The sequence below is a fragment of the Variovorax sp. P1_H2 genome (assembly GCF_056405295.1).
This window is the reverse complement of record NZ_JBFUCJ010000023.1, coordinates 1-55255: the sequence shown is the minus strand read 5'-3', so window position 1 is coordinate 55255 and position 55255 is coordinate 1. Positions and strand designations below refer to the sequence as shown.

Genomic DNA, 55255 nt, shown 5'->3' with positions numbered 1-55255 from the left:
CTGTCCGGCGATTCGCGGCCCGGTGTTCGACTCCTCGCGGCTGATGGTCGAGGCGGCGGTGCAGGGCGCCGGCGTGGCGCTGGCGCCGCCCTCGATGTTCGAGCGCGAACTGCAGGAGGGCCGGCTCGTGCGGCCGCTGCCCATCGAGGTGATGACGGGCCGCTACTGGCTCACGCGCTTGCGGTCGCGGCCGGTCAGTCCGGCGATGGCGCTGTTCCGCAACTGGCTGCTGGCTGAAGCCGGCGCCGTGGCGCCGACCTCCGGCTGAGGGCCTACATCGACGCTTCGAGCATCTGCCGATAGTCGTCGCGGGTCGCGAGCCGCGGGTTGGTCTTGTGGCAGTGGTCGGCCATCGCGCCGTCGATCACGGCCTCGAAGACGGCCGGCGTGACCCCGACCTCGGCCAGGCCCTTGGGCAGGCCCAGGCGCGCGCTCATGTCGCGGATCGCGTCGCCGAGATCGCCGGCCGAATCGAGGTGCATGGCCTGCGCCATGCGCTGCAGGCGCTGCTCCTTCTGCACTGATTCGGCGCCGGCGTTGAAGTGGATCACGGCCGGCAGGAAGAGGGCGTTGAGGGTGCCGTGGTGCAGCCGCGGATCGATGCCGCCCAGGCTGTGGCTCAGCGAATGCACGCAGCCCAGTCCTTTCTGGAAGGCCATCGCACCCTGCATCGAGGCGCTCATGAGGTTGAGCCGGGCCTCGCGGTCGCTGCCGTCGCGGGTGGCGCGCTCGATGTGGGCCCAGGCGCGCTCCAGGCCGTCGAGGCCGATGCCGTCGGCCGGCGGGTTGAAGGCCGCCGACATGAAGGTCTCCATGCAGTGCGCGATGGCGTCCATGCCGGTGGCGGCGGTCAGCCGGGGCGGCAGGCCGAGCGTCAGCTCGGGGTCGCAGATGGCCGCCTTCGGCATCAGGAACCAGCTGTGGAAGCCGAGCTTGCGGTGGTCGTCGACGATCACGATGGCGCCGCGCGCCACCTCGCTGCCGGTGCCGCTGGTGGTCGGCACCGCGATCAGCGGCGCCACGCGCTCGGTGATCTTCGGCGAGCCGCCCTCGATGGTGGCGTARGTCKTGAGCGGGCCCTCGTGCGTGGCGGCGATCGCGACCCCCTTGGCGCAGTCGATGGCGGAGCCGCCGCCGACCGCGATCAGGCCGTCGCAGCGTGCCTCGCGGTACTGGGCCGCAGCCAGCCGCACCGCGGCCTCGGTCGGATTCGAGGGGGTCTGGTCGAACACCGCGGCCGGCAGGTCGCCGAGCGCGTCGAGCGCCTTCTGCAGGATGCCGGCGGCGCGAACGCCGGCGTCGGTCACGACCAGCGGCCGCGCGATGCCGATGCGCTGGCACTCGCTGCGCAGCAGCTGGATGGCGCCGAAGTCGAACTGGATCTGGGTCAGGTACTGGATGAGGGCCATGGGAGGGACGCCGGTGTGTCGGACGGTACGATGCGATCCTTCGAATCTAACAAGCACCGACGCCCTTGGACACGAAAGAAACCCTTGCGCTTGTCACCCGCAGTACAGACCGGCCATGGCAGCGCTGACCCCCAAGATGGCCGGCGTCATCGATCGCATGGCCCGCGCCCGACGGCCTGCGCTGCATGCGTTGACGCCGGACGAGGCCAAGGCCGCCTACGAAAAGGGGGCCGGCGTGCTCGAAGTCCCGAAGCCGCAGCTGGCGCGCGTCGAGGATCTCAGCGTACCGGCGCGCGACGGCCATGCGCTGCCGGTGCGCCTGTATGCGCCTTCGCGCGACCTGCTGCCCTTGCTGGTGTTCTTCCACGGCGGCGGCTTCACGGTCGGCAGCATCGCGACCCACGACACGCTGTGCCGCGTGCTGAGCGAGCGCAGCGGCTGCGCCGTGGTCTCGGTCGATTACCGGCTGGCGCCGGCGCACAAGTTCCCGACCGCCGCCAACGACGCCTGGGATGCGCTCGCCCAGATCGCGCGGAACGCCGCGCATTGGGGCCTCGACGGCAGCCGGATCGCGGTCGGCGGCGACAGCGCCGGCGGCACGCTGGCCGCGGTCTGCGCCATCCTGGCGCGCGACGCCGGGCTGCCGCTCGCGCTGCAGCTGCTGATCTATCCCGGCACCGCGGCCCACCAGGACACGGCCTCGCACCGCCGCTATGCCGAGGGCCCGCTGCTCGGCGAGGCGCTGATCAGCTGGTTCTTCAGCCTCTACGTGAACGCGAGCGCCGAGCGCGACGACTGGCGCTTCGCACCCCTGCACGCGGACGACGTCGAAGGCGTCGCCCCGGCCTGGATCGGCCTCGCGGAGATCGACCCCGTGGTCGACGAGGGCATCGCCTACGCCGACAAGCTGCGCGCCGCGGGCGTCGCGGTCGACCTTGAAATCTACCGCGGCGTGATCCATGAATTCGTCAAGATGGGCCGCGCCATTCCCGAGGCGCTGCAGGCCCATGCCGATGCCGCGCTGGCCCTCCGACAAGCCCTGCAACCCTGATCGCCATGACCGAACTCCACCGCAAATCCGACTTCCGCTTCTTCCACCGCCTGCGCGTGCGCTGGGCCGAGGTGGACATGCAGAAGATCGTCTTCAATGCCCACTACCTGATGTACTTCGACACCGCGATCGCCGACTACTGGCGTGCGATGGCGCTGCCCTACGAGGAGGCGATGCAGGCGCTCGAAGGCGATCTGTACGTGCGCAAGGCGACGATCGAGTTCAACGCCTCGGCGCGGGTCGACGACGTGATCGACGTCGGCATGAAGAGCGTGCGCGTGGGCAACTCCTCGATCGTGTTCCATGGCGGACTGTTCCGCGGCGAGGAGCTGCTGGTGAGCTGTGAACTGGTCTATGTGTTCGCCGACCCGGCGACGCAGACCTCGAAGCCGGTGCCGCCGCTGCTGCGCGAGATCCTCGCCGGCTACGAGGCCGGCGAGCCGATGCGCGAGGTCGCTACCGGCGACTGGGCGCAGTGGGGCGACGGCGCCGGCAAGCTGCGGCGCGAGGTCTTCATCGAGGAGCAGCGCATTCCCAAGGAACTGGAGTGGGACGCGCACGACGCGAACGCGCTGCACGCCGTGGCGCGCAACCGGCTGGGCCAGGTGATCGCGACCGGGCGCCTGGTGGCCGAGGCGCCGGGGCTGGCGCGCATCGGGCGCATGGCGGTGCATCGCGCGATGCGCGGTGGCGGCCATGGCGAAGCGGTGCTGCGCGCACTCGAGGCGGCGGCCGCGGCGCGTGGCGACAGCGAGGTGATGCTGCATGCACAGCGCAGCGCCGAGGCCTTCTACCGGCGGCTGGGCTACGCGCCGCACGGCGAGCCTTTCGACGAGGCCGGCATCACCCACATCGAGATGCGCAGAAAAATCTGACTCGCCCCCAGGTTGCCCGCACTTCGTGTCGGGCGCCCACCCCCTGCCGGGGGCAACACCAGCGGCCTGGCAAAGCCAGATCCGCGGTGTTTCCCGACCTGCAGCAGCCCCGGCAGCGCGGGCGAGTTCGCGCCGGGAATACCCGGTGGCACGCGGCATGGACGCCGCTCAAGATGGCCGCTCCCATTTTTCGGAGACACATCGATGGCCAACTTCGTTCTGGTTCATGGCGCCTGGCATGGCGGCTGGTGCTACAGGGAAACCGCGGCGGCGCTGCGGGCGGCAGGGCACACGGTGCTTACGCCGACCCACACGGGCGTCGGCGAGCGCTTTCACCAATCGGCCGAGAACATCACGCTCGAGACCCACATCCGCGATGTCTGCGGCTGCATCGAATGGGAAGAACTGAGCGACGTGATCCTGGTCGGCCATTCCTACGGCGGCATGGTGATCACCGGCGTCGCCGACCGCATGAGCGACAGGATCCGCTCGCTGGTGTACCTCGACGCCTTCCTGCCCGGGCATGGCGACTCGCTGATCGGACTGCTCTCGAAGGCGCTGGCGCCGGAGGTGGCCGCGCAGTTCATCGGCGCCTTCCGCGGCACCGCGCTGCAGGACCACAGCGGGCTGATGCAGCCCATTCCGGCCGAAATGTTCAACATCGCGCAAGCCAACCGCGAGCGGGTCGACCGCCTGTGCCGGCCGCAGGCGCTGGCGACTTTCGAGATGCCGCTGCTGCTGACCGGCGCAGGGGACAAGATCGCCAACCGGCTCTACATCCTGGCCGACGGCTGGGACCCGAGCCCGTTTCGCCACTTCGCGGCCAAGGCCGAGGGCACGGCCGGCTGGCGCGTCGTGAAGCTGCCGTCCAGCCACGATGTGATGGTCGACATGCCGAAGGAACTGGCTGCGGAGCTGCTCAAGCTGGTTGCCTGAGTCTTGGGGCGAGTGGAAGGGCCAGGGGGCGGCGACGGGCGGTATGCCCCGGGCCGACCGACGTCACCGGCCGCTTCGCGGCTTCCCTGCGCTGCTCGCGGTACGCGGGGTCTCGCTCAAACTCGCTCCGCTCAAACAGTCGCGAGCCCTGATCCGCGCACCGCTGCGCTGCTCGGCGGTGCCTCAACGGCCAGCCCAGGGCATACCACCCACCACCGCTGACACGTTGGGGGTGAACTGTTCGCCTCCAACGCATCGCCTGCGCGCAGGCTCTCGACGTCGGAGGCGCACGCACTCTTCGCACACCCCGGAGCCCGGCATGCGGTGCGGGACGGGCGATCCCCTCTGCGCCGCTGAGGAGCGCAGCTTCAGGCGGAAAGAGGGYCGCGCGTGTTTGAGCGAAGCGAGTTTCGCGCGGACCCCGCCTGGAGCGAGCACCGCAAGGGAGCCCGAAGGGCCGGCGCAGTGGGGTCGTTCGGCCCGTACCGCGTGCCGGGCGGCCTCAACGAAGGAAACACCTCAACGAAGGAAGCGGCGCCCCACGAAGACAGCGACCAAGCGCCACCAGCACCGCCAAATGTTAGTCTTGCCGCCCCATGAACCTGAGGACCAAGATCGTCGCGCTCGCCGTAGCGCCGCTGCTGGTGGCGCTGATGCTGGTGGCCTTCGCGGTGCGCCACCAGGAGCGCGACCTGGCGCAGCGCGAGCGCGCGCTGATCGAGAAGACTTACATGGCGCAGCGGCGCAGCGAACTGCGCAGTTACGTCGACCTGGCGGTCAGCACCGTGCGGCCGCTGTACGACGCCGGGCTCGACGACGAGGCCACGCGCGCCGAAGCCCTGCGCCGCCTGGCCGCGCTCGACTACGGCGACGACGGCTATTTCTTCGTCTACGACCTGCAGGGCCGCTCGCTGATGCATTCGCGCCAGCCCGAACTGGTCGGCCAGTCGCTCTGGGAGCTGCGCGATTCCCAGGGGCGCCTCACCATCCAGGACCTGATCGCCCGGGCCCGCGAGGGCGGCGGCTATGTCGAGTACCAGTGGCGCAAGCCCTCGAGTGCGCAACTCGCTCCCAAGCTCGGCTACGTCACGGCGCTGCCGCGCTGGAACTGGATGGTCGGCACCGGTCTCTACCTCGACGACATCGAGGCCGCGATGCAGGCGCTCGACCGGCAGATGAACACCAACGTCACGACCACGATGCTGTGGATCGCCGGCATCGCCGCGCTGTGCCTGGCCGTGGTCAGCGCCACCGGCCTGCTGCTGAACCTCAGCGAGCACCGCATCGCCGAGGCCCGGCTGCGGCTGCTGGCGCGCCAGGTCGTGCAATCGCAAGAGGACGAGCGCGCCCACCTGGCGCGCGAACTGCACGACGGCACCAGCCAGACGCTGGTGTCGGCCAAGCTGCTGATCGAATCCGCGGTCGATGCGCTGGAGCGCGCCCGCGAGCAGGTGCCGCCGGCGCTCGGCAAGGCGCTGCAGCGGCTCAATGAATCGCTGGTCGAAGTGCGGCGCATCTCGCACCGGTTGCGGCCGGCGCTGCTCGATACGCTGGGCCTGCCGGCGGCCCTCGAACGGCTGGGCGCGGAGTTCGGCGAGGAGGGCGGCGTCGCCGCCTCGGTCACGCTCCAGGGTCGGCCGCGCGAACTGCCGCAAGAGGCGAAGACAGCGCTGTTCCGCGTCGCGCAAGAGGCGCTGACCAACGTGCGCAAGCACGCGCGGGCGCGGCAGGTGCGCATCGTGCTGGCCTTCGAGGAGCGGGCGGTGCAACTCGAGATCGGCGATGACGGCACCGGCTTCGACCCCGCCGCGCTCGAGCTCGACCCGAGGCGGGGCATCGGCCTGCGCAACATGCGTGAACGGGTGGAGGCCATCGGCGGCTCGCTCGGCGTGCGCTCCGACGGCGACGGCACCTCGATCCTGGCCGAGGTGCCGGTGGCGAAAGAGACCCGCGCATGACAGCGCCCGGGGTGATCCGCCTGTTCCTGGTCGACGACCATCCGCTGGTGCGCGACGGCCTGAGGGCCCGGTTGGGTCCGCTGCCGGGACTTGAGATCGTCGGCGAGGCCGGAAGCGCCGCCGAAGCGCTGGAAGGGATCGCCGAGGTCCGGCCGGACCTGGTGCTGGCCGACGTCGGCATGAAGGGCATGAGCGGCATCGAGCTGGCATCGCACTTGCATGCGAGCCAGCCGGACGTGCGGGTGCTGATGCTCAGCATGTACGACAACCCGGAGTACGTGCAGCAGGCGCTCCAGGCGGGCGCCCGCGGCTACGTGCTGAAGGACGCGCCGGCGGCCGAGATCGTCGCCGCGATCGAGGCGGTGGCGGCGGGCGGCACCTTCCTGAGTTCGGCGGTGTCGCATCGCTTGTTCGCCAACCAGCAGCCGCGGCCGCTGCTGACGCCGCGCGAGAGCGAAATCCTGTCGGCGCTGGGCCGCGGCGACTCGAGCAAGCAGATCGCGCGCGACCTCGGCCTCAGCGTGCGCACGGTCGAGGCGCATCGGCAGAGCATCAAGCGGCGCCTTGGGCTCGAGGGGCAGTCGGCGCTGATCAAGTACGCGGTCGAGCACGCCCGCGAATTCAAGAACAGTTGAGATCAACATTAAGGGTTATCCCTTAAGTGATGCCGCGCATGCCATTCGCGCGGTGCAACCGATGCAGCCGCGCCGCCGGCTCGCCAAACTCCCGGGGGTTCACTTCCCGGAGACATTCCCAATGCACAGCATCCGTCGCCACCTGGTGTGGCTCGTCGTGGCCGTGGTCGGCGCCTTCGCGCTGGGCACCGTGGCCCTGTCGCGCGGCGAAGCCATCAACGCGCTCTGGATCGTGGTCGCCGCGATCTGCACCTACCTGATCGCGTACCGCTACTACAGCCTGTTCATCGCCACCCGCGTGCTCGGCCTCGACGGCACTCGCAAGACGCCGGCGCACCGCCACAACGACGGCCTGGACTACGTGCCGACCGACAAGAACGTGCTGTTCGGCCACCACTTCGCGGCCATCGCCGGCGCCGGCCCGCTGGTCGGACCGGTGCTCGCGGCGCAGATGGGCTACCTGCCGGGGCTCTTGTGGATCCTGGCCGGCGTGGTGTTCGCAGGCGCGGTGCAGGACTTCATCGTGCTGTTCATCTCGACCCGCCGCGACGGCCGCTCGCTGGGCGACCTGATCAAGCAGGAAATGGGCACGGTGCCCGGCATGATCGCGCTGTTCGGCACCTTCATGATCATGATCATCATCCTCGCGGTGCTGGCGCTGATCGTGGTGAAGGCGCTGGCCGAATCGCCGTGGGGCACTTTCACGGTGGCGGCGACGATTCCGGTTGCGGTCTTCATGGGCCTCTACCTGCGCTATATCCGTCCGGGCCGCATCGGCGAGGTGTCGGTGATCGGCTTCGTGCTGCTGATGGCGGCGATCTTCGGCGGCCAGGCCGTCAGCATGAGCCCGACCTGGGGCCCGATGTTCACCTTCGACGGCAAGGCCCTGACCTGGATGCTGATCGGCTACGGCTTCATCGCCGCCAGCCTGCCGGTGTGGCTGCTGCTCGCGCCGCGCGACTATCTGTCGACCTTCCTCAAGATCGGCACCATCATCGCGCTGGCGATCGGCATCGTCTTCGTCGCGCCGACCTTGCAGATGCCGGCCGTGACCCAGTTCGCGCAAGGCAACGGCCCGGTGTGGTCGGGCAACCTGTTCCCCTTCCTGTTCATCACCATCGCCTGCGGCGCGGTGTCGGGCTTCCACGCGCTGATCTCCTCCGGCACGACGCCGAAGATGCTCGACAACGAGCTCAACGCGCGCTTCATCGGCTACGGCGGCATGCTGGCCGAGTCCTTCGTCGCCGTGATGGCGCTGGTGGCCGCGGCCTGCATCGACCCGGGCGTCTACTTCGCGATGAACAGCCCGGCCGCGCTGGTCGGAAGCACCCCCGAAGCGGTGGCGCAGACCATCTCGGGCTGGGGCTTCGCCGTCACGCCCGACATGCTGTTGCAGACCGCCAGGGACGTCGGCGAAAGCACCATCCTCGGCCGTGCCGGCGGCGCGCCGACCCTGGCGGTCGGCATGGCGCACATCCTGCACCAGGTGATCGGCGGCCAGGCCATGATGGCCTTCTGGTACCACTTCGCGATCTTGTTCGAGGCGCTCTTCATCCTGACCGCGGTGGACGCGGGCACCCGCGCCGGGCGCTTCATGCTGCAGGACCTGATGGGCAGCTTCGTGCCGGCCCTCAAGCGCACCGACTCGCTGCCGGCCAACCTGATCGCGACCTTCCTGTGCGTCGCGGCCTGGGGCTACTTCCTTTACCAGGGCGTGGTCGATCCGCTGGGCGGCATCAACACGCTGTGGCCGCTGTTCGGCATCTCGAACCAGATGCTGGCCGCCGTGGCACTGATGCTCGGCACCGTCGTGCTGTTCCGCATGAAGCGCGAGCGCTACGCCTGGGTGGCGGCGGCGCCGGCGACCTGGCTGCTGATCTGCACGCTGACGGCCGGCTGGCAGAAGATCTTCTCGGCCGATCCGAAGGTGGGCTTCCTGGCGCATGCCTCGAAGTACGCCGACGGACTGGCCCAAGGCGTGCTGATCGCGCCGGCGAAGACGCCCGAGGCCATGGCACGGATCGTCTTCAACGACCGGCTGGACGCCGGGCTGTGCGCGCTGTTCATCTTCGTGGTGCTGAGCGTGCTGGTCTACAGCGTGCGCGCCGCACTGGCTGCGCGTCGCGCCAACCATCCGACCGCTCGCGAGACTCCCTTCGAGCCGATGGCCGTCGCATGAGAAGCAGCGGCGCCAGCCTGGTCGAAACCGGGCGCTACCTGACCCGCTCGCTGGCGCAGTCGCTGCGCCTGATGGTGGGCCTGCCGGACTACGACGCCTACCTGAGCCACATGGCGCGCACCCATCCGGGGCAGGAAGCGATGAGCTACGAGGCGTTCTTCAGGGAGCGGCTGGAGGCGCGCTATGGGGGCGGAAAGGGGCGCTGCTGCTGAGCGGTACGCGCCCATCTTCGCGCTGATGCCGAAGAAGCTCGATCATGGGTCGAAGTCGCTTGAAAGCTACGATCTTCTCGGTCGCCCGGAGCGCCCTCACGCCACCGCGCACTTCCTCACCGTCTCCCAGGTCCTCGTCGTCAGTCCGGACCCGAAGTTCTTCTCGATCAGCGTCATGAAGACCGGGCCGCGCGGACTCGGAACGTAGGCGGTGAAGACCTCCATGCCGTCGATGGCGAGGATGCGCGCGCCGTCGACCTCGATCGGAAGCGAGAGCTTCGCGTCGGGCGGCGTGCGCAGGAAGGTCACGACGCGCTTGGCACCGGCGGGCAGTTCGTGCGCCGCGTACGGATCCGCCGCGAGCAGTTCACGCAAGGCATCGGCGGAGCGCACGAGCGTCGAGAAACTGCGCCCGAGTTCCTTCGTCATCGCCGCCTCGGCCCGTCGCTCGAGCGTCGCGCGCGCCGCGGCGCGCGCGTTGAACACCACGTTGCCGCTCGACAGCACCGTCTTGACTTCCGTGAAGCCCGCGCTTTCGAAGCAGCGCTTGAGCTCGGGCATCCTGGCGTTCATCGGACTGACGCCGCGGAGAAAAGCCACGTAGCGGGGCACGTCGTCAGATGTCCTCGAGCAGCGGGTACGGCAGCGGCTCCACCGTCAGCGCCGGCCCGTCGGCTGCGCGCGCATGCAGCCCGCCGGCGTCGATGGCCGCGATCTGGATCGAGATCAGCGCCGCCCACCCGCCTCCGGGCGCCGGCGCAGCCTGGGCCACGGTGCCGACCGGCTGCTCGGGATCGTTGGCGGCGAAGACATCTTCGCCGGCCGCAATTTCGTCGCCGGCCTGTACGAGATAGGTTCGGCGCTTCAGGGTGCCCCGGAACTGGCTGCGGGCGACGATCTCCTGGCCCGGATAGCAGCCCTTCTTGAAGTTCACGCCACCCACCGATTCGTAGTTGATCATCTGCGGCACGAAAGCCTCGACCACCGGCGCGCTGAGGGTCACGATGCCGCTTCGCACCTCGCTCCATTGCCAGGTCGCAAGGTCGATCTCGGTGCCCTGAGGCGCGGGGCTGCCGGCGGGAGCGATCCATAGCGCACGCGGCACGCCGTCGGACGGGTAGAGCGTGACCGCGTGCGCCTCGCCGATCGTGCTGGCACGGCCCGGCAACGCGCCGGCGTCGAGCCCGTTGGCTGCCAGTGCGGTGCCGGTCAACCCGTAGAGCGCGAACTCGGCGCTGGCATCGCTGAGCCTGGCCTTGGCCCGCAGCACATACATCGACAGCCGCTTGAGGCTCGCGGCCAGGATGTCGCGGCTGCAGACGAGCACGATGCGATCGGGTTCGGGCCGGATGCCGATGAAGCTCGCGATCACGCGGCCCTTGGCCGTGCACAGTGCGGCAAGTCGGGCCTCGGAGGCCTCGAGCAATGCAAAATCCTGGGTCAGCTGGCCATGCAGGAAGCTCGCGGCATCGGGGCCCTCGACGCGGATCACGCCGAGGTGGGAGAGGGCGGTGACGCCATTCGGTACGACAGAGGTCATCGCTGAATTATCATGGCCGGCCAAGTTCCGTTCGGCCCGCAGGGCTTACTCGTTCTTGCTACCGTCTTCCGTTCGCCTCCCTTCCCGGAACCCGTGCGCCGTTTCTTCCTCACTCTTTTCCTGCTGGCCGCCCTGACCGTGCTGGGCGCCGGTGCCGCGGGCCTCTGGTGGGTCAACCAGCCCCTCAAGCTGCCCGCGCCCAGCGTCGACCTGTCGGTCGAGCCCGGCGCCACGCCGCGCGGCATCGCGCAGGCCGTGGCCGATGCGGGCGTCGACGTGCCGCCGCAGCTGCTCTACCTGTGGTTCCGCTTCTCGGGCCAGGACCGCCAGATGCGCGCCGGCAGCTACGAGCTCGAGCGCGGCGTCACGCCGCGCCTGCTGCTCAACATCCTGGTGCGCGGCGAGGAAGCCACGCGCAGTCTGGTGCTCGTCGAGGGCTGGAACTTCCGCCAGGTGCGCGCGGCGCTGGCCAAGGCCGAGCAGTTGAAGCCCGAGACGGTCGGGCGCAGCGACGAGGAACTGATGGCCCTGCTGGGCCGGCCGGGCGTGCATCCCGAGGGGCGCTTTTTCCCCGACACCTACACCTATTCCAAGGGCTCGACCGACGTAGCGCTGCTGCAGCGCGCGATGCGCGCCATGGACAAGAAGCTCGATGCCGCCTGGGCCGCCAGGGCCTCGGATTTGCCGCTCAAGACGCCCGACGAGGCACTGATCCTGGCCAGCATTGTCGAAAAGGAGACAGGCAAGGCCCAGGACCGCGCCGAGATCGCCGCCGTCTTCACCAACCGGCTGCGCCTCGGGATGCCGCTGCAGACCGACCCGACCGTGATCTACGGCCTCGGCACGCACTACGACGGCAATCTGCGCAAGCGCGACCTGCAGGCCGACACGCCCTGGAACACCTACACCCGCAACGGCCTGCCGCCGACGCCGATCGCGATGCCCGGCAAGGCGGCGCTGCTGGCGGCGGTGCAGCCGGCGCAGAGCAAGTCGCTGTACTTCGTCTCCCGAGGCGACGGCAGCAGCCAGTTCAGCGGTTCGCTGGACGAGCACAACCGGGCCGTGAACCGCTACCAGCGCGGCGGCGGCACCGAACCCAACCAGCGGAGCGGCCAATGAAGGGACTTTTCCTGACCCTCGAGGGCATCGACGGTGCCGGCAAGTCGAGCCACATCGACGCGCTCGAGGCGCTGTTCAGGGCCCGGGGCCGCGCGGTCACGCGCACCCGCGAGCCCGGCGGCACGCCGCTGGCCGAGAGCCTGCGCAGCATGATCCTCGAACAGCCGATGGACCCGCTGACCGAGTCGCTGCTGGTTTTCGCGGCCCGTCGCGACCATGTGGTGCGGGTCATCGAGCCGGCGCTGGCGCGCGGCGACGTGCTGCTGTGCGACCGCTTCACCGATGCCACCTTCGCCTACCAGGGCGCCGGCCGCGGTTTCGACACGGCCGTGCTCGAAACGCTCGAAGGCTGGGTGCAGGCCGCCCCGGACGGGCTGCTGCAGCCCGACATCACGCTCTGGTTCGACCTGCCGCCCGAGACCGCGGCCGAGCGCCTGGCCGGCGCCCGGCTGCCGGACAAGTTCGAGTCGCAGCCGGTCGATTTCTTTCGCCGCGTGGCGGCCGGCTATGCCGCCCGGGCGGCCGCCGCGCCGCGCTTCGCCCGCATCGATGCGAACCGCTCGCGCGAACAGGTCTGGCAGCAGGTCGAGGCCGTGCTGGCCGAACGCGGCCTGGTCGAAAGGGCGTGCCCATGACCGCCGATTCGCTCCCCCCCTGGCTGCGCCAGCCGCTGGCCGAACTGCTGCGCCAGCGCGGCCACGCCTGGCTGCTGCAGGGGCCCTCGGGCCTGGGCCAGTATGAACTGGGCCTGGCACTGGCGGCCGCCTGGCTGTGCGAGCAGCCGGACGAGGCCAAGGCGCACGGCGCCTGCGGCCATTGCCCGAGCTGCCATGCCATTCAGGTCCGGACCCACGCCGACCTCTGCGTGCTGATGCCCGAGGCCGCGATGCAGGCCCTGGGATGGCCGCTGGACGAGAAGTCGCAGGCCGACATCGACGACAAGAAGCGCAAGCCCAGCCGCGAGATCCGGGTCGAGGCGATGCGCGACGCCATCGGTTTCGCCCAGCGCACGAGTGCCCGCGGCCGCGGCAAGGCGGTGCTGGTCTATCCGGCCGAGCGCATGAACAACATCACCGCCAATGCGCTGCTGAAGACGCTCGAGGAGCCGGTCGGCGACGTCCGCTTCGTGCTCGCCAGCGAAGCCGCCTGGCAACTGCTGCCGACCATCCGCAGCCGCTGTCTCGGCTTCACGCTGCCCTGGCCCGAGGACGCCCAGGCACAGGACTGGCTGGTGGGGCAGGGCGTGCCCGCGGCCGATGCGCCGGGCCTGCTGCGGGCGGCCGGCGGCCGGCCCAGCGACGCCTTGAGGCTCGCCGGCCAGGGCCAGTCGCCCAAGGCCTGGGCGCTGCTGCCCAAGGCGATGTCCCGCGGCGAGGTCGGGGCGCTGTCCGACCAGGCGCCGGCGCAGGCCATCGGCGCACTGCAGAAGCTTTGCCACGACCTGATGGCGATCGACTGCGGTGCCGCGCCGCGTTTCTTCGAGCCCGCCGATCTGCCGGCCGCGCCGCCGCGGGCCGCGCTGGCGCGCTGGTCGCGATCGCTCGCGAGCGCGGCAAAAACCGCAGAACATCCCTTCAATGCGGGCCTGATGCTCGAAGCGCTTGTGAGCGAGGCGAGAAGCACCCTAAACTCGGGACGCCGCCGCCCATGAACACACCTGCCGCTCCCACCCCCTCCGCGCCCGTCCGGCCCAGCGTCATCCAGTTGGCGATCAAGGAAAAGGGCGCGCTCTATGCAGCGTACATCCCGCTGTTCGCCGAAGGCGGGATCTTCATCCCGACCTCGCGCGAGTACCGGCTGGGCGACGACGTCTACGTGCTCTTGACCCTGCCCGACGACCCGCAGCGCTATCCGGTGGCCGGCAAGGTCGCCTGGATCACGCCGGCCCGCGCCGCGGGCAACCGCGCACCGGGCGTCGGCATCCGCTTTCCTTCCGACGAGAAGTCGCGCCAGCTCAAGGCGCGCATCGAAGAGGCGCTGGGCGCCACCCTGGCCTCCGACCGCCCGACCCAGACAATTTGAGCCCCCACGCTCCTCACTTCGTGTGTCGCTGCCCCCCGAGGGGGCCGCAGGCCGCCTTGGGGCGGCCCGGCGCCGGCCTGAGGCCCGTTGCTCCACCGGGCACGACGCCACCTGTCCCGGTGGCCGTGCCGTTCCGACGACGTTTCCTGCGATGTTCACCGACTCTCACTGCCACCTGACCTTTCCCGAGTTCGCGAACCAGATGCCGCAGATCCGCGCCGCGATGGCGGCCGCCCAGGTCGACCGGGCGCTGTGCATCTGCACCACGCTGGAGGAGTTTCCCGAGGTTCAGGCCCTGGCCGAGCGCTACGACAACTTCTGGGCCAGCGTCGGCGTGCATCCGGACAACGAGGACATCCTCGAGCCCACGGTCGAGGGCCTGGTGCAGCGCGCCGCGCTGCCCAAGGTGATCGCCATCGGCGAGACCGGGCTCGACTACTACCAGATGGAAGAGCGCAAGGGCGGCCGCAGCATTGCCGACATGGAATGGCAGCGCGACCGCTTCCGGGTCCATATCCGGGCTGCCCAGCAGACCCGCAAGCCGCTGGTGATCCACACCCGCGAAGCTTCGGCCGACACGCTGGCGATCCTCAAGGAAGAGGGCGAGACCGGCAGTGGCCGGGCGGCCGGCGGCGTGTTCCACTGCTTCACCGAGACCGCCGAAGTGGCCCGGGCAGCGCTCGACCTCGGCTTCTACATCTCGTTCTCGGGCATCCTGACCTTCAAGAAGGCGCAGGACCTGCGCGACGTGGCGGCTTTCGTGCCGCTGGACCGCATGCTGATCGAGACCGACAGTCCCTACCTGGCGCCGGTGCCCTATCGCGGCAAGGTCAACAATCCGTCCTATGTGCCCTTCGTCGCGCAGCAGATCGCCCAGCTGCGCCAACTGCCGGTCGAGCTGATCGCCAAGGCGACAAGTGACAATTTCGAGACCCTCTTCAGCGGGGTCAAAGCATGAACAAATACATTAAATATATCGCCTATCTTGTTGTTTTTGCTGCATCTTTTTCGGTCCACGCAAGCGACTACGACGATTTCTTCCGCGCCGCCCGTGCCGACAACGCCAGCGGCATGAAAAGCCTGCTGGCCAAGGGTTTCGACCCCAACACGCGCGACGAGAAGGGCCAGACCGCGCTCTTGATCGCGATGCGCGAGCCTTCGCCGAAGGTGATCGACGTGCTGATCGCGTTCCCGAAGACCAATGTCGAGGCCCGCAATTCGAAGGACGAGAGTCCGCTGATGCTGGCCGCCATCAAGGGCCAGCAGGATCTGGTGACCAAGCTGATTGCGCGCGACGCCGACATCAACAAGCCGGGCTGGACGCCGCTGCACTACGCGGCCACCAGCGGGCAGATCGCCATCATGAAGCAACTGCTCGACAAGGATGCCTTCATCAACGCCCAGTCGCCGAACGGCACCACGCCGCTGATGATGGCCGCGATGTACGGCTCGGCCGCCGCGGTGCAATTGCTGCTCGACGAAGGCGCCGATGTGGCGATGAAGAACGAACAGGGCATGACGGCCGCCGACTTCGCCGAGCGCGGCAAGCGGCCCGACGCGCTGCAGATGCTGAATGCGGCCGCGCAACCCCAGCAGCCGAAGCGGCCCGCCGACGGCAAGTGGTGAAGTCGACGCCGCATGCCGGACCGACAGGCGAGGGCGGCTTTCAGCCGGCGCCGCACGCCTCAGTCGCGGAGATTCCGATTCGGCCCCTCTCGTTCCGGCCAAGCACCGACCTGCTCCACGACCCAGCGCGCGTCGTCCAGCGGAAGATCGTGACCCGCAGTGGGGTGCTCGGCGATTCTCGCGCGCCATTCATGCGCGAGGCGCCGCGAGCAACGTGCGTCGACCAGCGCATCGCGCCGGCTCGCGAGCACCAGCAAGGGCACGGCGGGTGCCCGCGACGGCGCGCGGTAGCACATCGCAGCGAGTAGCTGCCTCAGCGCATTGGCGCCGCGGACCGGCCGCTGTTCGCGAATGGCGGCCCATCGGTCGATCAATTCGACGACCTCCGCCCCGGAGCCCGGATGTCGGCTGGTCAGGCGCAGGATCAATTCCTCGCGGCGGCGGGGATCGGCGTTCATCAGCAGACCCAGCAGGGCGCCGTAGTTGGCCGGCCGCAGGCGTTGGTACCAGGGGCTGAAGACGCGCAGGCTGGTATTGATCAGCACGCAGCCCGCGAGTTCGCCCGGATGCCTGTCGGCCCAATCCACGGCGATCATCGCCCCGAGCGACATCGCGAGCAGGCGATACGGCGGCTGAACACCAAGGGCCTGCAGTTGCTGCCGGCAATTGTCGGTCGCGGCTTCGATGCGGGTGGGACTCGGCAGCTGCCTCAAGCGGCCGTTTCCGGGGATGTCGATTGCCAGCACGCTGGCGCCGGGCGGCAGCCGCTCTTGCAGCAGCTCGGGGAAGCGGCCCCAGTGCGCGCTTTCGCGCGTCAGGCCGCGCAGCAGGATCCAGGTGTCCATCGCCGCATCAGGCCCGCGCGCCGTACCACCGGACCAGGGCGCTCGCCCGGTGCCGCGCGCGCTGTGCGTTGGCCGGCATCCAGCGCGCGTGGCTGCACACCGCGCGGGCGATGAAGTCCAGCCATCCGACATGGCGTCGCAAGACGCGCTGGCGCCGGTGCTCGACCACTGGGTTGAAGATGCCGCTGCGCGAGAAGAGCTGCCGCGGATTCTTCAGCACCCAGCGCCACGATCCCATCTCGAGCGTCATGGGCAAGAACACGCTGTCGGCCCGCTGGGACGCGCTCAGGTAGAGATGGTCCCAGAGATCGCCATGGGTGAGGTATTGCCGGCTCTGCGGCTCGACCACGTAGCGGTGGTGCGGCAGGGTCTGGTCGAGGATCTCGGCGAAGGCGTGCATCTCGGGGAGATGCACGATCGGGCGTCCGGTGTGGGCGAAGGGGAACCAGACGCGATCGGTCATGCCGAAACCGGAATGACAGTCCACCGAGATGCTGAGCGGCCGGTCGAGCAGTTCGGCTTCGACGATGCGGCACAGGGCCGCACTCTCGCACTCCATTCGGGCCTTCTTGGCGCCTCGGTACCACGGCAAGGCGGCGCTGATCCGATGCCCGCCGATCAGATAGGGGACTCCTTCGCTGGATTCGATGGGCGCATTGCGCATCAGGTCGACACCCTGGGGGTTGGCGCGCGTGCCCAGCCAGAGCCCGCMCGGATTGACCAGCGGCACGAACACCAGCCTCATCGTCTCCAGCATCCGGTGCAGCGACACATCCCACTGCAGCCGCATCACGATGCTGCGCAGGTAGGCGATCGCGACCTCGGCGCCGATCCGCTCCAGGCCATGGACCCCGCCGACGATGCCGACGGCCGGCGCGTCCTTTCGGGTGCTGCCCAGCAGGTAGGCGTGGACGGGAAAGCGTCGTTCGCCGGCGTCCACCTCGCAGAGCAGGCGCCGCTCCATCCAGGGTCCGCCGAGTTCGGTGAGCCTTTGCAGTTCATCGAGTTCCGGCAGCGCCGTGGGCGTCACGGACGGCAAGGCCTGAAAGGCGATCACGAACGGGCATCCATCATGGATCGCCTAGACGGCGTCTCGCTTGGGGCGGCCCGCCTTCAAGGGCGTCAGCGAATCGAGCGCCGCGCGCAGGGCGGGTGCCGGCAATGCCTGGAGCGCATGCAGACCGGCGCGCAGCAGTTCGCTCTTCTTCGCCGGTCGCTTGAACTTCAGCGCGCGGTCCTTCAGGCTGGCGATCAGTGCGTAGTCGTCCTGCGGCATGGTGAAGCTGTCGCGCACCAGCTTCTCCTTGGGCTTGAGCGCCTTCTTGCCGACGGTCGCTGACTTCTCGGCAGCCTTGGCCGAGAGCTTCTTGGCGGTGCCGTTCGATTTCTCCTCGGATTGGAACTTCGCTGCGTGCTTGTGTTCCTGCTGGAGTGCCTTCTCAGGCACCACCGCCTCGCGTGCCGGCGTTGCCGCCCTTTTCGTTGCGGGCTTCGCGCCCGTCTTCGAAGGCGGCGGGGTGGCAGTGGGAAGAGCCTCTGTGCGGGCGGGGGGCGTTCGGCCGGATGTGATGATCAAAATCGTCATGAGTGCGAGCTAATGGTGTAAACGATTTATACCGTATCGCTTGCATGGCGTCATGTCTTTCTTGAGGCGCCCGACCCAATCAGGCTTCAGGGGCGCTTCCTCCCGTCGACGTTCGGCGCAGTCTTCTTGCTCGGCTTCAGAGGTGCGCGTCTGTCAACGCTGCTTTCAGATGTCGTAGCGCCAGCGAGGATCTGGATCAGCTCGCCCACGCACGCCCGGCGATTGCGCGGCTGGTGGATCTTGGCGGTGGGTTGCTTGCGTGGCGTCCACAAACCGACGGCGGTCATGAGGCCGCGGATCGTCTCTACGCCAAGCACCAGCCCATGACATTCCCGGAGCTTCTCGCACGCCAGCGTCGGACCGGAAATCAGCGTAGCGCTCCCGAATGAGCGCAATCGCGCGTTCGGCGACGCCGGCAGCCAGTTGATGGTTGCTCGCACGGCCGCGGTGGCGCGAAACCAGTCCGGCTGCGCCTTCATCCTTGTATCGCTGAACCAGGCGCTCCAGCTGTCGTCGGCTCAACCCCAGCCGCTGCGCGGCCTGACCGGCGCGCGTCATGCGGTCCACGACGCCCTGGACCGTCTTGAGTCGATCGACTTCGCGCATGGTCATCGTGATCGCCGCCGTTGTTGCCATCGAAGTACCTCGCAGCCAGGGGCTGAAGCGAGGAACGATGCGACATTTCTATTTGGGCCAAATGCGACATTACAACCTGGGGCTCACAGCATCAGACAACACAATGTTGATTATGTTAAATCAATGAAGCGGCAACCAAGGGCCGAAGCCCCTTGCGCTCAACCGGCGGCAATCCGACCCACCACGGCCTTCGCGAAAGCCGCCGTTCCGGCGCTCCCGCCCAGGTCACCGGTACGCACCTTGTCGATGTTGAGGGCCTCGTCGATCGCCCGGCGCAGGCGCGTTGCCAGATCCGGCAGCTTGCAGTGGTCGAGCATCAGCGCCGCGGCCAGCATCAGCGCGGTCGGGTTGGCGATGCCTTTGCCGGCAATGTCGGGCGCCGAGCCATGGACCGCCTCGAAGATGGCAGCGTCGGCACCGATGTTGGCCCCCGGCGCCATGCCCAGGCCGCCCACGAGTCCTGCGACCAGGTCCGACAGGATGTCGCCGAACAGGTTGGTCGTCACCAGCATGTCGAACTGCCACGGGTTCAGCACCAGCTTCATGGCGCAGGCATCGATGATCACCGTGTCGAGCTCGAACTTGCCCTTGTACTTGCGTTCGTAGAGGTCGAGCCCGGTCTCCAGAAAGATGCCGGTCAGGGCCTTCATGATGTTGGCCTTGTGCACGATCGTGACCTTCTTGCGGCCGGTCGCGATCGCCGTCTCGAAGGCATATTGGAGCAGCCGCCGGCTGCCCTGCCGCGTGTTGATCCCGGTCGCCATCGCCACCGCATGCGGATCGCCGTCGATCGGCACGTAGTGCTCATGGCCGATGTAGAGGCCTTCGAGGTTCTCGCGCACCACCACCAGGTCGATGTTGTCGAAGCGGCCGCCGGGAATCAGGGTGCGTGCCGGCCGCAGGTTGGCATAGAGCCCGAATTCCTCGCGCAGGCGCACGTTCGAGGACCGGTAGCCACCGCCCGATGGCGTCTCCAGCGGCCCTTTCAGGGCCAGTCGGGTTCGTCGGATGCTGTCCAGGGTGGCCGAGGGCAGCGGATCGCCGGCCGCCTGCACGCCGGCCAGCCCGCCGAGTTGGCGGTCCCATTCGAAAGGCGCCCCCAGGGCGTCGAGGGCAGCGAGCGTGGCATCGACGATCTCGGGGCCGATACCGTCGCCGGGAATCAGTGTGGCGGGGATGACAGTGGACATTCGGGTTGATTCCAAAAATGAAGGAGGGACCTGGACCGGCCGATTATGGATTCCCGGTCCCCAAAGCCGGCGCCGGGCCGGAGCAAATCAAGGCGCTTCGGTGCATGATGACTCGCCTCGTCCGTCGACCACCGGCTGTCGTCCGCCTTCGAGAACGCCCTTCTTTGAACCCAAGGAAATCAAGCATGCAACTCGGAATGATCGGCCTCGGCCGCATGGGATCGAACATGGTCCGCCGACTGCTTCGCGCCGGCCATCGGTGCACCGTGTTCGACAGCTCGGCGCAGGCGGTCGGAGCGCTGGTCGAGGAAGGTGCCACGGGCGCCTCGTCGCCCGCCGAACTGGCGGCACGGCTCGAGCGGCCGCGCGCCATCTGGCTCATGGTGCCGGCCGCAGTGGTCGACCAGGCCATCGCCACCCTGCTGCCCCACCTCGACCCCGGCGACACGCTGATCGACGGCGGCAACTCCTATTACGTCGACGACATCCGCCGCGCGAAGGCGCTGGCGGCGAAGAAGATCGACTACGTCGACGTCGGCACCAGCGGCGGGGTCTGGGGGCTCGAACGGGGCTATTGCATGATGATCGGCGGTCCGCTGGCGTCGGTGCAGCGGCTCGACCCGATCTTCCGGACGCTGGCGCCGGGTGCCGGCACCATCGGTCGCACGCCCGGCCGCGAAGCGGACCGCGGCACGGCCGAGGACGGCTACCTGCGCTGCGGCGAGAACGGTGCCGGCCACTTCGTGAAGATGGTCCACAACGGCATCGAGTACGGCATCATGGCCGCCTACGCCGAGGGCATGGGCATCTTGAAGGCGGCCAACATCGGCAAGGCCCGGCACGACATCGACGCCGAGACCACGCCGCTGCGCAACCCCGAGCACTACCAGTACGACCTCGACCTGCCCGACATTGCCGAGGTCTGGCGGCGCGGCAGCGTCATCGCCTCCTGGCTGCTCGACCTGACGGCCACCGCGTTGGTCGAGGACCCGGCGCTTTCGGGCTTTGCGGGCCGCGTGTCGGACTCCGGCGAAGGCCGCTGGACCCTCAAGGCGGCGATCGACGAGGCGGTGCCCGCGCCGGTGCTCACGGCGGCCCTCTACGAGCGCTTCGCATCGCGCGGCGAGGCCGACTTCCAGAACAGGCTGCTGTCGGCGATGCGCTTCCAGTTCGGCGGCCATGTCGAAAAAAAAACCGGCGGCCACTGACACCCACACGGAGTCCTCGATGACCGACGCCGAACTCGACACGCTGTGCATCAACACCATCCGCACCCTGTCGATCGACGCCGTGCAGGCGGCCAACTCGGGCCATCCGGGCACGCCCATGGCGTTGGCGCCCCTGGTCTACACGCTGTGGAACCGGGTGCTGCGCTTCGACCCGCTGGACCCGATCTGGCCCGGCCGCGACCGCTTCGTGCTCTCCAACGGCCATGCCTCGATGCTGCTGTGGTCGGTGCTGCACCTGAGCGGCACGGTGGCGGTGAATGCCGAGTACGAACTGCTCGGCGGACCCGCCGTGACGATGGACGACATCCGGCGCTTTCGCCAGTTCGGCAGCAAGGCGCCTGGCCACCCCGAGTACCACTGGGTGTCGGGGGTCGAGACGACCACCGGCCCGCTCGGCCAGGGCGTCGCCACCAGCGTCGGCATGGCGATGGCCCAGCGCTGGCTCGCCAACCGCTATGACCTGGGGGGCCCCACCCTGTTCGACTACGACATCTACGCGGTCTGTGGCGATGGCTGCCTGATGGAAGGCGTGTCATCCGAAGCCGCTTCGCTGGCCGGCCATCTCGGGCTCGACCGGCTCTGCTGGATCTACGACAACAACCACATCACGATCGAAGGCAGCACCCGGATCACCTTCACCGAGGACGTGGCGATGCGCTTCGCGGCCTATGGCTGGGCGGTGCTGCGGGTCGGCGACGCCAACGACATCGGTCAGATCGAAGCAGCGCTGGCGACGTTTCGCCAGACCCGGGGCCGGCCGACGCTGATCATCCTGGACAGCCACATCGGCTGGGGCTCGCCGCACCGTCAAGACACCGCCGCCGCGCATGGCGAACCGCTCGGCGATGAAGAACTGCGCCTCGTCAAGCGCGCCTACGGCTGGCCGGAAGACGCGAAGTTCCGGGTGCCCGATGGCGTGCGGGCCCATTTCGACCACGGCATCGGCGTCCGCGGCGCGGCAGCGCGAAGCGCCTGGAACCAGGCCTACGCCGCCCTGCGCGCCCACTCCCCTGCCCTTGCACTCGAGATCGACCAGGCGCAGCGCCGCGAACTGCCGGCCGGCTGGGACCACGCCCTGCCGGTTTTTCCGGCCGACCCGAAGGGCCTGTCCGGACGCGACGCTTCGGGCCAGGTGCTCAACGTGCTGGCGCAGAGCGTGCCCTGGTTCATCGGCGGCTCGGCCGATCTCGGCCCGTCGAACAAGACCACGCTCAACTATCCGGGCGCCGGCGAATTCCAGCCCGCAAGCCCGGGCGGAAAGAACCTGCACTTCGGCATCCGCGAGCATGCGATGGCGGCGGCGGTCAACGGCATGGCACTGTCCAAGCTGCGGCCCTTCGGCGCCACCTTCTTCATCTTCAGCGACTATGCGCGGCCGGCGATTCGCCTGGCGGCGCTGATGGAACTGCCGTCGCTGTTCGTCTTCACCCACGATGCGATGGGCGACGGCGAAGACGGGCCGACCCACCAGCCGATCGAGCAGCTGGCGTCGCTGCGCGCCATGCCCGGCCTCACGGTGCTGCGTCCGGGCGATGCCAACGAGGTGGTCGAGGCCTATCGTGTGGCGCTGCAGTCGCCGCATCGGCCGACCGCGATGGTGCTGTCGCGCCAGCCACTGCCGATCCTCGACCGCAGCCGGCTCGCATCGGCCTCGGGCGTCGCCAAGGGCGCCTATGTGCTGGCCGAAGCGCCGGGCACAGGCGACCCCGAGCTGATCCTGATCGCCAGCGGCAGCGAAGTGGCGCTGGCCCTGCAGGCGCACGAGACGCTGCTGGCCCAGGGCCTGCGCTCGCGCCTGGTCTCGATGCCCTCCTGGGACTTGTTCGAGCAGCAAACGCCGGCCTACCGTGCCAGCGTGCTGCCGCCCGGCGTGACCGCGCGCGTGGCCGTGGAGCAAGCCTCGGCCTTCGGCTGGGAACGCTACGTCGGCGCCATCGGCAAGGTGGTCGGCATGCAGACCTTCGGCGCCTCGGCACCGCTCGCGGCCCTGCAGAGAGAGTTCGGCTTCACGGCCGAGCACGTGGTGGCTGTCGCGCTGTCGGTGCACGCGGCCGCCGGGAACTGATGAAGGTCGTGGCCGGCTCGGCAGCCCGGCGATGGGAAGGTCGGTGGCTACCCTCTCGCGCCGCTGCGCGTTCGCGGGAATAATCCTCTGGCCATGGGACAAGCACTTTCAGACCGCGAGACTTTCACCGGCGTGCTGATCACGCTGGTGCGGCAGCGCTCGGCCGTCTCGGGTGGCAGCAAGACGTCGCGCACCGGGCTGCAGGCCAGCGTGCCGGTGAACGAGCGGCCCGCAGTGCGGCGCGGCCTCGAGGCCCTGCTGGAGCATGGCCTGCTCGCCATGAGCGGCGAGGACATCGGCCTCTCCGCCAAGGGCAAGCTCTTCATGGCCCATGTGCAGCGGGCCCGCGGCGAGACCCCGACCTCCTCCGAGCATGACGACAAGAGCCAGGCCATCCTGTCGGCCATCCTCGGCGCCATCGAGGCCGACGACCGCTTGCGCCCGCAAGGTTCGATGGACGACGTGCGCACCCTCCCGGCCCGTCTCGACGGCTATCGGGCCAACCGCGCACCGCGTTTTTCCAAGGCCCTGCTGGTGATGGGCGGCCTCGCCGCAGCGGCCGCCGCCTTCGTGCTGCTGCGCTGAGCCGGCACGGTCCGGGCGTCATCCGATGGCCCGGCCCACAGACGCCCCTCTCCTACGCGCGCTCGGGCCGTCGGCAGACTTGCAACGGCCGCCGATGCCCGCATGCTGGCCACACCCAAAACTCGAGGAGAAATCGATGATCAAGATCGGAATCGTGGATGACCATGCCATCGTTCGCTCGGGCCTGCGCGACTTCTTTTCGCAGCACGTGGACCTGCGCGTCGTCGGCGAGGCCGCCAGCGGGCGCGAAGCCATCGACCTGGTGCGCAACCACGAGATCGATGTGCTGGTCATGGACCTGTCGATGCCGGGCCAGAGCGGCATCGATGCCATCGCGATGGTGCGCGCCAAGTCGCCCGACACCGGCATCCTGATCCTGAGCGGCTACCCCGAGGAACATTACGCGATGAGCCTGATCCGCCAGGGCGCGAGCGGCTACCTCAACAAGGAATGCGATCCGAAGGAGATCGTCGAAGCGATCCGCACGATCTCGCTCGGTCGGCGCTACATCACTCCAGTCGTGGCCGAACTGCTGGCCCGCCAACTCGACCGCAACACCGATGCAGCCCCGCACGAGCAGCTCTCCGAGCGTGAATTCCAGGTTTTCCTGAAGCTGGCGACCGGCGAGACCGCCGGCAGCATCGCCGAGCACCTGTCCTTGTCGGTGAAGACCGTGAGCACCTACCGCAGCCGGCTCATGGAGAAGATGAACCTGGCCTCCAACAGCGATCTCACCTACTACGCGCTGAAGAACCAGTTGATCACCTGAGGCCGTGGCTGCCGGACTTGTTCCGGCTTTCTGTGGATAACACTGTGGGAAGTGCCGGGACGGCCGTGCGCGAAGCATGGCCCCATGCGGGATGCCACCCCGTTGCCTCAGAAACAGGCAGCGTGGGTCTGCGTTGTGCCCGCGGCCGGGCCGTTAAGCTAGGCGGCCTCTTCAACGGCCGAAAATCACTCCCATGACGACCATCCAGTCCCGACGCAAGCTCATCGTGATCATCCTGCTGTGCGTGGCCGTCGGCGGGGCGATCGTGCGCCACCTGGCGGTGCCGGGCTCGACGACGCGAGACATCGGCACCTTGCTGATGCTGCTGTGGATCCCGATCATCGGCAACGTCATCTCATGGCTGATCGCGCGCCTTCGACGCCCCACCCCGGCCGCAGCGGGGTCTCCCTTCGAGAACCGGACCGTGTTCATGCCGCAGTTGCTGGTCGAGCTGACGCTGCGTCCTCCGATGCTGCCGGCCGAAGACCTGCCCATGCCCGCCGGGGAGCATCGCTGCGCGCTGGTGCTTGGCAACGAGGCTTTCTCGGCCCGCTGGTGGGTGCAGCCGGAGCGCAGCTTTCGCCGCGGCAGCACGCAGGCGCTTGAAATGGAATTTCTTGCGCCGCAGCTGGCGCTGCCCAGGTTTCAGCCCGGCGCCAGCTTCAAGATGCTGGTCGGCGAGTCGTTCATCGGGGATGGCCGCGTATTGCGCCCCGTCGAGGCGGCACGGGCCGGCGGCTAGCGCAGGTCGCGGCGCGCCAGCAGCACGTTGCCGCCGGTCGTATTGAACGAGATGGTCGGTGCGCTGAAGTCGCTGAGCGGCGCGCCCAATCCGATCTCGCCGCTGCCGTGCAGCACGCATTCGTCGCGCCGCAGCGCAATCTCGCCGCTGGCCCCGGCGGTGCCGTGAAAACGAACCCAGGTCCCGTAGGTGCTGACATCGACCAGCACGCAACTGCCCTGGCGGGCCTCGATCCGCGCGTGCAGCCGCGACACCCGCGGGTCGTTGACCACGAATTGCGCCTCGTCGACCCGGCCCAGGTGGATCGGCAGTTCGGAGGCGCTGAACATCGAGCGGACATCGAGCCAGGCCAGTTCGATCTGGCCAAAGGATGAATCGGGGCCGCGCGGCTGCTGCACCAGCGACGCCGGCATGGTGAGGAACTCGGACACCTCGTCCTGCCAGTCGACCCGGTGCACCACCGGCATCTCGTTCTTGCCTCGGATGTTGATCGGTCCGAGGCTGCGATGGCGAACCTCGCCGCCATGCAACTGCTCGATGACCGACTCGGTGGCCCAGATCTGTCCCGGCCCGGCCAGGTCGCTGAGGCGCGAAGCCAGGTTGACCGCATCGCCATAGCAATCGCCATCGACCTCGACGACCTCGCCGCTGGCCACGCCGATCTGCAGTTCCATGCGCAAGGGCGCCGGCCAGGTCTGGAGCCGCTTCTGGTGGTTGCGCTGCATTTCAACGACGGCGCGGGTCGCACTCATACCCTCCGCGAATATCGCAAACACCCCATCACCCAGTGATTTCACGACACGGCCACCGTGGGATTCGCACACGCCGCCAATCCATTGCGTCAACCGCGTCACCGTTTCGGTGGCGCGCGCGTTCCCCATAGCCTCGAAGACTCTGGTACTTCCCGTCAGATCGGCAAATACGACAGTGGAATTGGCGCCCATGTTGTGCAGTTTTTGGTAGCTCTCGCGCTTCGATTATGGCAAAGCAGCGCCCAAACACGGTCCCGAACGCTCAAATCAGGGCGCCCGCGCGCCAAGCTGTTGCTTTTTCATTTCGACACACCACGCAAGCCTCGTTTTTTCTTAGAGATTAGAACTAAGGTATCAATTGTTAAACCAGTGCTTGAGCAGATTCGTGAAGTATGTWGTTTTTGAACATGAAATGATGTTTCTCCGCTTGTGTGGCTCAGGGGCCAGCCTTAACGTAGCGCCTGTCAAGGTTTTGGCAACACGCCTTCCTCTCATGGTGTCACCCAGCAGTCTTCTTCGATTTCTGTCCTTCCCCGGCTTCGGCTTTCGCCGTTCCGCGGATCGCCAGATGGGGCAGATCCGTACTGCCATGCTGTCGCTCCTGCAGGTGCACGGCGGCCACACGATGCAGCGCGTCGCCCAACGCGTGCGTTTCGCCGGCGACCTCGAAGCCCTCTGGTACCTGCGCCAGGATGTGCTGACCGCACTCAGTGCAGTCGATGGCGAAGTCGCCGCCCGGCGGCAGATGCGCCAGATCAATCGCCTGTTCAAGGGCGGCCTTCCTGGCTCGATGGAACCCCGCACCCACCACCGAGTTCATGGCTGACCCCCAGGTTGCCCGCACTTCGTGTCGGGCGCCCACCCCCTTCCAGGGGGCAACACCAGCGGCCCGGCGAAGCCGGATCCGCGGTGTTTCACCAACGGGCCTGGCTGCGCCGGCCGATCAATACATCCACCGTGTCCCGGTTTCCCCCGGCGGCGCGTAGCGCACGCCCGTTCGTGGGCTGCCGCGGAACCGGCTTTGCCGGGCCGCTGGCAGCGCCCCCGGCAGGGGGTGGGCGCCCCGACACGAAGTGCGGGGCAACCTGGGGGCGAGCCTAATGCCTATGACCCCAGACCATGAAGACGTCTCGGGCGTCGGCGGCCAGTTCCACCTTGGCGCCGACGGGCAGCAGCACCTTGGTCTGCACATGGCCGAAGGGCAGTCCGGTCAATACCGGGGCCTTGATCAAGCCTCGCAGGCGGGCGGCCACGGTCTGCATGCCGAAGCCGCGGTCGTGCGGGACCTTCCGAATGCCGGTGAACTGCCCGAGAAGAACCGCCTTCTGCCGCCCGAGCACACCGGCATGACGCAGTTGATCGAGCATGCGCTCGACCCGGTAGGGATGCTCGTTGACGTCCTCGAGGAACAGCACGCCCTTGTCGATGGCAGGAAACCACGGCGTGCCCAGCAGGCTGGCCAGTACGCAGAGATTGCCGCCCCACAGCACCGCATCGTGGATGCTGCGCAAGGCCGGCAGGTCGACGCTGTCGCGCGCCGGCATGCGCCAGCCGGTGCCCTCGCCCTGTCCTGACAGCAAATCGTCGAAGCAGGCCTCCATGATGTCGTCGGCGCCCCCCTCGGCGCCGAAGTCTTCGCCCACCGCAGGGCCGGCCCAGCTCACCGCGCCGGTCTTGGCCAGCAGCGCCAGCTGGAAGGCCGTGAAATCGCTGAGTCCGACGAACTGGGTGCCGCGATGGATCGCCTTGGCCACGGCCTTGTAGGGAATCGCATCGAGGATACGGGTCAGGCCGTAGCCGCCGCGCGAGATCAGCGCCACGTCGGCGCCGCTGGCCGCGGCGCGCGAGATCGCCGCCAGCCGCGTGGCGTCGTCGCCAGCAAAACGCTGGTGCGTGGCGAGCGCCGCCTCGTCGACTTCGACCTCGTGGCCCAGGGACTGAAGGCGCTTGACGCCACGCTTGAAGGCCGCCTTGTCGCGCACGGCGCTGGAGGGCGAATAGATGTAGATGTGCTTTTTCACGGGGCGAAGTATCCCATTGCCTCGCGTGCCCGCCGTGCCAGCGTCGCCGCTTGTTCGGGGGTCGGGCCGCCCACGCCCTTCGGGATCGGGCCCAGCGCCCGCAGCGCGGCCTCGTAGCCGCGGTCGGGGAACGGAGCGCACCAGGCCTCGCTCGCCGGCCCGGCGCCATCCGGAACCGGCAACACGCAAACGAAGCGCCCGGGCGCGGCAGCGGCCAGCCCGGCGGCCCAGGGCGCGGCACCGGCACTGTGCAGCAATGCCAACCGCCCGGGCGCGAGTTGCTGCTGCGCGAGTCGCTCCAGCCAGTCGAGCAGCAGGTCGCGGTGCCAGTCGAGCCGGTGCACCGCTTCGCGCTTGGGCTTGTCGCTCTTGCCGAATCCGATCAGGTCGGGCGCCAGGATGCGCAGCCCCGGCGTGCCCGCGAGGTGCCGGAAGAAGTAGCTCCACTCGCCCGGTCCGTGAAGGCACAGGCAGGTACAGGGCGCGTCTTGCGGACCCTCGTCGATGTAGTGCATGCGCCAGCCGTGCTGGCTCGGCAGGTCGCTGACGTAATGCGGCTCGAACCGACAGTCGAGCAGCCCGGCGAAGCGCTCGGCCGGCGTGCGCAGGGCATCGTCGCGCAAGGGCTCGGCCGCTTCGCGGGCGGCGCTGCGACGCCGCTGGAAGAACCCTTGCAGGAGCGCCCGGCATTCGGAAGCCAGCACGCCGCCCTGCACTGCCGTGCGGTGGTTGAGCCGGGTCTCGCGAAACAGGTCGACCACCGACCCGGCGGCGCCGGCCTTCGGGTCCGCGGCGCCGAACACGACCCGGGCCAGCCGCGCATGCAGCATGGCGCCCGCGCACATCGCGCAGGGCTCGAGCGTCACGAACAGTTCGCAGCCGTCGAGCCGGTAGTTGCCGAGCGCGGCCCCGCCCGCCCGCAGCGCGTTGATCTCGGCATGCGCGCTCGGATCGTGCAGCACGATCGGCGCGTTGCGTCCGCTGGCCACGACCCGGCCCTCCTTGACCAGCACAGCGCCGATAGGCACCTCGCCGGCCTCGGCAGCCTGCCGCGCCTCGGCCAGCGCGAGCGCCATCCAGTCGGCGTCAGTTGTCATCGGGCACCGGCCGTGCCTGCACCGCGGCATCGAGCGACTGCTTGATCTGCTGCTGGATCTGCCGGCTTTGCGCGCGCGCATCGCCCGCCGGCGCGGCGCCTGCCGCGCTCGTGCCAGCCGGCAGCACCGGCGCCGCGACACCGGCCAGCTGCTTCTTGACCAGCAGCCCGACGATGACCAAGGCGAGCAGCAATCCGACCAGTCCGAACATCCGCATCTCAGGCCTCCCCGGCGATGCCGAGCCGCTGCATCCAGCCGGCGAGCGCGCGCTCGTCGGCAGTGCCTTCGCGGTAGGTATCGAACATCGCGGCGTGCGATTCCTTGCGGTGCTGGTTGAGCTTGACCTTGCACTGCAGCGCAATCACCTTGAGCTCGAAGCCGACGATGCCGTTGAGCATCTTGTGCTGGAACTCCTGCCCCAGGTCGCGCCATTGCTGCGCGTAGGCTGGTTCGTGCTGGCCGATCAGGCGCTTGAGCAGCGCGTCCTTCTCGTCGGCGCCCTCGATCAGGCGAGCCTCGACCGTGCAATGCACGGCCAGGTAGTTCCAGGTCGGCACCCGCGCCAGGTCCGGATAGACCGAGGGCGAGAGGTAGGCGTGCGGCCCCAGGAAACTCACCAGCGCCCGGGGCCGGGCCTGCAGGTAGCGCCAGTGGGCATTGGGCTTGGCGCAGTGGCCGAAGAGCACCAGCCCGTCCGGGTCGCTCTCGTCCAGGACCAGCGGCAGGTGCGTCAGGTAGGGCCAGCCCTCGTCGTCGTTGGAGATCAGGGTGGCGAAGGGATGGTCGTGCATGAGCCGCGCGGCGATGGCGCGGTCGCTGACGTTGAACTGCGGCGGCATGTACATGGGGCGTGATCCTGCGATCCTTCAATAGGACCGCCCGATTGTCCCCGAGCCGCCGCTACCTGGCGCCTGCCGCGCGCAGCTTTTCGACCATCGGCGCGTAGCCGCGGGCGGTCGCGAGCTGCAGCGGCGTCCGGCCCTGGCGATCCGCGAGCTGCAGGTTGGCGCCGGCATCGACCAGCGCGATGAGCGTGCGCTGGTGGCGCGGCCCGCCGTCGCCGAGCACGATGGCCTCGATCAGCGCGGTCCAGTGCAGATTGTTGACGTGGTCCAACGGCGCACCGGCGGCGATCAGCCGGCGCACCACCTCGTCATGGCCGAGATGGGCCGCCGCGATCAACGCCGTGCCGTCGTAGCGGCTGGTGGTCTGGCCCGGCTTGGCGCCCAGGGACAGCAGCAGCGCCAGCGTCGGCACATCGTCGCCCACCGCGGCGATGGTCACGGCGTCGTAGCGGTCGTTCTCGAATGCGTCGAGCCTGGCGCCCGCTCCGGCCAGGATGCCGATGGCTTCGCGCTGCCGCGCGTGGGTCGCCACGTGCAGCGGCGTGCGGCCCAGGCCGTCACGCGCCTCGAGGTCGGCGCCGCCGGCGATCAGCGCCTTCAGTTGCGGCAAGTCGCCGCGCCAGGCCGCGCGATGCAGGCCCTCGTAGGCCTGCACCTCGGCGGGGGTCGGCGCCACCTGGGCCGCCACCGGGGCGGCCAGCCAGGCGCCGGCCAACGCGAGGGCCACCAGAAGGGCCTTCATCCGAATCAGCCGAGCTGGCCCTTGACCTTGTCGAGCGCCGCGTTGGCGCACTGCTCGTCGAGGTGGCCTCCCGGCGCACCGCCGACACCGACCGCGCCGATGACCTCGCTGCCCGCCTTGACAGGCACCCCGCCGCCGAGCAGCAGGAAGCCCGGAATGTTCACGAGGTTGGCGGCCGCTGGGTTCTTCTGCGCGTTCTCCATCATCGCCAGGGTCGGCGTCTTGGCCGAGGCCGAGGTCCAGGCCTTGCGCTCGCTGGCGCCCAGCGTGTGCGAGCCGGCGTTGTTGGCACGCTGGACCGCACGCACGGTGCCGGCCCGGTCGACCACGGTGGCGGCGACCGCGTAGCCGTTGGCGGCGCAGGCGGCGACGGCCGCACCGGCGATCTCGTTCGCCAGTTCGAGCGACATGTTCTTCTCGGCGCGCACGGACGGGCTCGACGCCGCGGTCTGGGCCTGTGCGCCCAGGGCGGAAGCGGCGAGCAGGACGGCGAGGCTGCCGAGGCGAAGGGACGGTTGCATGGAGTTCTCCGAAAAGGGTTTTGGATGGTGGCGCCGGCACATCGCCGACGGCTCCGCCACTGTAGGCATCGCAGCCCCCGCCGGCCATTCGTACGGCTACCCGCGCGGCTCCGTAGAACTACCGAGCGCGCACCGAACGCGCAGTCAGCCCGCGGCGTCGACCAGGCCGGCGTAGCGCCGGATCAGCTGCGCCAGCGAATCGCATTCGAGCTTGGCGAACAGGTTGGCACGGTGCGTCTCCACGGTGCGCGGCGAGAGGGTCAGTGCGCGCGCGATCTCCTTGTTGGTCAGGCCGGCGACGATGAAGCCCAGCACCTCGCGCTCGCGCTCGGACAGCTGCTGGAAGCGCTCGCGCGCCGCCTGGTCGGCCTGCGTGCGCTCGCGCGAGTCGACGTGCTTGCGCACCGCCTGCTGCAGCGCCTCGAGCAACTGCTCGTCGTCGACCGGCTTCTCGAGGAACTCCGCCGCCCCGGCCTTGAAGGCACGCCGGCACATCTCGACCGTGCCGTGGCCGGTGAGCATGATCACCGGCTGGTCGACCCCTTGCGCCACCAGCATGTCGAGCAACGCCAGCCCGCCGATGCCGGGCATGCGGACGTCGAGCACGATGGCACCGATGCTCGCGCGGTCGAAGCCGTCGAGGAAGGCGCGGGGATCGGCCCAGGTCTGGGTCCGGAGGCCGACGGTGCCGATCAGCAGCGCCAGGCTCTCGCGCACCGCCCGGTCGTCGTCGATCAGGTGGATCAGCGGAGACAGCGGGCCGCTCATTCGGATAGCTTCGCGCTACGCGCTTCGGTATTCGCCTTGGGAGCGGCCCGGCGGCTCACTGGATAACCTTCGCGCAGCAGCGCTTCGGTATTCGCCTTGGGAGCGGCCCGGCGGCTCACTGGGTTCCCCTCCTGGCCGCCTGGGCTCGCGAGCGGCAGCCGCAGCGTGAAGCTCGCGCCGCGCGGCACGGCATGCGCCACCTCGAGCGATCCGCCCATGCCGGTGGCCAGCGTCTCGGACAGGCTCAGGCCGAGCCCGAGCCCGCCCTCCCGCGTGCTGAAGAAAGGCTCGAAGACGCGCGGCAGGGCTTCGGCCGACAGCCCGGCCCCGTTGTCGCTGACGCCGAGCACGCCGCGACCGGCCTCGGCGCCGATCGAGAGCTTCAGGCGGCGCTCGCCGGGCGGCAACGGGTCGAGCGCCTGCAGCGCGTTCATCAACAGGTTGTGGACGATCTGCTCGAGCGCGACCGGATCGGCCAGCACCGTCACGGGCGCCTGCGCCGCATCTTCGACGGCCGGCGAGACCGAGCGCCGGGCCATCTCGGGGGCCAGCAGGTGCAGCGCGCTGCGCAGCGCCTCCTGCAAGGCCACCGGCCGCATCCCGGCCTGCCGGTCGGGCCGTTCGATGACTCTGCGCAGCCGACCCACCACGTCCGCGGCGCGCCGCGCCTGCTCGGCGGCCTGCTTCATCGCCGAACGTGCGGTGGCCAGCTCGGGCGGCTCCTCGGCGATCAGCCGCTGGGCCGCCTGGGTGTTGGCCAGCACCGCGGTCAGCGGCTGGTTCAGCTCATGGGCCATGCCGGCCGCCAGTTCGCCGAGCGCGTTGAGCCGCGCGACCTGCCCCAGCCGCAGCAGTTCCTCGGCGCGGCGGCGCTCGATGCGCTGGCGCCGCAGCGCATCAGCGCCGCCGAGCGCCAGGGCCATCGCGGCCGACCAGGCGCCCATCGCGGCCCAGGGCAATTCGGCCCAGGAGACCCGCCGCTCGGCCACCAGTTCGAAGGCCTGGCTTTCCGAGGCCAGCACCTTGCGGAAATCGAAGCGCCAGCCGCCATCGGCGGCCGGAGCGCCCGGCTGCACCACGAAGCGCTGGCCCGCATGCTCGAGCGTCACGCGCACCGGGCTGCGCTTCGGATCCATCGGCCAGTCGCGCCACGGCACCGCGGTCGCCAGGTCGATGTCGAGCGCATAGCTGATCGGCTGCGCGCCGATCACGAGCCGGTAGCGGCCGCTGGCGAAGTCGTCGGCGACGAACTCGGGGCGCTGCAGTTGGCGCGAACGGGCCTCGGCCGGCGCCAGGGAGGGCTCCGGCCACGCGGCATCCGCCTCGCGCCGCTCGACATCGCGGATCGAGGGGTACACCGAAGGCAGCCGGCGCTCGGAGCGGGCGGCGCCCGGCACCGGCTCGAGCAGCGCCAGGGTCGCCAGTACGGCGTCGTACTGCACCACCTGCTGGCTCATGAGCCGATGGGCAATGCGGCCGTTGACCTCGAAATCCTCGCGCAACTGCCGAAGCTCGCCGCGCGCGAGCCAGACCGCGCCGGTGCCGGCGGCCAGCAGCCATGCGAGCCACCAGCCTCCTTGCGTACGCAACCATTGCCTCATGGCGCGGATTGTGCCCGGGTCACCAAAGAGGACGAGCCCGATGCTTGCGTTGGCTGCGCGCCTAAGTTCACAATCCCCTGACTTTGAGAGTCGCCCCACTCACCAGCCCTCCGCATGTCAACTCCACTACCCGCAGAAGCGCCGGCTGCCACTGACCCCCCGCAGCACTCGGCCACCCGGGCCGCCAAGCATGCGGCAAAAGCGCAGGGCCAGGACATGACGCGCCTGGTGCTCGGCCTGGTCAAGCCCTACCGAGGCTGGCTGGCCATCGTGCTGACCGCGATGGTGGTGGAAGTGCTGATGAGCCTGGCGGCGCCCTGGCCCCTGAAACTGGTGCTCGACGATGCCCTCGGCACGCACCACCTGCCGCCGTGGCTCGAATGGGCGCATCAGCTCGGCATCGGCCGCCACACGCTGGGCGTGGCGCTGTTCGCCGGTATCGCGACCCTGGCGATCGCGGTCATCGGCGGGATCGCGACCTACATCGACAACTACTACACCACCAGCATCGGGCAATGGGTCGCCAACGACCTGCGGCTGCGCATCTACGAGCACCTGCACCGGCTCTCGCTGGCCTTCTACGACAGCGCCAAGACCGGCACGCTGATGTCGACCATCACCAGCGATGTCTCGACGGTGCAGGCCTTCGCCTCCTCGTCGACCCTGTCGATCATCGTGGACATCGTCACGATCGTCTTCATGCTCGGCCTGATGATCTGGCTCGACTGGGACTTCACGCTGATCGCGATCGCGGTCATGCCCTTCCTGCTGCTGTTCGTATTCCGCTTCAAGAAGGCGGTGAAGGACGTCACGCGCGAAGTGCGGGTACGCCAGAGCGAGATCGTCGCGGTGGTCCAGGAAGGCCTGGGCTCGGTGCGTGCGATCAAGGCCTTCGGCCGACAGGACCTCGAGGTGCAACACATGGAAGCCGCCAGCCATGCCAGCACCGAGGCCGCGCTGCGGGCGCGCAAGATCAAGTCGCTGCTGTCGCCGGTGGTGGCCGTGGTGGTCGCCCTGTGCACCGGCATCGTGCTCTGGAARGGCACCGCRCTGATCATCGCCGGCACCATGACGGCCGGCGCYCTCACCGTCTACCTCGCCTACCTGAGCAAGTTCTTCAAGCCCGTCAAGGAYCTGGCCGGGATGGCCAGCACCATCGCCCAGACCACCGTSGCSCTCGAGCGGATCCAGAAGATCCTCGGTGCCGACGACATCATCCACGAGCATCCGGACGCCATCGATCCCGGTCGCGCCAAGGGAGAAATCACCTTCGAGCACGTCGCCTTCGGCTATGGCGACGAAGCCCCGGTGCTGCGCGACGTCTGCTTYACGATCAAGCCGGGCCAGGTGGTCGGCATCGTCGGGCCGACCGGCAGCGGCAAGTCGACGGTGGTCAGCCTGATGCCGCGCTTCTACGATCCGACCGCCGGACGGGTGCTGATCGACGGCGTCGACATCAGCCGGCAGAAGCTGCCTTCGCTGCGCGCGCAGATCGGTTTCGTGCTGCAGGAAACGGTGCTGTTCCGCGGCACCATCGGCGAGAACATCGCCTACGGCAAGCCCGGCGCCAGCCGGGAGGAGATCGTGGCCGCGGCCAAGCTCGCSAATGCCGACGAGTTCATCAGCCGCATGCCGCATGGCTACGACTCGCTGGTCGGCGAACGCGGCGACACGCTCTCGGGCGGCCAGCGCCAGCGCATCGGCATCGCGCGCGCGGTGATYCGCAACAGCCCGATCATGATCCTCGACGAACCGACGGCGGCACTCGACACCGAGTCCGAACGCCTGGTCATCGAAGGCCTGGAGCGGCTGATGCAGGGCCGCACCGTGATCATGATCGCGCACCGCCTGAGCACGCTTCGCAACGCCGACAAGATCATCGTGCTGAAGGACGGCATCGTGGTCGAGGAAGGCACCAACGACGAGYTGGTCGCGCTCGGCGGCGTCTATGCCGAGCTGCATCGCATCCAGTTTGACAATCCGACGGCCGCAGTGGCCGCGCCCGCCTGAGGAARYCATGTCGCACCGATTGATCGTTCTGCCCGATGACACCGCCAAGCCGATCCTGGACGCGATCAACGCGGCCAAGCTCGYCCTGAACRTCCGGATGTTCCTGTTCACCGACGAGACGCTGCTCGGCGCGGTCATYGCCGCCAAGCAGCGCGGCGTCAAGGTCCGCGTGATGCTGAACCCGGCGCGGCGCACCGGCGAAGCCGARAACGAGGCCTCGCGGCAAGCCCTGGTCGACGCCGGCATCGAGGTCCGCGACAGCAATCCGAAGTTCGACCTGACGCACCAGAAATCGATGGTGATCGATGACCAGGTCGGCTTCGTCGAATCGCTGAACTGGGAGCCCAAGGACCTGACCGAGACRCGCGACTACGCGGTCGTCACGACGCACGACCTCGAGACCCGCGAGATGGTGGCCTGCTTCGATGCCGACTGGGCGCACGAGGACTTCTCGCCGCATCCCGAGTCGCGCCTGATCTGGTGCCCCGACAACGGCCGCCAGCGCGTGGCCGCCTTCATCGACGGCGCGCAGCATTCGCTGTGGGTGCAGAACGAGCGCTACCAGGACACCGTGATCATCGAGCGCCTGGTGCGGGCCGCGACCCGYGGCGTCAAGGTCCACATCCTGACCAAGCCGCCCCAYTCGCTCAAGGCCGAGAAGCTGATCGAGGGCGTGGGCGGGCTGCGGATCCTGCAGGATGTCGGCGCCAAGGTGCACACCATGAAGCACCTGAAGCTGCACGCGAAGATGATGCTGGCCGACGGCAAGCGGGCCATCGTGGGCTCGATCAACCTGGCGCCGGGCAGCTTCGACGGCCGSCGYGARYTGGCGATCGAGACCGACGAATCCGGCACGGTGCAGCGGCTGGAGGAAACCGCGCAACGCGACTGGGAGTCTTCCCACAAGATCGACCTCAGCGATGCSGGSCTGCTGCACGACCTGCAGAAGCGCCAGCTCGATCCGAGCAAGCTGGTGCTCAACGGCGACGCCGAAGCGGCGGCCGACAAGCCGAAGAAGCACAAGGACAAGGCGAAGGGCTGACCCCCATGAAGCGTATCGGGCTCGCGGCGGCGTGCCTGCTGGCGGCCAGCGCGGCGTTGGCGGCGGCCGATGCCGAGTTCGCGATCCGCTGGGACCCGGCGGACGGCGGCCCCGCCACGATCGAGGCGATCGCCGAGTCGCTGCACCTTCCCGAAGGCAAGCGCAAGAACTTCGAGGTCCGGTATTTCAGCATCAAGCAGCCCACGGATGCGCCCGCGGGCGCCAGTGCGATCGCCCGCGAGCGGCTCTCGGGGGGCGAGATGGAATCGATGTACAAGCTGCGAAGCCCCGCCGCCTTCCCGTCCCGCGGGCCCCAGGCCGACTGGCGCTGTCCCTTCCAGGTCGACGCCAAGCGGAAGAACGAGGTCGACGTCGGCTGGAGCGCGGACGGCGTCTGGAAGAAGAACTACTCGCGCAGTTGCGAGGCCGACGGCCACATCGCCGAACTGCTGCCGGCGCGCTTCATGGCCAAGCCGCTGGACTGCACCAGCAGCATGCTGCGGATGAGCTCGGGACAGCTCAAGATCGAACACTGGAGCCTGCCCGGCGGCAGGCAGGCCTTCGAGGTGTCGACGAACGGCAAGGACAGCGACGCCGAACGCGAGGCATTCGCCCGCCGGGTGGTGCGTCCGTTGATCGCGCGTGGCGTCAAGCCGCTCCAGCAGAGCAAGACCCAATTGGGAAGCAGCTGTTGAACTCCCTGTACCGCGCCGCTGGACGACCTGAAGGCCGCGATCGAGCGTGACAAGGCGGCCGGCAACAAGTACGTGCCGCGCCCCTGACCCGTCAGGTCAGCCCGCCGGTTGCCGCGCCGTGGCGCCCAGGGTGCCGGCCATGTCGCTCACGATCCGGCGCAGCAGCTCGGTCGCCGCGGGCGCCAGCATGCGGCCGTGGCGGGAGATCACGTGCGAGCGGCCCTGGTGCAGCAGCGGGTTCTTCATCGGCAACTCGACCACCTGGGTCGTGTCCAGGTGCGGCGGCAGCGACATCCGTGTGCTCAGCGCATAGCCCAGACCGGCGACGACGAAATAGCCGAGCGCGCTGAACGAGGTCGTGGTCAGCAGGGTCGGCAGCCGCACGCCCTCGCCGATCTCGGCCGCCTCGATGTGCTGGCGCACCCCGAAGCTGCGCTGCAGCGTGGCGCCGGGATAGGGCAGCAGGTCGGCCAGCTTGAGCGGCCGGCCCAGGCGCGCCAGCGGATGGGTCTCGAGCACCAGCGCCTGGATCGGCTGCGGGTGCGAGTGATGCGAGCGCAGCCGCTCGTCCCGGGGCGGCTGGAACAGCAGCCCGATGTGGGCCCGCTCGTCGATCACGCGGCGCACGATCTCGTCGCTGCTGCCGACCTCGAGCGACACCGTGATCGCCGGATGCGAGCGCATGAAGGCCTGCAGGCTGTGGCGCATCAGCCAGTCGATGTAGCCCTCGCCGGCGACGATGTCGATGTGGCCGCGCTCGACCTTTCGGATGGCGTCCATCTGCGCCAGCAAGTGCTGCTTCTGGCTCTCCTGGCGCCGCAGGTAGACCGCAAGCAGCTCGCCGGCATCGGTGGGCGCCACACCGCGCCCGTGCCGCTCGAGCAGCACCGTGCCGCATTCCTTCTCGAGCAGGCCGACGGCCCGGCTGACCGCCGACGGGTCCATGTCGAGCACCTCGGCGGCGCCGCGGACCGAGCCGCTTTCCAGCACCTGCATGAAGTAGCGCAAGCGCCGCGTGTCCAGCTTGTCATCCATGTTCTTACCCCGCGAGCGTTGCATTCAATGCAACAAAGATCCTGAATTTTAGTCATTGATGCAAGGACTTCTTTCTTTGAGACTCGCTGCATCCCATCCCAGAAGAGATCGAAGCCCCATGACTTCCGCCACCGCCGCGCTCGCGCCTGAAGCGCTGGACGCCTCCGCCCTCGGCAAGCTCAAGCTCGTTGCCGTGGCCCTGATCGTCGTCACCGTCGCCGAGCTGATCGGTGCCGCGCAATTCAAGCTGGGCCCCGGCAAGGTGGTGCTGCTGCCGATGCTGTGGGCGCTGCTGCTGGCAGCGGCGTGGGGCATCGCCGCGCGCCACACGCCCTCGGGGGTCCGCATCCACACCGGGCTGCAGTCCTACGCGGGCGGCCTGCTCAACGCCGGCCTGCTGCTGTTCATCGTCAAGCTCGGCCTCACGGTCGGCGCCGCCCTGCCCTATGTGCGCCAGGCCGGCTGGGCGCTGGTGTTCCAGGAATTCGGCCATGCCTTCGGCACCCTGGCGCTGGGCCTGCCGCTGGCCCTGCTGCTCGGCATCAAGCGCGAGGCGGTGGGCGCCACCTTCTCGGTCGGCCGCGAGGGCAACCTGGCGATCATCGGCGAGAAGTACGGCATGGCCTCGGCCGAGGGCCGCGGCGTGCTGGCCGAGTACATCACCGGCACGGTGCTCGGCGCCCTCTTCATCGCGGTGCTCGCGGGCTTCATCACCAGCCTCGGCATCTTCGATCCGCGCTCGCTCGCGATGGGCGCCGGCGTCGGCTCGGGCAGCCTGATGGCCGCAGCCATCGGCGCCATCAGCGCGCAGCAGCCACCCGAGATGGTCAAGCAACTGACCGCTATCGCGGCCGCCTCGAACCTGCTGACCACGGTGGTCGGCTTCTACTTCACGCTGTTCCTGTCGCTGCCGCTGTGTTCGTGGCTGTACGGCAAGCTCGAGCCGGTGCTCGGACGTTTTTCGAAGCGCCAGCCGGCAGACACCGCGGCGCTCGCCGGCATGGCCGGCGTGGCCGCACCGGAGCTCCGCTTCGCCGACAACCTGGTCGCCTGGATCGTGACGGCGGGCGGCGTGATGATCGGCAACCTGCTGTCCTTCAAGGTGCCGATGCTGCAGTCGCTGGCCGGCATGCTCGCCATCATCGCCGTGGTGGGGGTGGTCGGGCTGGTCAAGCGCCTGGTCCCGAAGATGCCGATGGTGCTGGTGCTCTCGCTGGTGGCCACGGTGGCCGGCATCCCGGGCCTGCTGCCGTTCTCCGACGCGCTGATCGCGGTCACCGCCAAGCTCAATTTCATGGCCTTCACCACGCCGGTGCTGGCGCTGGCCGGCTTCTCGGTCGCCAAGGACCTGCCGATGTTCCGCCAGCTCGGCTGGCGCATCGTGGTGGTCTCGCTGACCGCCACTGCCGGCACCTTTCTCGGCGCCACGCTGATCGCCGAATTCTTCCACTGACCCTTTCGAGACCGAACGCTCCATGTACCGCGAACCCGAGATCGCCGAAGACACCCGCCAGCGCATGCTGGCCTGGCGCCACGACATCCACGCCAACCCCGAGACCGCCTTCGAGGAGCACCGCACCGCCAACGTCGTCGCCAACGCCCTGATGCTGATGGGCATTCCGGTGCACCGGGGCCTGGCCGGCACCGGCGTGGTCGGCACGTTGAAGAGCGGCGACGGCCCGAGCATCGCGCTGCGCGCCGACCTCGACGCCCTGAACATGACCGAGCTCGGCGAGCGCGCCCACAAGTCGACCTGCGCGGGCAAGATGCACGGCTGCGGCCACGACGGCCACACCGCCATGCTGCTCGGCGCGGCCGACCACCTGGCGCGGCACAAGCCCTTCGAGGGCACGGTGCACTTCGTCTTCCAGCCGGCCGAGGAGAACGAAGGCGGCGGCCGAAAGATGGTCGAGGAAGGCCTTTTCGACCGGTTCCCGGCCGACGCGGTCTACGGCATGCACAACTTCCCGGGCATGCCGCGCGGCCAGTTCGGCATCCGCACCGGCACCATGACCGCCTACCTCGACACTTTCGAGATCGTGATCACCGGCCGCGGCTGCCACGGGGCGATGCCCGAGACCGGCATCGACCCCGTGATGGTCTCGGCCCAGCTCGTCAACGCGCTGCAGACCATCGTCAGCCGCCGCATCGGCGCCACCGATTCCGCAGTGGTCAGCGTGACCCAGATCCACGGCGGCGACACCTGGAACGTGGTGCCCGAGACGGTGGTGCTGCGCGGCACCGCGCGCGCGCTCGACGCCGCCATCCAGGACCGCGTCGAGCACTCGATGAACCAGATCTGCGCCGGCATGGCGCAGACGCACGGCGCCACGGTCGCGCTCAGGTACATGCGCGGCTACCCCGGCGTGGTCAACACCGCCGCCGAGACCGCGGCCGCGGTCGCCGCGGCCGCCAGCCTGGTCGGCGAGGCGCAGGTCCACACCGACATCCCGCCCGCGATGGGTTCGGAGGACTTCGCCTTCATGCTGCAGAAGCGGCCCGGCGCCTACATCGGCATCGGCGCCGGCGAAGGCCCGAACGACCCGCCGGTGCACAACCCCTATTACGACTTCAACGACCGGATCCTGCCGCTCGGCGCCGCCTACTGGGTGGCGCTTGTCAAGCAGCAACTGGCGGCCGCATAGTCGGGCGATGCTGTCCGTCTTCGACATTTTCAAGATCGGCATCGGGCCGTCGAGCTCGCACACCGTCGGTCCGATGCGGGCGGCGCTGATGTTCGCGGGCGCGCTCGAGCGCGATGGCCTGCTGGCGCGCACGGCGCGGGTGCGGGTCGACCTGCACGGCTCGCTCGGCGCCACCGGGCGCGGCCACGCGACCGACGTGGGTGTGATCCTCGGGCTCTTCGGCGAGGCGCCGGACAGCGTCGACCCCGCCGCGGTGCAGCCCCGGATCGAGGCCTTGCGGCGTTCCGGCACGTTGCTGCTGCTGGGCCGCCATCCGATCGGCTTCGACCCGTTGCGCGACATTCTCTTCATCGGCGAACAGTCCCTGGCCGAGCATCCCAACGGCATGCGGATGGTCGCGCTGGATGCGGCCGGAACCGTGTTGGTCGATCGCTGCTATTTCTCGGTCGGCGGCGGCTTCGTGGTCGAGGGCGGTGCCGAGCCGGCGCCGGCCGAGGCCTGCGGCGCTCTGGTCTGGCCGCACCCCTTCCGCACCGGCGACGAGCTGATCTCCCACGCGGTGCAGCGCGGCCTGTCGGTCGCCCAGCTGATGCGGGCCAACGAGAGCGTCTGGCGCCCGCCCGCCGAGGTGCGCGCGGGCGTGCTGCGCATCTGGGCCGCGATGCGGCAGTGCGTGCAACGCGGCTTCGGCATCGACAACCCGAGCGCCGCCGGACGCCTGCCCGGCACCCTGAACATCCGTCGCCGGGCCCCGCAGCTTCACCGCGAACTGCTGGCGCGCGACGCCGGCGCCGGAGCGGCCGACCCGCTCGCCGCCATGGATTGGGTCAACGCGTTCGCGATGGCGGTCAACGAGGAGAACGCGGCCGGCGGCCGCGTGGTGACCGCGCCGACCAACGGCGCGGCGGGCGTAATCCCCGCGGTGCTGCACTACTACGAGAAGTTCTGCCCCGGCGCCTCGGACGACGGCATCGTCGACTTCCTGCTCACTGCCGCCGCGATCGGCATGCTCTACAAGGCCAACGCGTCGATCTCGGGCGCCGAGGTCGGTTGCCAGGGCGAGGTCGGTGTGGCCTGCTCGATGGCGGCCGGCGCGCTGGCCGCCGCGCTCGGCGGCACGCCGGCCCAGGTCGAGAACGCGGCCGAGATCGGCATGGAGCACAACCTCGGCCTGACCTGCGATCCGGTCGGCGGGCTGGTGCAGATCCCGTGCATCGAGCGCAACGCGATGGGCGCGGTCAAGGCCATCAACGCGGCGCGGCTGGCGCTGCGCGGCGACGGCAGCCACTATGTATCGCTCGACGCCGTCATCAAGACCATGATGCAGACCGGCGAGGACATGAAGTCGACCTACAAGGAGACGTCGCTCGGCGGGTTGGCGGTGAACGTGGTGGAGTGCTGAGGCGCCGCGGCGCTCAGCCGTGCAAGGGCCAGCGTCCGAGCACCATCTGCCGACCCTTGCCGATGAGGCTCCGGATCAGGACGAACTCGCGCGCCTGCCAGACGATGGGTGCCACCGGCAGGTCCGGCACGACCCGCATGTCGCGCAGCAGGGTCATGTGCGGCGTGAAGGCGCCCTGCTCAGCCGCCACGCCGTACAGGCGCAGCGCCGCGCCCAGGTCAATGCGAAAGGCCTGCAGGGCCGGCATCGCTTCGCGCCCCACCAGTACCAGCGGGTGCTTTCTTGCTCTCGATTGGAAACTCGTGACGCCATCGAAGCGCAGCTCGAAGGCCGCGCATTGAAAGCTTGCCGCCGCCTGTCGGGCCTTCGTCACCAGGTCTTCCGGCAACTCGGGCCAGGAGCCCAGGTGGTGCAAGGTCACATGCAGCCGCTCAGCCACGGTCGCAAGGGCCTCGAGGCCGTGATCGGCACGCAGGCGCAGGGCCAGTTCCGCGGCCTGGGCAGCGGTCGCTGGATCCGGCTGCAGCGCGAAGAAGAGGCCGTTCACCGCTCACTCCCATTCGATCGTCAACAGGCAGCTCAAACCCGCATGGTCAAAGGACTTGGCTGCCATCGGCATGGGACTTTACCGTAGCGGTTCCGGCGTGGTCTCTTGCTCATGATCTTCCTGCTTTCTCGGGCCTCGGGCCCGGGTTGTGTCGCAGTGTGGACCACTTGTCGCTGTGTTCGGATTTCCGGCGCCACCTCTGTGAGCGGCGGGGCCTCACGCCACCTTGAGATCCGCCGCCTCCATGGGCAGCCGCCGGATGCGCTTGCCCGTGGCGTCGTGAATGGCGTTGAGCACGGCTGGCGTGATGACCACGGTTGCGATCTCGCCGATGCCTGTCGGATCCTCGGTGCTGGGGATGATGTGGGTTTCCATCACCGGCATCTCGTTCATGCGCAGCACGCGGTAGTCGTGGAAGTTGGATTGCTCGATGCGCCCATCCTTGATCGAGATGTTGCCGAACAGCGCGGCCGACAGGCCGAAGACCGTGCCGCCCTGAACCTGCGCCTCCACCGTGGGGGGCGACACCACCTGACCGCAGTCCACCACGGTCACCACGCGCTCGGGTTTCGCGTTGCCCTCGGCATCGACGCTGACTTCCACGACCTGGGCCGCATAGGTGCGGAAGGAGAACGTGAGGGCGATGCCGCGTCCCCGGCCCTTGGGGAGGGGCTGGCCCCAGCCGGATTTCTCGGCGGCCACCTCCAGCACCCGCAACGCGCGCGGGTGCTTGGCCAGCAGCGGCTTGCGGAACGCAATGGCATCCTGCCCCGCAGCACGCGCCAGCTCGTCGACGAAGCACTCCACCGGAATGGCGTTCTGCATGTGACCGACGCCGCGCCACCAGCCTGTGAGCAGCCCCTCGGGCGGCTCCTGGCGCACGTACTGCACCAGCAGATTCGGAAAGTTATAAGGCCCGGCCGCGTCACGAATGGCGTCGGAATCGAGGCCATTTTTGAAGCCAGCGGGTGCATAGCGCGCGACCAGGGACGAGCCCGTGACGCGGTGGTGCCACGCGATGGGCCGGCCCTGTGCGTCCAGCGTGGCGCTCAGGCGGTTGTAGTGGTAGGGGCGGAAGGTGCTGTGCTGCATGTCCTCCTCGCGCGTCCAGACCACCTTGATTGGGCCTTTGACTTCACGGGCAACGCGCACGGCCTGGGCGACGTAGTCCACATCGAGACGGCGGCCGAAACCTCCGCCCAGCAGGTGGTTGTGCACCTGGACCTTCTCCACGGGAAGGTCCGCAGCCCGCGCCGCAGCGGCCTGCGCGCGGGTCGGCACCTGGGTGCCTAGCCAGATCTCGCAGCCCTCGGGACGCAGGTGCACCGTGCAGTTCATGGGCTCCATCGGGGCCTGGGCCAGCAAGGGCTGCTGGTAGATTGCGTCGATGTTGCGGTGGCCCTGGGCCGCAGCGCCTGCCCGCGCGGCCACCACATCGCCTTCCTTGCGGGCGGTGGCGCCATCCTGCAGCGATGCCTTGGCCAATTCGTCGATCATGGCCTGGGTCGAGTAGCGCGCCGCGGGGCCTTCATCCCACTGCACCTGCGCGGCCGCCAGCCCCTTGCGGGCCGCACCCATGTGGTCGGCCACGATGGCCACCACGTCATCGAGCCGCACCACCTGCCGCACACCGCGCACGCCCATCGCAGCCTCGGTGTTCACGGTCCTTACCCGCCCGCCCGGCACGGGGCTGGCGGCGACGGTGGCCACGCGCAGGCCGGGTAGCTGCACGTCGATGCCAAAGCGCGCTGTGCCGTTGACCTTCTCAGGACCATCGAGCCGCTTCTGTCCGCTGCCGATCTTCTGGAACTGCGCACGCTCCTTGAGCGGGACCTGCGTGGGCACGGGCTGTTGCGCGGCGCGGGCCGCGAGTTCGCCGTAGCGCAGGCGCCGGCCGCTGGCGGTGTGAATCACGCTGCCGTCCTTGGCGGTGCAGGCAGCCGCATCCACGCCCCAAACTTGCGCGGCAGCGGCCACCAGCATCGTGCGCGCGGCGGCACCCGCCTGGCGCATGGGCAGCCAGGCAGTGCGCACGGAGCCGGAGCCGCCGGTCACCTGCACGCCGATGTCCGGCCGCCCATAGAGCTTGTCGTCGGCCGGCGCGTGCTCCAGCCGCACGCGCGCCAGATCCACCTCCAGTTCCTCGCCAATCATCATCGACAGCGCGGTGTAGATGCCCTGCCCCATCTCGGCGCGAGGCATCACCAGGGTCACCACGTCGTCCGAGCCGATGCGCACCACGGCGTTGAAGGTGGCGCGGGCCGCGCCCTCCGGCGCCGCCAACGCCTTGGTGGCCAACAGTGGCAGTTGCACACTCATGAGCAGCGCGCCGCCCGCGCTGGCGGCTTTGAGCCAGGTCCGGCGCGTGAGAGGGGGCGTAGGGAGAAATTGGTTGCTGTCCTGCATCTCAGGCCACCTTTCGGATCGGGATGTGGCGCGCCGCCTGCTTGACCGCCGCGTGGATGCGCTCGTAGGTGCCGCAGCGGCAGATGTTGCCGGCCATGCCGCCACGGATCTCTTCATCGCTGGGCTTGGGCGTCTGCGCCAGCAAGGCCGTGGCGGACATGATCTGGCCGGACTGGCAGTAGCCGCACTGCACCACGTCCAGCTCCAGCCAGGCCTGCTGCACGGCACGGCCGACGTCCGTGGTGTTCACCGCCTCGATGGTCGTGATGGCCTTGCCGGCGACGGCCTCCACCGTGGTGATGCAGGAGCGGATCGCCGTGCCGTCCAGGTGGACCGTGCAGGCGCCGCACAGGGCCATGCCGCAGCCGTATTTGGTGCCCGTCATGCCGAGCACGTCGCGCAGCACCCACAGCAAGGGGGTGTCGCCGTCCACGTCGGCGACCTGCTGTTTGCCATTGACTTTGAGGGTGTAGCTCATGGGGTGTCCTCCTTATTCGTTGGGCCGTGAGATGTCACTGCCCATACTGTTCCTTGCCGACTTTTTCCAACCACTCCACCGATTTGCCATCCAGGGATTCGGAGATCGCGACGTGGCTCATGCCCACGGTGGGGCTGGCGCCGTGCCAGTGCTTGACGCCCGGCGGAATCCAGACGATGTCGCCGGGGCGGATCTCCTGCACGGTATCGCCCCACTTCTGCACCCGCCACCCCCGACGTGACGATGAGGGTCTGCCCCAGCGGATGCGTATGCCAGGCCGTGTGCGCGCCAGGCTCGAAGGTCACGATGCCGCCACCCACGCGCGCGGGCGCGGTCGCTTGGAAGCGGGAGTCCACCCGGACCGAGCCGGTGAAGTTCTGCTCGCCGCCAGCGCTGGAGGGCTGGGCTCCGATCCGCGTGACTTTGATCAGCGCCGGCTCTGTGGCGGAAGCGGTAGACAGTCCAAGAGACAGGGCAATGGCGGCGGCTGTGGGGAGTTTCATATTGATCCGTTCTGCGGTTTCAGGGGGATGCCGGTGGCTCGTCATCTGCCTATCCCTCTTGCTGCCAGATTCGTCACTGCAGCCAGGCGTTTGCGGCGCTGCAGCCATTGCATCGTGTAGTAGGTGAGGAACATGCACAGGCCCGCGACGGCTACGCAGTGACCAAAGAAGTCCACGACCGATTCCTCGAAGTTCCACCAGTCCAGCGACATCTGGAACAAGAGCCTGGAGCGCAAGTTCAAAACGAGCACACTGCACGCACCCTGGCCCGCGATGCCGACGGCGATCAAGCGCAGCACGGCCGTCCGGGCAGCGTTCGCCTCCACGATGCCGAACAGCTTGCGGGCRACCGCCATGAGCAACGGCCAGCGCAGGCCGAGGTGGATGGCTACGACGACCATCAGCCAGTAGGCGATGCCGGCATGGATTTGCCGCGCCCTGAAATCGTCGTCCAGCCGCAGGTCGGCAAACAGCGTCTCGGATATCACGAGGCTGGTGCCCAGCAGCGCCAGCATTCCGGCCAGGAGCACGAAAGTCAGGGCGATGTTGAGCTTTCCGCGCCGCTCACCCTGCCCCTGCTTCGGGAGGGCGACGAACCAGCGACGGTGGAATACGTTGTGAACGACGAGCAGCAGGAACATGCTGATCCCAGCCAACTCATGCGATGCGTTGCCTTGCCAGAAGTAGGCGAAGGCAAACAGCAGCAGCCCGGCAGCGATGCAATCAAGCACCAGTCGCAGCAGAAAAACGGGATTCAAGACAAGGCTCCTCTGCAGTGGCGGCTACTCAACGGGCTTGCCGCGGAACTCCGACAGGCGCCGGGCCGTGAACAGGTAGTCCCGGTCCTTCTGCGATGAATGGCAGGACATGCAGCGTGCAGTGTTCTCCTGCAGGTTGATCTTCCGATCAGGCCAGTACCACTGGAACTGCCAATCGCCGGTGCGGCGGCGCTCCTCGAAATCCGCGCCCCAGCCAGGACCTTTCTCCATGACGAAGTAGCGGTAGATCTTCTCGTCCCGATGGTCCGCCAGCACGAAATGCGTGCCGTTCGGCACGGGCTGCCCCTTCTGGATCGCCTCGATGGCTTGGCGCGTCGTCGAGATGTGCTCGGTCACGTTGCCGCGCCGGACCGTGGTGAAGTGCACCAGGTCTTCGAGCTTGGGAAACGTGACGCGGTTGGCTTCCGCATGCGCCTGCCAGGCAGGCATGAAAACCGCGCAGGTGGTCAACATGACCTGTGCGCTCAGACGAGCGATCTTCTTCTTGGATGGATTCATGGTGTCTTCTTGATTTCCTTCTCCCAGAACCGGACAGCCTCGCCAATCCAGCCCTGCGCACTGGTGCCCTGGCCCGTGCCGAATCCGTGGCCGACGCTGGGATATTTGTGATACTCGACCGGCGTTCCGATGCGCCGGAGTTTGGCAGCGGCGAACCGCCGAAGGAGGCAGTGCCGTGCGAGCCGATCGCCGCAGCCATCCGCGCACCTGCGGAACTGCCCCACAGCGAGTAGCCGCCCGTGCCCACCTGCAGCGAGCGGGCGTTCTGGAAGATGTACGAGACCGCCGCGGCCAGATCCTCGGTGGTCACCCTGCCGCCCTGGCCTGCCCGGTACTTCAGCACGAAGGCATTGAATCCCCGTTTGCTGATTTGGGTGGCGTGAACCGCAGTCTTGTCGGTTGACCCGGGACTCACTTCGCTGGCGTCGCTGCATGGCAACGCGAGGAGCACAGGCAGCACCCCTCCAGCCAGCGTCCGGGCATGGGAAAGCCAACGCGTCGTGCCCATGGCGACACTTGCCTGACGTCCATCGTCTCTATCGTTCTGGGGCACAGGACGGTTTTCCCATCGTTTGACGCAAGCCGATCAAATGTCGAGATGAYGCCCGCTCATCCACTTGACCATGGCCGGGTCTCGATGCGAGAAGAAGCTGCTTTGACCGGTCTCCAGCGTCGCAATCCGCTCCATGTCGGACGGGTCCAGATCGAAGTCGAAGATGTGCAGGTTCTCCTCCATTCGCTCCTTGCGGACCGACTTGGCGAGAGCTCCGACGCCGCGATGCACCAGCCAGCGAAGTACGACCTGCCCCACCGAGCGACCATGCTTGCGGCCGATGTCCACCAGCACTTCGTTCTGGAAAAGGCCATTGCGCGCCTCCGCAAAGGGCGCCCAGGCTTGCGCCTGCACGCCGTTCTCGCGCATGAAAGCCACGCTTTCCTCTTGCTGGTGGAATGGGTTGACTTCCACCTGATTGACGGCCGGGACGACGTCATTGAAGGCCATGATGTCCATCAGCCTGTCGGGATGGAAATTGCTGACGCCGATCGCGCGCACCTTGCCCGCCTTCAGGGCATCCTCCATCGCGCGCCATGAGCCATGCACGTCGCTGAAGGGCTGGTGGATCAGGTACAGATCAACGTAGTCCAGTTGCAGGCGGCGCAGCGATTTCTCGATCGCTTGCTGAGTGCGCTCGTAACCGGTGTCTTGCACCCACAACTTCGTGGTCACGAAAAGGTCGGAACGCGGCACACTGGAATTCTTGATTCCCCTGCCCACGGCTTCCTCATTGAGGTACGAGGCCGCTGTGTCGATCAGCCGGTAGCCGGTGCCGATGGCCTCGGCAACGCAGCGTTCGCATTCCTGCGCATCGGGAATCTGGAAAACGCCGTAGCCGAGGATCGGCATCACGACGCCGTTGTTCAAAGTGACTTGCTGCATGGTGGGCTCCTACGTGTGGACGCAATGATTTGGAAGAACTGAATGGGTCTTCTGTAAATGACGGTGAACACGTGCAGGCCCATCACGTGCGGGGGACACCGCCCAGCCAGCTCGTGACGCGCTCCATCGTTCGCCGCTCCTGGTCCATCTCCATGACGAAACCCTTGAGCAATCGCGCCTTCGGGGCATGGCGAGCGAAGACGGACTGGCTGTTGCCGAGCCCGTAGCCGCCGTGGGTGACGAAGGGGATCAGGGTCTTGCCAGACAGGTCGTGGGCGGACAGGAACGAGCGAATCAACGGCGGCGTGGTCTCTCCCCAGATGGGAAAACCCAGGAATACCGTGTCGTAGTCCGCCATGTTGGACACCTTGGCCTCCAAGGCGGGCTCATAGCCGCTGTCGCGCTCTTTACGTGCTTGCTCGACCGTCTCCAGATAGTCTTCGGGATACGGAGTTGCGGGCCGGATCTCGAACAGGTCGGTGCCGCGTGCGCGCTGGATCAAGCCGGCGACGACGCGCGTGTTCCCGGACCGAGAAAAGTAGGCCACGAGCGTCCTCGGCCCGTCTCGCCGCCCTTTTCCATCGCCTTGGCCGGACGCCGTGTCGGCACTGCCCAAGGACAGCGTCGCGAACGCCGCCATCACCGCCCGTCGGGCCGGATCGTGAAACGTTGTCACCATGACTGCCCTCGAGTTAGCGCCCTACGCGCGCCTGCAATGCGGCGGGATAGCGATCGCCCTGAATCTTCACTTCGTGCAGCGCGGCAGCGATCCTGCCCAGCTCGACCTCGGACAGGTCAGCTGAGGCAGCACCCAGGTTCTCTTCCAGCCGGTGCAGCTTGGTGGTGCCCGGGATCGGCACAATCCACGGCTTCCGGGCCAGCAGCCATGCGAGTGCAATCTGCGCGGCCGTCACGCCCCTGTCCTTGGCAATCTGGTCGAGCAAATCCACCAAGGCCTGGTTCGCCTTGATCGCCTCCGGCGAGAAGCGCGGCACCTTGCTGCGGAAGTCGTCGCTGCCGAAGGTCGCACCTTCCTTGATGGCGCCAGTCAGGAAGCCTTTGCCCAAGGGGCTGAAGGGAACGAAACCGATCCCGAGTTCTTCCAGCGTCGGCAGGATCTTGGTCTCGGGCTCCTGCCACCACAGCGAGTATTCGCTTTGCAGTGCGGTGACGGGCTGCACCGCATGCGCGCGGCGAATGGTCTGGGCACCGGCTTCGGAGAGCCCAAAATGTTTGACCTTGCCCTCCGCGATCAAGTCCTTGACCGTGCCGGCCACGTCCTCGATCGGCACATCCGGATCAACACGATGCTGGTAGAGCAAGTCGATCACATCGGTCTTCAGGCGCTTGAGCGAACCTTCCACCGCCCACTTGATGTGCTCAGGCCGGCTGTTGAGGATCTGCTGCTTGTTGTCGTCGCCGAAGGTGAAGCCGAACTTGGTGGCGATCACCACTTGGTCGCGTACCGGGGCGAGCGCCTCGCCAACGACTTCCTCATTGAGGTAGGGGCCGTAGACCTCGGCCGTATCGAAGAAGGTCACGCCGCGATCTTTCCAAGTTTGCGCTTTTGCATATGTGGTTTCTCCTGTGGCGCCGAGCCGGTGCGTCATCGGCGTGGGGCGCATGGCAACGGGTCGACGGCGAAGGAATCAAGGGCCGACTGCATCGTCTGATACATCGCCGCAATGGACGACGTGCGAAAAAGTGAAGAACCTTGGCGACCTTGCGGGTTCCGCTGCGGGACTACTTCTGTTCACCAAGCAATGTAGTGATCGCACTCCGATACGACTAGATGGCAAAATCGGCAAATACTTGTGAAGTGAGCTCATGAATGCCCAAAGAGAGCTACAACGACCTGCTGGCMTTTATTGCTGTTGCGCGCGCGCAAAGCTTCACGCGCGCAGCGGCGCAACTCGGTGTGTCCCAATCCGCGCTGAGCCACACGATCCGTGCACTCGAGACCAAGATGGGGGTCCGGCTGCTGACCCGGACCACGCGCAGTGTTTCTCCAACAGAGGCAGGAGAGCGATTGCTGCTGAACGTCGCGCCTCGCTTTGAGGAGATTGAGGCGGAACTCGCGGCGGTGGGAGAACTGCGTGACAAGCCTGCGGGCACCATCCGCATCACGGCGTCAGAGAATGCTGCAGAAACGGCACTCTGGCCCAGGCTCGCCAAGCTGCTCCCAAAGTATCCTCAAATCAAGGTCGAGGTCACCACGCAGCCCCGCTTTACCRACATCGTTGCGGAGCGGTACGACATGGGCGCTCGGCTCGGCGATGAAGTGGCCAGGGACATGACCGCCGTTCGCATCAGCCCTGACGTGCGCTTTGCGATCGTCGGTTCACCGGCCTATCTGGTGAAGCACCCTGCCCCCACGAAGCCGCAGGACCTGGCCGATCACGCGTGCATCAATCTGCGCTTGATGAGCCACGGAGACCTTTACGCATGGGAACTCAAGAAGGGCAGACAGAAGGTCAACGTGCGTGTCGAAGGGCAACTCGTCTTCAACGGGACAAGACCGATCCTCAATGCGGCGTTGGCTGGCTTCGGTCTCGGGTATGTGCCGCACGAGGTGGCGCGACCTTACATCGCCAAGGGGCTGCTCAAACAGGTGCTCGATGACTGGTGCCCGACGTTCCCCGGATACCACCTCTACTACCCGAGTCGCCGACAGCTGACTCGCGCCATGACCGTGCTGATCGAAGCGCTGCGTTATCCGGCAACAGGGAAATGAGCTGGCGCCTACGGAGCAATGCCAAGGTGAAACGGCTGAGAAGCGAACCAGCCGTATTCAGTTGGACAAACCGCAATCACACATGAAACCGGTGCACGCATGGCTATAGAGACCTTCAACGACGTCCTCGCGTTCGTCCATGTCGTGCGCGAAGGAAGCTTCACGCGGGCAGCAGCGCTCGTCGGGGTGTCGCCTTCCGCGCTGAGCCATTCCATTCGGGGACTGGAAACGCGGCTGGGTGTCCGGCTGCTGACGCGCACCACTCGAAGTATTTCCCCCACCGAGGCGGGCGAGCGTCTGTTCAGCAGTGTGGCGCCGCGGTTTGAAGACATCGATGCCGAGTTGGCCGCCGTGAAGGAGCTGCGCGACAAGCCCGTCGGGACGATCCGCATCACGTCGGCCGAGCACGCCGCCAACAGCATCCTGTGGCCCAAGCTGTCCAGGGTGCTGCATGAGTATCCCGACATCAACGTCGAGGTCACTGTCGATTACACGCTGTCGGACATTGTGGCCCAGCGGTATGACGCAGGCGTCCGCCTTGGCAACCAAGTGGCCAAGGACATGATCGCCGTACGCATCAGTCCGGATCTGCGCATCGCCGTCGTCGGTTCGCCGACGTACTTTGCCAAACGGACAAAGCCCAAGACGCCTCGCGATCTGGTTCAGCATGACTGCATCAACCTTCGCCTCCCGACCCATGGCGGACTCCTGCCGTGGGACTTCGCCAAGGACGGGCAGGAAATCAAGTTCCAGGTCACAGGGCAATGGGTGTTCAACAGCAGTTCACCCATCGTGCGGGCAGCCCTGGCCAGCTATGGCCTGGCCTTCGTTCCCGAGGACATGGTGTTGGAGCACATCGCCGCTAGGCGCTTGGTCCGGGTGCTCGACGATTGGTGCGCCTCCTATCCGGGCTACCACCTCTACTATCCGAGCCGACGCCAATCGTCCCGTGCTCTGGCCGTCATTGTCGAGGCCTTGCGACATCGAGAATAGTTCACAAGACCTGCTGCGATGAGGTCAGGATGCGCCCGCGCCCGGAACTCATCAGCTTGGCACGCGCTTGCGCATTCGCTTCCATGTGGCCTTGATCTCCCTTGGCCCTCGTGCCACCGCTGCGCGCCAATGCTCGATCCACTTATGAGTACAGCTCAGCAGTGCATGCGGAATTATGGGCTTACTCGAACAGGCTGCATTCCCTACGATTTCATCTTCCAAAAAGGAAGGGCAAAGACAAGCCGTCATCGGGCTCTTATTTGCTCTCATCGACAACATGCCACTTGGCCGTGGCTGATGTGTGCGCTCGCAAGGGTGCGCAATGGATGGAGCAAGTGACCAATGACCAATAGAACGCCCGACAAGTATCTTGAGACAGGTGTGCTGGCCGCTGCGTTGGCCCTGACCCTGGGACTGGCACCTGCGCCCAGCCACGCCGCTCAGGACACCGCGGCACCGCCAGCCATGACCAGCACACCACCCGCATCCGACACGCTGTCCGCCAAGCAGCAGGCCATTCCCCTGATCGCGGCCTACATGGCCACGAGCGACATGCCCAAGCTCACAGCCGCCTTGAACCAAGGATTGGACGCGGGCCTGACCGTCAGCGAGGCCAAGGAAATTCTGGTGCAGCTCTACGCCTACGTCGGCTTTCCGAAAAGCCTCAACGCGCTGGACGAGCTGATGAAGGTGGTGGAGGCGCGCAAGCAGCGTGGCATCCAGGATGCGCCTGGCCGCGAACCCAGCCGTGCCATTCCTACCGGCGAAGCCTTGCTCGCGGCAGGCACGGCCAACCAGACCAAGATTTCCGGCGCGCCGGTCAAGGGCCCGGTGTTCGACTTCGCCCCCGTCATCAACCAGTTCCTGCAGGCCCATTTGTTCGGCGACATCTTCGAGCGCGACAACTTCGACTGGCAGAGCCGCGAACTGGCTACCGTCGGGGCACTGGCCGCGACGCCCGGCGTGGAGGCGCAGTTGCGCTCGCACATGCGTGCCAGCATGCGGGTGGGTTTGAGCGCTGCGCAATTGCGCCAACTGACCCAGGTACTGACCGAGCGTGGCGATGAGCAGGCCGCCAAGCGCGCAAGCGCGGCACTCACGCAAGCGCTGGCTGCCGCATCGGGAGGCTGAGCATGAGAGTCACCAAGACCCTGCTGACCATCGCCATGGTGGCTTTGCTCGCCGCCTGCGCAACCCGTCCCAGTGGCTCCAGCAATTCCACAGGCCCCTTGCTGATTCAGGAGCAAGGCAGCTTTGCAGCCGGCGGCACGATGACCACCGCGCCTGGCACATTCAACCCACGAAAACCGCTGGAGCCCGCGGGCCAGACCTACCACGGCGACCATGCCTACGCCTTCTACCAAATCCCAGTGGATGCCCGGAAACTGCCCATCGTCATGTGGCATGGCGCCGGCCAATTCTCCAAGACCTGGGAAACTACGGCCGATGGCCGCGAGGGCTTCCAGACCATCTTCCTGCGCCGCCGGTTCGGCGTATACGTGATCGATCAACCGCGCCGTGGCGATGCCGGGCGCAGCATGGTCGAGGCGACCCTCAAGCCGACCCCGGACGAGCAGCTCTGGTTCAACCAGTTCCGCGTCGGCCTCTGGCCGAACTACTTCAATGGCGTGCAGTTCGACCGCAGGCCCGAGACGCTCAACCAGTTCTTCCGCGCCATGACGCCGAACACCGGGGCGTTCGACATGAACGTCGTTTCCGATGGCGTTTCGGCGGTGTTCGACCGCATTGGCCCGGGCATCCTGTTCACCCACTCGCAGGGGGGCGGCCCGGGTTGGCTGACCGCCATCAAGAACGGCAAGGTCAAGGCGATTGTGGCCTTCGAGCCAGGCAGCAGCTTCATCTTCCCAGAGGGCGAATTGCCGGCGCCGATTCCCAGCGCGTTCGACACGGTGCAGAGTACAGCGGTGTCGATGCCGCAGTTCATGGCGCTGACGCGAATTCCAATCCTGGCGCTCTACGGCGACAACATCCCGGATCAGGCCATCGACCTGCCCGCCCAGGATAGCTGGCGCGCCCGGCTCACGATGGCACAGCTGTGGCGCGACACGGTCAACAAGCATGGTGGTGATGTGAGGCTGGTCCATTTGCCGGAGATCGGCATCAAGGGCAACACGCACTTCCCCATGTCGGACCTGAACAACGTCCAGATCGCCGACTTGGTGTCGAAGTTTCTGGCCGAGAAAAAGCTGGACTGACGAAACAGCGCACCCACTACGGCGAAGAAGCGAGGGATACCAGAGTCGACGGCGACGGCCGTGACGGTCCCTGAACAGTCTTCCGGGGCGCCGTGTTTTAACCTCAAGGAGCATTCATATGAAACGCACAGTGTTGAAGGCCACCCTCATGGCCGCCATGGTCGGGGTCTCGGGCGGCGAGGCTTTGGCTGCGGACTACGGAAAGAGAAGTGGCGCCGCAAATCCGCACAGCGTCTTAGGTGGAACTCCGGGCATGATGCCGGGCCGAGAACGGTCTGG

56 protein-coding genes and 3 pseudogenes (1 of these 59 cut by a window edge) are annotated in these 55255 nt (G+C 68.0%); 30 read left to right on the top strand and 29 right to left on the bottom strand.

The annotated features are described in order from the left end of the window. Positions 1–268, top strand: partial view of a LysR family transcriptional regulator gene (locus AC1D2E_RS11015; protein ID WP_478197440.1) — the 3' end only. The gene continues 620 nt to the left of window position 1, outside the view; the window shows 268 of its 888 coding nt (coding positions 621–888); its start codon lies beyond the left edge, outside the window; its stop codon occupies positions 266–268. Positions 269–272: 4 nt separating this feature from the next. On the opposite strand, the gene AC1D2E_RS11010 is transcribed toward AC1D2E_RS11015, so the two are convergent. Beyond that, a complete protein-coding gene (locus AC1D2E_RS11010; protein ID WP_478197439.1) occupies positions 273–1409 on the bottom strand; it encodes an iron-containing alcohol dehydrogenase in 1137 nt (378 codons plus the stop codon). Positions 1410–1524: 115 nt separating this feature from the next. On the opposite strand from AC1D2E_RS11010, the gene AC1D2E_RS11005 reads away from it, so the two are divergent. The 7 genes from AC1D2E_RS11005 to AC1D2E_RS10975 all read left to right on the top strand — a co-directional run bounded on the left by AC1D2E_RS11005 (position 1525) and on the right by AC1D2E_RS10975 (position 9255). After that, positions 1525–2460, top strand: coding sequence for an alpha/beta hydrolase (locus AC1D2E_RS11005; protein WP_478197438.1), 936 nt, complete (start codon positions 1525–1527; stop codon positions 2458–2460). Between the two features lie 5 nt (positions 2461–2465). Continuing rightward, positions 2466–3335 carry a YbgC/FadM family acyl-CoA thioesterase gene (locus tag AC1D2E_RS11000; protein WP_478197437.1) on the top strand — a complete coding sequence of 290 codons (870 nt, stop codon included), beginning with the start codon at positions 2466–2468 and terminating at the stop codon, positions 3333–3335. A gap of 204 nt (positions 3336–3539) precedes the next feature. Beyond that, positions 3540–4271, top strand: a complete 732-nt coding sequence (locus AC1D2E_RS10995) for an alpha/beta fold hydrolase (protein ID WP_478197436.1) — start codon at positions 3540–3542, stop codon at positions 4269–4271. 596 nt (positions 4272–4867) lie between these two features. Continuing rightward, positions 4868–6229 (top strand): cache domain-containing protein, encoded by a 1362-nt coding sequence (locus tag AC1D2E_RS10990; protein WP_478197435.1) that lies wholly within the window; start codon positions 4868–4870, stop codon positions 6227–6229. Continuing rightward, complete coding sequence (locus AC1D2E_RS10985; RefSeq protein ID WP_478197434.1) at positions 6226–6864, top strand: response regulator; 639 nt, start codon at positions 6226–6228, stop codon at positions 6862–6864. The genes AC1D2E_RS10990 and AC1D2E_RS10985 overlap by 4 nt, the downstream gene beginning before the upstream one ends. A gap of 121 nt (positions 6865–6985) precedes the next feature. Continuing rightward, complete coding sequence (locus tag AC1D2E_RS10980) at positions 6986–9043, top strand: carbon starvation CstA family protein (RefSeq protein WP_478197433.1); 2058 nt, start codon at positions 6986–6988, stop codon at positions 9041–9043. Then, positions 9040–9255, top strand: coding sequence for a YbdD/YjiX family protein (locus tag AC1D2E_RS10975; protein WP_478197432.1), 216 nt, complete (start codon positions 9040–9042; stop codon positions 9253–9255). Before AC1D2E_RS10980 ends, AC1D2E_RS10975 begins: the two co-directional genes overlap by 4 nt. 96 nt (positions 9256–9351) lie before the next feature. On the opposite strand, the gene AC1D2E_RS10970 is transcribed toward AC1D2E_RS10975, so the two are convergent. Further along, entirely contained in the window at positions 9352–9855 is a 504-nt protein-coding gene (locus tag AC1D2E_RS10970; protein ID WP_478197456.1) for a DUF1697 domain-containing protein, read from the bottom strand. A gap of 16 nt (positions 9856–9871) precedes the next feature. Further along, on the bottom strand, positions 9872–10795 hold the full coding sequence (ygfZ, locus tag AC1D2E_RS10965) for a CAF17-like 4Fe-4S cluster assembly/insertion protein YgfZ (protein ID WP_478197431.1): 924 nt from the start codon (positions 10793–10795) through the stop codon (positions 9872–9874). Between the two features lie 93 nt (positions 10796–10888). Between ygfZ and mltG the strand changes: the two genes are divergently transcribed. The 6 genes from mltG (at position 10889) to AC1D2E_RS10935 (ending at position 15562) form a co-directional block, all read left to right on the top strand. Continuing rightward, on the top strand, positions 10889–11914 hold the full coding sequence (mltG, locus tag AC1D2E_RS10960) for an endolytic transglycosylase MltG (protein WP_478197430.1): 1026 nt from the start codon (positions 10889–10891) through the stop codon (positions 11912–11914). After that, on the top strand, positions 11911–12549 hold the full coding sequence (gene tmk, locus AC1D2E_RS10955) for a dTMP kinase (RefSeq protein WP_478197429.1): 639 nt from the start codon (positions 11911–11913) through the stop codon (positions 12547–12549). The genes mltG and tmk overlap by 4 nt, the downstream gene beginning before the upstream one ends. Further along, the gene (locus AC1D2E_RS10950; RefSeq protein ID WP_478197428.1) at positions 12546–13565 is read left to right on the top strand and encodes a DNA polymerase III subunit delta'; all 1020 of its coding nucleotides are present in this window, start codon (positions 12546–12548) and stop codon (positions 13563–13565) included. The genes tmk and AC1D2E_RS10950 overlap by 4 nt, the downstream gene beginning before the upstream one ends. Continuing rightward, a complete protein-coding gene (locus AC1D2E_RS10945; protein WP_478171696.1) occupies positions 13562–13936 on the top strand; it encodes a PilZ domain-containing protein in 375 nt (124 codons plus the stop codon). Before AC1D2E_RS10950 ends, AC1D2E_RS10945 begins: the two co-directional genes overlap by 4 nt. 151 nt (positions 13937–14087) lie before the next feature. After that, a complete protein-coding gene (locus tag AC1D2E_RS10940) occupies positions 14088–14894 on the top strand; it encodes a TatD family hydrolase (RefSeq protein WP_478197427.1) in 807 nt (268 codons plus the stop codon). Then, positions 14891–15562 carry an ankyrin repeat domain-containing protein gene (locus AC1D2E_RS10935; RefSeq protein ID WP_478197426.1) on the top strand — a complete coding sequence of 224 codons (672 nt, stop codon included), beginning with the start codon at positions 14891–14893 and terminating at the stop codon, positions 15560–15562. The genes AC1D2E_RS10940 and AC1D2E_RS10935 overlap by 4 nt, the downstream gene beginning before the upstream one ends. Before the next feature lie 59 nt (positions 15563–15621). Here the strand turns inward: AC1D2E_RS10935 and AC1D2E_RS10930 are convergent, their stop codons facing one another. From AC1D2E_RS10930 to AC1D2E_RS10915, 4 genes and pseudogenes are all read right to left on the bottom strand, one after another. Then, positions 15622–16407: an alpha/beta fold hydrolase gene (locus tag AC1D2E_RS10930; RefSeq protein WP_478197425.1), complete on the bottom strand. Its 786-nt coding sequence runs from the start codon at positions 16405–16407 to the stop codon at positions 15622–15624. A 7-nt stretch (positions 16408–16414) separates the two neighbouring features. Beyond that, a complete protein-coding gene (locus AC1D2E_RS10925; RefSeq protein ID WP_478197424.1) occupies positions 16415–17464 on the bottom strand; it encodes a M14 family zinc carboxypeptidase in 1050 nt (349 codons plus the stop codon). A gap of 24 nt (positions 17465–17488) precedes the next feature. Beyond that, positions 17489–17854: a hypothetical protein gene (locus AC1D2E_RS10920; RefSeq protein ID WP_478197423.1), complete on the bottom strand. Its 366-nt coding sequence runs from the start codon at positions 17852–17854 to the stop codon at positions 17489–17491. A 326-nt stretch (positions 17855–18180) separates the two neighbouring features. After that, positions 18181–18628 (bottom strand): annotated as a pseudogene (locus AC1D2E_RS10915) (helix-turn-helix domain-containing protein); the annotation flags it as partial. Here AC1D2E_RS10915 and AC1D2E_RS10910 point away from each other — a divergent pair. Beyond that, positions 18597–18755 carry a hypothetical protein gene (locus AC1D2E_RS10910; protein ID WP_478197458.1) on the top strand — a complete coding sequence of 53 codons (159 nt, stop codon included), beginning with the start codon at positions 18597–18599 and terminating at the stop codon, positions 18753–18755. The pseudogene AC1D2E_RS10915 and the gene AC1D2E_RS10910 sit on opposite strands and share 32 nt — an antisense overlap. 31 nt (positions 18756–18786) lie before the next feature. Here AC1D2E_RS10910 and AC1D2E_RS10905 read toward each other — a convergent pair whose 3' ends face one another. Next, positions 18787–19818: an isocitrate/isopropylmalate dehydrogenase family protein gene (locus AC1D2E_RS10905; RefSeq protein WP_478197422.1), complete on the bottom strand. Its 1032-nt coding sequence runs from the start codon at positions 19816–19818 to the stop codon at positions 18787–18789. A 185-nt stretch (positions 19819–20003) separates the two neighbouring features. On the opposite strand from AC1D2E_RS10905, the gene gnd reads away from it, so the two are divergent. The 5 genes from gnd to AC1D2E_RS10880 all read left to right on the top strand — a co-directional run bounded on the left by gnd (position 20004) and on the right by AC1D2E_RS10880 (position 25208). After that, on the top strand, positions 20004–21026 hold the full coding sequence (gene gnd, locus AC1D2E_RS10900; protein WP_478197421.1) for a phosphogluconate dehydrogenase (NAD(+)-dependent, decarboxylating): 1023 nt from the start codon (positions 20004–20006) through the stop codon (positions 21024–21026). 19 nt (positions 21027–21045) lie between these two features. After that, positions 21046–23112: a transketolase gene (gene tkt / locus AC1D2E_RS10895; RefSeq protein ID WP_478197420.1), complete on the top strand. Its 2067-nt coding sequence runs from the start codon at positions 21046–21048 to the stop codon at positions 23110–23112. A gap of 93 nt (positions 23113–23205) precedes the next feature. After that, complete coding sequence (locus AC1D2E_RS10890; RefSeq protein ID WP_478197419.1) at positions 23206–23697, top strand: hypothetical protein; 492 nt, start codon at positions 23206–23208, stop codon at positions 23695–23697. A gap of 136 nt (positions 23698–23833) precedes the next feature. Further along, positions 23834–24466 carry a response regulator gene (locus tag AC1D2E_RS10885; RefSeq protein WP_478197418.1) on the top strand — a complete coding sequence of 211 codons (633 nt, stop codon included), beginning with the start codon at positions 23834–23836 and terminating at the stop codon, positions 24464–24466. 193 nt (positions 24467–24659) lie between these two features. Beyond that, positions 24660–25208 (top strand): hypothetical protein, encoded by a 549-nt coding sequence (locus tag AC1D2E_RS10880; protein WP_478197417.1) that lies wholly within the window; start codon positions 24660–24662, stop codon positions 25206–25208. Here AC1D2E_RS10880 and AC1D2E_RS10875 read toward each other — a convergent pair. The 10 genes from AC1D2E_RS10875 to AC1D2E_RS10830 form a co-directional block, all read right to left on the bottom strand. Continuing rightward, positions 25205–26152, bottom strand: a complete 948-nt coding sequence (locus AC1D2E_RS10875) for an adenylate/guanylate cyclase domain-containing protein (protein ID WP_478197416.1) — start codon at positions 26150–26152, stop codon at positions 25205–25207. The genes AC1D2E_RS10880 and AC1D2E_RS10875 overlap by 4 nt on opposite strands. Before the next feature lie 307 nt (positions 26153–26459). Beyond that, the gene (locus tag AC1D2E_RS10870) at positions 26460–26780 is read right to left on the bottom strand and encodes a hypothetical protein (RefSeq protein WP_478197415.1); all 321 of its coding nucleotides are present in this window, start codon (positions 26778–26780) and stop codon (positions 26460–26462) included. Between the two features lie 277 nt (positions 26781–27057). Continuing rightward, positions 27058–27981, bottom strand: coding sequence for an LD-carboxypeptidase (locus AC1D2E_RS10865; protein WP_478197414.1), 924 nt, complete (start codon positions 27979–27981; stop codon positions 27058–27060). Next, positions 27978–29078 (bottom strand): tRNA adenosine(34) deaminase TadA, encoded by a 1101-nt coding sequence (gene tadA / locus AC1D2E_RS10860; protein ID WP_478197413.1) that lies wholly within the window; start codon positions 29076–29078, stop codon positions 27978–27980. Before tadA ends, AC1D2E_RS10865 begins: the two co-directional genes overlap by 4 nt. Then, positions 29068–29295, bottom strand: coding sequence for a hypothetical protein (locus AC1D2E_RS10855; protein ID WP_478197412.1), 228 nt, complete (start codon positions 29293–29295; stop codon positions 29068–29070). The genes tadA and AC1D2E_RS10855 overlap by 11 nt, the downstream gene beginning before the upstream one ends. A gap of 1 nt (position 29296) precedes the next feature. Beyond that, positions 29297–29923, bottom strand: a complete 627-nt coding sequence (locus AC1D2E_RS10850; protein ID WP_478197411.1) for an FMN-binding negative transcriptional regulator — start codon at positions 29921–29923, stop codon at positions 29297–29299. A 55-nt stretch (positions 29924–29978) separates the two neighbouring features. Further along, a complete protein-coding gene (locus AC1D2E_RS10845) occupies positions 29979–30665 on the bottom strand; it encodes an ankyrin repeat domain-containing protein (RefSeq protein WP_478197410.1) in 687 nt (228 codons plus the stop codon). Positions 30666–30670: 5 nt separating this feature from the next. Continuing rightward, positions 30671–31186: a GlcG/HbpS family heme-binding protein gene (locus AC1D2E_RS10840; RefSeq protein WP_478197409.1), complete on the bottom strand. Its 516-nt coding sequence runs from the start codon at positions 31184–31186 to the stop codon at positions 30671–30673. A gap of 144 nt (positions 31187–31330) precedes the next feature. Continuing rightward, entirely contained in the window at positions 31331–31954 is a 624-nt protein-coding gene (locus AC1D2E_RS10835; RefSeq protein WP_478197408.1) for a response regulator transcription factor, read from the bottom strand. Beyond that, entirely contained in the window at positions 31951–33555 is a 1605-nt protein-coding gene (locus AC1D2E_RS10830) for a sensor histidine kinase (protein WP_478197407.1), read from the bottom strand. The genes AC1D2E_RS10835 and AC1D2E_RS10830 overlap by 4 nt, the downstream gene beginning before the upstream one ends. Positions 33556–33771: 216 nt before the next feature. Between AC1D2E_RS10830 and AC1D2E_RS10825 the strand changes: the two genes are divergently transcribed. The 3 genes from AC1D2E_RS10825 to AC1D2E_RS10815 are packed head-to-tail and all read left to right on the top strand — an operon-like array spanning position 33772 to position 37302. Further along, entirely contained in the window at positions 33772–35565 is a 1794-nt protein-coding gene (locus AC1D2E_RS10825) for an ABC transporter ATP-binding protein (protein WP_478197406.1), read from the top strand. Between the two features lie 7 nt (positions 35566–35572). After that, entirely contained in the window at positions 35573–36607 is a 1035-nt protein-coding gene (locus AC1D2E_RS10820; protein WP_478197405.1) for a phospholipase D-like domain-containing protein, read from the top strand. 5 nt (positions 36608–36612) lie between these two features. After that, entirely contained in the window at positions 36613–37302 is a 690-nt protein-coding gene (locus tag AC1D2E_RS10815; RefSeq protein WP_478197404.1) for a hypothetical protein, read from the top strand. Positions 37303–37398: 96 nt separating this feature from the next. On the opposite strand, the gene AC1D2E_RS10810 is transcribed toward AC1D2E_RS10815, so the two are convergent. Beyond that, a complete protein-coding gene (locus AC1D2E_RS10810) occupies positions 37399–38337 on the bottom strand; it encodes a LysR family transcriptional regulator (protein ID WP_478197403.1) in 939 nt (312 codons plus the stop codon). 118 nt (positions 38338–38455) lie between these two features. Between AC1D2E_RS10810 and AC1D2E_RS10805 the strand changes: the two genes are divergently transcribed. Genes AC1D2E_RS10805 through AC1D2E_RS10795 form a run of 3 tightly spaced genes read left to right on the top strand, consistent with a single transcriptional unit; the run spans position 38456 to position 42384 of the window. Continuing rightward, positions 38456–39790, top strand: coding sequence for a DUF3100 domain-containing protein (locus tag AC1D2E_RS10805; protein ID WP_478197402.1), 1335 nt, complete (start codon positions 38456–38458; stop codon positions 39788–39790). Positions 39791–39812: 22 nt separating this feature from the next. Further along, complete coding sequence (locus AC1D2E_RS10800) at positions 39813–40982, top strand: M20 aminoacylase family protein (protein WP_478197401.1); 1170 nt, start codon at positions 39813–39815, stop codon at positions 40980–40982. Positions 40983–40989: 7 nt separating this feature from the next. After that, the gene (locus tag AC1D2E_RS10795; protein WP_478197400.1) at positions 40990–42384 is read left to right on the top strand and encodes an L-serine ammonia-lyase; all 1395 of its coding nucleotides are present in this window, start codon (positions 40990–40992) and stop codon (positions 42382–42384) included. Between the two features lie 13 nt (positions 42385–42397). Here AC1D2E_RS10795 and AC1D2E_RS10790 read toward each other — a convergent pair whose 3' ends face one another. The 10 genes and pseudogenes from AC1D2E_RS10790 to AC1D2E_RS10745 form a co-directional block, all read right to left on the bottom strand. Next, a complete protein-coding gene (locus AC1D2E_RS10790; RefSeq protein ID WP_478197399.1) occupies positions 42398–42931 on the bottom strand; it encodes a 2'-5' RNA ligase family protein in 534 nt (177 codons plus the stop codon). A gap of 216 nt (positions 42932–43147) precedes the next feature. Next, the gene (locus AC1D2E_RS10785; protein WP_478197398.1) at positions 43148–45337 is read right to left on the bottom strand and encodes a xanthine dehydrogenase family protein molybdopterin-binding subunit; all 2190 of its coding nucleotides are present in this window, start codon (positions 45335–45337) and stop codon (positions 43148–43150) included. Position 45338: 1 nt separating this feature from the next. Next, complete coding sequence (locus tag AC1D2E_RS10780) at positions 45339–45815, bottom strand: (2Fe-2S)-binding protein (protein ID WP_478197397.1); 477 nt, start codon at positions 45813–45815, stop codon at positions 45339–45341. A 34-nt stretch (positions 45816–45849) separates the two neighbouring features. After that, positions 45850–46318, bottom strand: a pseudogene (locus AC1D2E_RS10775) ((R)-mandelonitrile lyase). A gap of 41 nt (positions 46319–46359) precedes the next feature. Further along, the gene (locus AC1D2E_RS10770; protein WP_478197396.1) at positions 46360–47076 is read right to left on the bottom strand and encodes a DUF4405 domain-containing protein; all 717 of its coding nucleotides are present in this window, start codon (positions 47074–47076) and stop codon (positions 46360–46362) included. Between the two features lie 24 nt (positions 47077–47100). Beyond that, the gene (locus AC1D2E_RS10765; RefSeq protein WP_478197395.1) at positions 47101–47595 is read right to left on the bottom strand and encodes a cytochrome P460 family protein; all 495 of its coding nucleotides are present in this window, start codon (positions 47593–47595) and stop codon (positions 47101–47103) included. A 229-nt stretch (positions 47596–47824) separates the two neighbouring features. Next, a pseudogene (locus AC1D2E_RS10760) lies at positions 47825–48103 on the bottom strand (hypothetical protein); the annotation flags it as partial. A gap of 78 nt (positions 48104–48181) precedes the next feature. Next, positions 48182–49033 carry an aldo/keto reductase gene (locus AC1D2E_RS10755; protein WP_478197394.1) on the bottom strand — a complete coding sequence of 284 codons (852 nt, stop codon included), beginning with the start codon at positions 49031–49033 and terminating at the stop codon, positions 48182–48184. A gap of 82 nt (positions 49034–49115) precedes the next feature. Beyond that, complete coding sequence (locus AC1D2E_RS10750) at positions 49116–49712, bottom strand: flavodoxin (protein WP_478197393.1); 597 nt, start codon at positions 49710–49712, stop codon at positions 49116–49118. Positions 49713–49725: 13 nt separating this feature from the next. Beyond that, positions 49726–50643, bottom strand: coding sequence for an aldo/keto reductase (locus AC1D2E_RS10745; RefSeq protein WP_478197455.1), 918 nt, complete (start codon positions 50641–50643; stop codon positions 49726–49728). Between the two features lie 221 nt (positions 50644–50864). Between AC1D2E_RS10745 and AC1D2E_RS10740 the strand changes: the two genes are divergently transcribed. The 4 genes from AC1D2E_RS10740 (at position 50865) to AC1D2E_RS10725 (ending at position 54976) form a co-directional block, all read left to right on the top strand. Next, positions 50865–51767, top strand: coding sequence for a LysR family transcriptional regulator (locus AC1D2E_RS10740; RefSeq protein WP_478197392.1), 903 nt, complete (start codon positions 50865–50867; stop codon positions 51765–51767). 99 nt (positions 51768–51866) lie between these two features. Continuing rightward, positions 51867–52760: a LysR family transcriptional regulator gene (locus AC1D2E_RS10735; RefSeq protein WP_478197391.1), complete on the top strand. Its 894-nt coding sequence runs from the start codon at positions 51867–51869 to the stop codon at positions 52758–52760. Positions 52761–53102: 342 nt separating this feature from the next. Further along, complete coding sequence (locus AC1D2E_RS10730; protein WP_478197390.1) at positions 53103–53891, top strand: carboxymuconolactone decarboxylase family protein; 789 nt, start codon at positions 53103–53105, stop codon at positions 53889–53891. A gap of 2 nt (positions 53892–53893) precedes the next feature. Continuing rightward, positions 53894–54976: an alpha/beta hydrolase gene (locus AC1D2E_RS10725; protein WP_478197389.1), complete on the top strand. Its 1083-nt coding sequence runs from the start codon at positions 53894–53896 to the stop codon at positions 54974–54976. The last annotated feature ends 279 nt before the right edge of the window (positions 54977–55255 follow it).

Excerpts from the sequence above, each read along its gene's own strand:
- AC1D2E_RS10850 (WP_478197411.1), bottom strand. The coding sequence starts at position 29,923 with ATGTACATGCCGCCGCAGTTCAACGTCAGCGACCGCGCCATCGCCGCG.
- AC1D2E_RS10810 (WP_478197403.1), bottom strand. The coding sequence starts at position 38,337 with ATGGATGACAAGCTGGACACGCGGCGCTTGCGCTACTTCATGCAGGTG.
- AC1D2E_RS10990 (WP_478197435.1), top strand. The coding sequence starts at position 4,868 with ATGAACCTGAGGACCAAGATCGTCGCGCTCGCCGTAGCGCCGCTGCTG.
- tmk (WP_478197429.1), top strand. The coding sequence starts at position 11,911 with ATGAAGGGACTTTTCCTGACCCTCGAGGGCATCGACGGTGCCGGCAAG.
- AC1D2E_RS10750 (WP_478197393.1), bottom strand. The coding sequence starts at position 49,712 with ATGGTGACAACGTTTCACGATCCGGCCCGACGGGCGGTGATGGCGGCG.
- AC1D2E_RS10985 (WP_478197434.1), top strand. The coding sequence starts at position 6,226 with ATGACAGCGCCCGGGGTGATCCGCCTGTTCCTGGTCGACGACCATCCG.
- AC1D2E_RS10905 (WP_478197422.1), bottom strand. The coding sequence starts at position 19,818 with ATGTCCACTGTCATCCCCGCCACACTGATTCCCGGCGACGGTATCGGC.
- AC1D2E_RS10870 (WP_478197415.1), bottom strand. The coding sequence starts at position 26,780 with ATGAACTCGGTGGTGGGTGCGGGGTTCCATCGAGCCAGGAAGGCCGCC.
- gnd (WP_478197421.1), top strand. The coding sequence starts at position 20,004 with ATGCAACTCGGAATGATCGGCCTCGGCCGCATGGGATCGAACATGGTC.
- AC1D2E_RS10765 (WP_478197395.1), bottom strand. The coding sequence starts at position 47,595 with ATGAATCCATCCAAGAAGAAGATCGCTCGTCTGAGCGCACAGGTCATG.
- AC1D2E_RS10785 (WP_478197398.1), bottom strand. The coding sequence starts at position 45,337 with ATGCAGGACAGCAACCAATTTCTCCCTACGCCCCCTCTCACGCGCCGG.
- AC1D2E_RS10735 (WP_478197391.1), top strand. The coding sequence starts at position 51,867 with ATGGCTATAGAGACCTTCAACGACGTCCTCGCGTTCGTCCATGTCGTG.
- AC1D2E_RS10725 (WP_478197389.1), top strand. The coding sequence starts at position 53,894 with ATGAGAGTCACCAAGACCCTGCTGACCATCGCCATGGTGGCTTTGCTC.
- tkt (WP_478197420.1), top strand. The coding sequence starts at position 21,046 with ATGACCGACGCCGAACTCGACACGCTGTGCATCAACACCATCCGCACC.
- AC1D2E_RS10885 (WP_478197418.1), top strand. The coding sequence starts at position 23,834 with ATGATCAAGATCGGAATCGTGGATGACCATGCCATCGTTCGCTCGGGC.
- ygfZ (WP_478197431.1), bottom strand. The coding sequence starts at position 10,795 with ATGACCTCTGTCGTACCGAATGGCGTCACCGCCCTCTCCCACCTCGGC.
- AC1D2E_RS10910 (WP_478197458.1), top strand. The coding sequence starts at position 18,597 with ATGGTCATCGTGATCGCCGCCGTTGTTGCCATCGAAGTACCTCGCAGC.
- AC1D2E_RS10930 (WP_478197425.1), bottom strand. The coding sequence starts at position 16,407 with ATGGACACCTGGATCCTGCTGCGCGGCCTGACGCGCGAAAGCGCGCAC.
- AC1D2E_RS10995 (WP_478197436.1), top strand. The coding sequence starts at position 3,540 with ATGGCCAACTTCGTTCTGGTTCATGGCGCCTGGCATGGCGGCTGGTGC.
- AC1D2E_RS10875 (WP_478197416.1), bottom strand. The coding sequence starts at position 26,152 with ATGGGCGCCAATTCCACTGTCGTATTTGCCGATCTGACGGGAAGTACC.
- AC1D2E_RS10940 (WP_478197427.1), top strand. The coding sequence starts at position 14,088 with ATGTTCACCGACTCTCACTGCCACCTGACCTTTCCCGAGTTCGCGAAC.
- AC1D2E_RS10835 (WP_478197408.1), bottom strand. The coding sequence starts at position 31,954 with ATGAGCGGCCCGCTGTCTCCGCTGATCCACCTGATCGACGACGACCGG.
- AC1D2E_RS10745 (WP_478197455.1), bottom strand. The coding sequence starts at position 50,643 with ATGACGCACCGGCTCGGCGCCACAGGAGAAACCACATATGCAAAAGCG.
- AC1D2E_RS10845 (WP_478197410.1), bottom strand. The coding sequence starts at position 30,665 with ATGAAGGCCCTTCTGGTGGCCCTCGCGTTGGCCGGCGCCTGGCTGGCC.
- AC1D2E_RS10795 (WP_478197400.1), top strand. The coding sequence starts at position 40,990 with ATGCTGTCCGTCTTCGACATTTTCAAGATCGGCATCGGGCCGTCGAGC.
- AC1D2E_RS10945 (WP_478171696.1), top strand. The coding sequence starts at position 13,562 with ATGAACACACCTGCCGCTCCCACCCCCTCCGCGCCCGTCCGGCCCAGC.
- AC1D2E_RS10980 (WP_478197433.1), top strand. The coding sequence starts at position 6,986 with ATGCACAGCATCCGTCGCCACCTGGTGTGGCTCGTCGTGGCCGTGGTC.
- AC1D2E_RS11005 (WP_478197438.1), top strand. The coding sequence starts at position 1,525 with ATGGCAGCGCTGACCCCCAAGATGGCCGGCGTCATCGATCGCATGGCC.
- AC1D2E_RS10780 (WP_478197397.1), bottom strand. The coding sequence starts at position 45,815 with ATGAGCTACACCCTCAAAGTCAATGGCAAACAGCAGGTCGCCGACGTG.
- AC1D2E_RS10805 (WP_478197402.1), top strand. The coding sequence starts at position 38,456 with ATGACTTCCGCCACCGCCGCGCTCGCGCCTGAAGCGCTGGACGCCTCC.
- AC1D2E_RS11000 (WP_478197437.1), top strand. The coding sequence starts at position 2,466 with ATGACCGAACTCCACCGCAAATCCGACTTCCGCTTCTTCCACCGCCTG.
- AC1D2E_RS10730 (WP_478197390.1), top strand. The coding sequence starts at position 53,103 with ATGACCAATAGAACGCCCGACAAGTATCTTGAGACAGGTGTGCTGGCC.
- AC1D2E_RS10880 (WP_478197417.1), top strand. The coding sequence starts at position 24,660 with ATGACGACCATCCAGTCCCGACGCAAGCTCATCGTGATCATCCTGCTG.
- AC1D2E_RS10935 (WP_478197426.1), top strand. The coding sequence starts at position 14,891 with ATGAACAAATACATTAAATATATCGCCTATCTTGTTGTTTTTGCTGCA.
- AC1D2E_RS10950 (WP_478197428.1), top strand. The coding sequence starts at position 12,546 with ATGACCGCCGATTCGCTCCCCCCCTGGCTGCGCCAGCCGCTGGCCGAA.
- tadA (WP_478197413.1), bottom strand. The coding sequence starts at position 29,078 with ATGACAACTGACGCCGACTGGATGGCGCTCGCGCTGGCCGAGGCGCGG.
- AC1D2E_RS10840 (WP_478197409.1), bottom strand. The coding sequence starts at position 31,186 with ATGCAACCGTCCCTTCGCCTCGGCAGCCTCGCCGTCCTGCTCGCCGCT.
- AC1D2E_RS10975 (WP_478197432.1), top strand. The coding sequence starts at position 9,040 with ATGAGAAGCAGCGGCGCCAGCCTGGTCGAAACCGGGCGCTACCTGACC.
- AC1D2E_RS10815 (WP_478197404.1), top strand. The coding sequence starts at position 36,613 with ATGAAGCGTATCGGGCTCGCGGCGGCGTGCCTGCTGGCGGCCAGCGCG.
- AC1D2E_RS10890 (WP_478197419.1), top strand. The coding sequence starts at position 23,206 with ATGGGACAAGCACTTTCAGACCGCGAGACTTTCACCGGCGTGCTGATC.
- AC1D2E_RS10855 (WP_478197412.1), bottom strand. The coding sequence starts at position 29,295 with ATGCGGATGTTCGGACTGGTCGGATTGCTGCTCGCCTTGGTCATCGTC.
- AC1D2E_RS10830 (WP_478197407.1), bottom strand. The coding sequence starts at position 33,555 with ATGAGGCAATGGTTGCGTACGCAAGGAGGCTGGTGGCTCGCATGGCTG.
- AC1D2E_RS10800 (WP_478197401.1), top strand. The coding sequence starts at position 39,813 with ATGTACCGCGAACCCGAGATCGCCGAAGACACCCGCCAGCGCATGCTG.